Source organism: Olsenella sp. oral taxon 807 (genome assembly GCF_001189515.2).
Classification (GTDB): Bacteria; Actinomycetota; Coriobacteriia; order Coriobacteriales; family Atopobiaceae; genus Olsenella_F.
On the sequence record NZ_CP012069.2, the window covers coordinates 921,915 to 978,982 of the forward strand.

At 61.1% G+C, this 57,068-nt stretch carries 58 protein-coding genes (2 of these 58 cut by a window edge); 36 read left to right on the top strand and 22 right to left on the bottom strand.

The annotated features are described in order from the left end of the window. Positions 1-508: the 5' portion of a hypothetical protein gene (locus tag ADJ70_RS03915; protein WP_050343675.1), read on the bottom strand. The gene continues 1,028 nt to the left of window position 1, outside the view; the window shows 508 of its 1,536 coding nt (coding positions 1-508); its start codon is at positions 506-508; the stop codon falls past the left edge of the window. A gap of 1,084 nt (positions 509-1,592) precedes the next feature. Here ADJ70_RS03915 and ADJ70_RS03920 point away from each other — a divergent pair. From ADJ70_RS03920 to ADJ70_RS04045, 26 genes are all read left to right on the top strand, one after another. Beyond that, positions 1,593-2,018, top strand: coding sequence for a hypothetical protein (locus ADJ70_RS03920; RefSeq protein ID WP_172674434.1), 426 nt, complete (start codon positions 1,593-1,595; stop codon positions 2,016-2,018). An 803-nt stretch (positions 2,019-2,821) separates the two neighbouring features. Next, positions 2,822-3,385 (top strand): 50S ribosomal protein L5, encoded by a 564-nt coding sequence (gene rplE, locus ADJ70_RS03925; RefSeq protein WP_050343679.1) that lies wholly within the window; start codon positions 2,822-2,824, stop codon positions 3,383-3,385. Positions 3,386-3,440: 55 nt separating this feature from the next. Further along, positions 3,441-3,626: a type Z 30S ribosomal protein S14 gene (locus ADJ70_RS03930; protein WP_050343681.1), complete on the top strand. Its 186-nt coding sequence runs from the start codon at positions 3,441-3,443 to the stop codon at positions 3,624-3,626. A gap of 87 nt (positions 3,627-3,713) precedes the next feature. Next, complete coding sequence (gene rpsH, locus ADJ70_RS03935) at positions 3,714-4,112, top strand: 30S ribosomal protein S8 (RefSeq protein WP_050343683.1); 399 nt, start codon at positions 3,714-3,716, stop codon at positions 4,110-4,112. Between the two features lie 29 nt (positions 4,113-4,141). Further along, positions 4,142-4,678, top strand: coding sequence for a 50S ribosomal protein L6 (gene rplF, locus ADJ70_RS03940; protein ID WP_050343685.1), 537 nt, complete (start codon positions 4,142-4,144; stop codon positions 4,676-4,678). A 120-nt stretch (positions 4,679-4,798) separates the two neighbouring features. Beyond that, positions 4,799-5,167 (top strand): 50S ribosomal protein L18, encoded by a 369-nt coding sequence (gene rplR, locus ADJ70_RS03945; RefSeq protein ID WP_050343686.1) that lies wholly within the window; start codon positions 4,799-4,801, stop codon positions 5,165-5,167. A gap of 10 nt (positions 5,168-5,177) precedes the next feature. Further along, positions 5,178-5,699, top strand: a complete 522-nt coding sequence (rpsE, locus tag ADJ70_RS03950; RefSeq protein WP_050343688.1) for a 30S ribosomal protein S5 — start codon at positions 5,178-5,180, stop codon at positions 5,697-5,699. A 3-nt stretch (positions 5,700-5,702) separates the two neighbouring features. Continuing rightward, positions 5,703-5,894, top strand: coding sequence for a 50S ribosomal protein L30 (gene rpmD / locus ADJ70_RS03955; protein WP_050343689.1), 192 nt, complete (start codon positions 5,703-5,705; stop codon positions 5,892-5,894). 12 nt (positions 5,895-5,906) lie between these two features. Further along, on the top strand, positions 5,907-6,356 hold the full coding sequence (gene rplO / locus ADJ70_RS03960) for a 50S ribosomal protein L15 (protein ID WP_050343691.1): 450 nt from the start codon (positions 5,907-5,909) through the stop codon (positions 6,354-6,356). Continuing rightward, positions 6,350-7,633: a preprotein translocase subunit SecY gene (gene secY / locus ADJ70_RS03965; protein ID WP_050343693.1), complete on the top strand. Its 1,284-nt coding sequence runs from the start codon at positions 6,350-6,352 to the stop codon at positions 7,631-7,633. The genes rplO and secY overlap by 7 nt, the downstream gene beginning before the upstream one ends. A 208-nt stretch (positions 7,634-7,841) precedes the next feature. Further along, on the top strand, positions 7,842-8,468 hold the full coding sequence (locus ADJ70_RS03970) for an adenylate kinase (RefSeq protein WP_050343695.1): 627 nt from the start codon (positions 7,842-7,844) through the stop codon (positions 8,466-8,468). Further along, entirely contained in the window at positions 8,465-9,253 is a 789-nt protein-coding gene (gene map / locus ADJ70_RS03975) for a type I methionyl aminopeptidase (RefSeq protein WP_050343698.1), read from the top strand. Before ADJ70_RS03970 ends, map begins: the two co-directional genes overlap by 4 nt. A 169-nt stretch (positions 9,254-9,422) precedes the next feature. Further along, positions 9,423-9,641 carry a translation initiation factor IF-1 gene (gene infA, locus ADJ70_RS03980; protein ID WP_050343700.1) on the top strand — a complete coding sequence of 73 codons (219 nt, stop codon included), beginning with the start codon at positions 9,423-9,425 and terminating at the stop codon, positions 9,639-9,641. 175 nt (positions 9,642-9,816) lie between these two features. After that, positions 9,817-9,930, top strand: coding sequence for a 50S ribosomal protein L36 (gene rpmJ, locus ADJ70_RS03985; protein WP_013252436.1), 114 nt, complete (start codon positions 9,817-9,819; stop codon positions 9,928-9,930). Between the two features lie 15 nt (positions 9,931-9,945). After that, on the top strand, positions 9,946-10,317 hold the full coding sequence (gene rpsM, locus ADJ70_RS03990; protein ID WP_050343705.1) for a 30S ribosomal protein S13: 372 nt from the start codon (positions 9,946-9,948) through the stop codon (positions 10,315-10,317). 9 nt (positions 10,318-10,326) lie between these two features. Next, on the top strand, positions 10,327-10,728 hold the full coding sequence (rpsK, locus tag ADJ70_RS03995; protein WP_050343707.1) for a 30S ribosomal protein S11: 402 nt from the start codon (positions 10,327-10,329) through the stop codon (positions 10,726-10,728). Positions 10,729-10,746: 18 nt separating this feature from the next. Then, entirely contained in the window at positions 10,747-11,340 is a 594-nt protein-coding gene (rpsD, locus tag ADJ70_RS04000; protein ID WP_050343709.1) for a 30S ribosomal protein S4, read from the top strand. A gap of 25 nt (positions 11,341-11,365) precedes the next feature. Continuing rightward, a complete protein-coding gene (locus ADJ70_RS04005; protein WP_050343712.1) occupies positions 11,366-12,307 on the top strand; it encodes a DNA-directed RNA polymerase subunit alpha in 942 nt (313 codons plus the stop codon). A 36-nt stretch (positions 12,308-12,343) separates the two neighbouring features. After that, a complete protein-coding gene (gene rplQ / locus ADJ70_RS04010; protein WP_050343714.1) occupies positions 12,344-12,823 on the top strand; it encodes a 50S ribosomal protein L17 in 480 nt (159 codons plus the stop codon). 91 nt (positions 12,824-12,914) lie between these two features. Then, positions 12,915-14,549, top strand: coding sequence for an ABC transporter ATP-binding protein (locus ADJ70_RS04015; protein ID WP_050343716.1), 1,635 nt, complete (start codon positions 12,915-12,917; stop codon positions 14,547-14,549). Next, positions 14,536-15,327 carry an energy-coupling factor transporter transmembrane protein EcfT gene (locus ADJ70_RS04020; RefSeq protein ID WP_050343718.1) on the top strand — a complete coding sequence of 264 codons (792 nt, stop codon included), beginning with the start codon at positions 14,536-14,538 and terminating at the stop codon, positions 15,325-15,327. The genes ADJ70_RS04015 and ADJ70_RS04020 overlap by 14 nt, the downstream gene beginning before the upstream one ends. A 152-nt stretch (positions 15,328-15,479) precedes the next feature. After that, positions 15,480-15,659 carry a hypothetical protein gene (locus tag ADJ70_RS04025; protein WP_050343720.1) on the top strand — a complete coding sequence of 60 codons (180 nt, stop codon included), beginning with the start codon at positions 15,480-15,482 and terminating at the stop codon, positions 15,657-15,659. Positions 15,660-15,673: 14 nt separating this feature from the next. Next, positions 15,674-16,504 (top strand): tRNA pseudouridine(38-40) synthase TruA, encoded by an 831-nt coding sequence (gene truA, locus ADJ70_RS04030; protein ID WP_253273228.1) that lies wholly within the window; start codon positions 15,674-15,676, stop codon positions 16,502-16,504. 278 nt (positions 16,505-16,782) lie between these two features. Then, entirely contained in the window at positions 16,783-17,853 is a 1,071-nt protein-coding gene (locus tag ADJ70_RS04035) for a glycosyltransferase family 2 protein (RefSeq protein ID WP_050343723.1), read from the top strand. 101 nt (positions 17,854-17,954) lie between these two features. Then, entirely contained in the window at positions 17,955-18,593 is a 639-nt protein-coding gene (gene pyrE, locus ADJ70_RS04040; RefSeq protein ID WP_050343725.1) for an orotate phosphoribosyltransferase, read from the top strand. A 442-nt stretch (positions 18,594-19,035) separates the two neighbouring features. After that, positions 19,036-19,950, top strand: coding sequence for a C39 family peptidase (locus ADJ70_RS04045; RefSeq protein ID WP_172674435.1), 915 nt, complete (start codon positions 19,036-19,038; stop codon positions 19,948-19,950). A 1,928-nt stretch (positions 19,951-21,878) separates the two neighbouring features. Here the strand turns inward: ADJ70_RS04045 and gltA are convergent. The 7 genes from gltA to ADJ70_RS04085 all read right to left on the bottom strand — a co-directional run bounded on the left by gltA (position 21,879) and on the right by ADJ70_RS04085 (position 30,781). Next, positions 21,879-23,282 carry an NADPH-dependent glutamate synthase gene (gene gltA, locus ADJ70_RS04055; protein ID WP_050343730.1) on the bottom strand — a complete coding sequence of 468 codons (1,404 nt, stop codon included), beginning with the start codon at positions 23,280-23,282 and terminating at the stop codon, positions 21,879-21,881. After that, positions 23,270-24,112, bottom strand: a complete 843-nt coding sequence (locus tag ADJ70_RS04060; RefSeq protein WP_050343732.1) for a sulfide/dihydroorotate dehydrogenase-like FAD/NAD-binding protein — start codon at positions 24,110-24,112, stop codon at positions 23,270-23,272. The genes gltA and ADJ70_RS04060 overlap by 13 nt, the downstream gene beginning before the upstream one ends. Positions 24,113-24,360: 248 nt before the next feature. Continuing rightward, a complete protein-coding gene (gene pth, locus ADJ70_RS04065) occupies positions 24,361-24,957 on the bottom strand; it encodes an aminoacyl-tRNA hydrolase (protein WP_050343734.1) in 597 nt (198 codons plus the stop codon). A gap of 167 nt (positions 24,958-25,124) precedes the next feature. After that, positions 25,125-26,312 carry an ATP-binding protein gene (locus ADJ70_RS04070; protein WP_050343736.1) on the bottom strand — a complete coding sequence of 396 codons (1,188 nt, stop codon included), beginning with the start codon at positions 26,310-26,312 and terminating at the stop codon, positions 25,125-25,127. 767 nt (positions 26,313-27,079) lie between these two features. Next, a complete protein-coding gene (locus ADJ70_RS04075) occupies positions 27,080-27,631 on the bottom strand; it encodes a 3'-5' exonuclease (RefSeq protein WP_050343739.1) in 552 nt (183 codons plus the stop codon). A gap of 271 nt (positions 27,632-27,902) precedes the next feature. Next, positions 27,903-29,264 (bottom strand): ATP-binding protein, encoded by a 1,362-nt coding sequence (locus ADJ70_RS04080; protein WP_050343741.1) that lies wholly within the window; start codon positions 29,262-29,264, stop codon positions 27,903-27,905. Positions 29,265-29,413: 149 nt separating this feature from the next. Further along, entirely contained in the window at positions 29,414-30,781 is a 1,368-nt protein-coding gene (locus ADJ70_RS04085) for a replication-associated recombination protein A (RefSeq protein ID WP_050343743.1), read from the bottom strand. A gap of 212 nt (positions 30,782-30,993) precedes the next feature. On the opposite strand from ADJ70_RS04085, the gene ADJ70_RS04090 reads away from it, so the two are divergent. Beyond that, the gene (locus ADJ70_RS04090) at positions 30,994-32,610 is read left to right on the top strand and encodes a transposase (RefSeq protein WP_050340583.1); all 1,617 of its coding nucleotides are present in this window, start codon (positions 30,994-30,996) and stop codon (positions 32,608-32,610) included. A 180-nt stretch (positions 32,611-32,790) separates the two neighbouring features. Here ADJ70_RS04090 and ADJ70_RS04095 read toward each other — a convergent pair whose 3' ends face one another. From ADJ70_RS04095 to ADJ70_RS15550, 6 genes are read right to left on the bottom strand one after another with little or no spacing between them, the layout of a single operon-like run. Then, positions 32,791-33,378, bottom strand: a complete 588-nt coding sequence (locus tag ADJ70_RS04095; RefSeq protein ID WP_050343745.1) for an MptD family putative ECF transporter S component — start codon at positions 33,376-33,378, stop codon at positions 32,791-32,793. 27 nt (positions 33,379-33,405) lie between these two features. Further along, positions 33,406-34,098, bottom strand: coding sequence for an energy-coupling factor transporter transmembrane protein EcfT (locus ADJ70_RS04100; protein ID WP_050343747.1), 693 nt, complete (start codon positions 34,096-34,098; stop codon positions 33,406-33,408). Then, positions 34,095-35,603 carry an ABC transporter ATP-binding protein gene (locus ADJ70_RS04105; RefSeq protein ID WP_050343748.1) on the bottom strand — a complete coding sequence of 503 codons (1,509 nt, stop codon included), beginning with the start codon at positions 35,601-35,603 and terminating at the stop codon, positions 34,095-34,097. The genes ADJ70_RS04100 and ADJ70_RS04105 overlap by 4 nt, the downstream gene beginning before the upstream one ends. A gap of 7 nt (positions 35,604-35,610) precedes the next feature. Further along, positions 35,611-37,335, bottom strand: coding sequence for an ABC transporter ATP-binding protein (locus ADJ70_RS04110; protein WP_050343750.1), 1,725 nt, complete (start codon positions 37,333-37,335; stop codon positions 35,611-35,613). A gap of 8 nt (positions 37,336-37,343) precedes the next feature. Next, positions 37,344-39,107, bottom strand: coding sequence for an ABC transporter ATP-binding protein (locus tag ADJ70_RS04115; RefSeq protein ID WP_050344758.1), 1,764 nt, complete (start codon positions 39,105-39,107; stop codon positions 37,344-37,346). A 46-nt stretch (positions 39,108-39,153) separates the two neighbouring features. After that, entirely contained in the window at positions 39,154-39,777 is a 624-nt protein-coding gene (locus ADJ70_RS15550; protein WP_050343752.1) for a TetR/AcrR family transcriptional regulator, read from the bottom strand. A gap of 397 nt (positions 39,778-40,174) precedes the next feature. On the opposite strand from ADJ70_RS15550, the gene ADJ70_RS04125 reads away from it, so the two are divergent. The 4 genes from ADJ70_RS04125 (at position 40,175) to ADJ70_RS04140 (ending at position 44,259) form a co-directional block, all read left to right on the top strand. Next, complete coding sequence (locus tag ADJ70_RS04125) at positions 40,175-40,672, top strand: isoprenylcysteine carboxylmethyltransferase family protein (protein ID WP_050343754.1); 498 nt, start codon at positions 40,175-40,177, stop codon at positions 40,670-40,672. Positions 40,673-41,061: 389 nt separating this feature from the next. Beyond that, the gene (locus ADJ70_RS04130; RefSeq protein WP_050343758.1) at positions 41,062-42,678 is read left to right on the top strand and encodes a peptide chain release factor 3; all 1,617 of its coding nucleotides are present in this window, start codon (positions 41,062-41,064) and stop codon (positions 42,676-42,678) included. A 222-nt stretch (positions 42,679-42,900) separates the two neighbouring features. After that, a complete protein-coding gene (locus ADJ70_RS04135) occupies positions 42,901-43,494 on the top strand; it encodes a helix-turn-helix domain-containing protein (RefSeq protein WP_253273229.1) in 594 nt (197 codons plus the stop codon). Between the two features lie 3 nt (positions 43,495-43,497). Continuing rightward, complete coding sequence (locus tag ADJ70_RS04140; RefSeq protein WP_050343760.1) at positions 43,498-44,259, top strand: CPBP family intramembrane glutamic endopeptidase; 762 nt, start codon at positions 43,498-43,500, stop codon at positions 44,257-44,259. An 82-nt stretch (positions 44,260-44,341) separates the two neighbouring features. Here the strand turns inward: ADJ70_RS04140 and ADJ70_RS04145 are convergent, their stop codons facing one another. From ADJ70_RS04145 to ADJ70_RS14915, 8 genes are all read right to left on the bottom strand, one after another. Further along, positions 44,342-45,121 carry a MerR family transcriptional regulator gene (locus ADJ70_RS04145; RefSeq protein ID WP_050343762.1) on the bottom strand — a complete coding sequence of 260 codons (780 nt, stop codon included), beginning with the start codon at positions 45,119-45,121 and terminating at the stop codon, positions 44,342-44,344. A gap of 382 nt (positions 45,122-45,503) precedes the next feature. After that, positions 45,504-45,644: a hypothetical protein gene (locus ADJ70_RS14490; protein WP_216597313.1), complete on the bottom strand. Its 141-nt coding sequence runs from the start codon at positions 45,642-45,644 to the stop codon at positions 45,504-45,506. A gap of 161 nt (positions 45,645-45,805) precedes the next feature. Then, complete coding sequence (locus tag ADJ70_RS15485) at positions 45,806-45,931, bottom strand: hypothetical protein (RefSeq protein ID WP_256381303.1); 126 nt, start codon at positions 45,929-45,931, stop codon at positions 45,806-45,808. Positions 45,932-46,041: 110 nt separating this feature from the next. Beyond that, entirely contained in the window at positions 46,042-46,308 is a 267-nt protein-coding gene (locus ADJ70_RS04150; protein ID WP_050343764.1) for a hypothetical protein, read from the bottom strand. A gap of 104 nt (positions 46,309-46,412) precedes the next feature. Continuing rightward, positions 46,413-47,207 carry an Rpn family recombination-promoting nuclease/putative transposase gene (locus tag ADJ70_RS04155; protein ID WP_050343766.1) on the bottom strand — a complete coding sequence of 265 codons (795 nt, stop codon included), beginning with the start codon at positions 47,205-47,207 and terminating at the stop codon, positions 46,413-46,415. 604 nt (positions 47,208-47,811) lie between these two features. Further along, positions 47,812-48,990: a phosphoribosylaminoimidazolecarboxamide formyltransferase gene (locus ADJ70_RS04160; protein ID WP_050343768.1), complete on the bottom strand. Its 1,179-nt coding sequence runs from the start codon at positions 48,988-48,990 to the stop codon at positions 47,812-47,814. A 24-nt stretch (positions 48,991-49,014) separates the two neighbouring features. Continuing rightward, positions 49,015-49,671, bottom strand: a complete 657-nt coding sequence (locus ADJ70_RS04165) for an IMP cyclohydrolase (protein ID WP_050343770.1) — start codon at positions 49,669-49,671, stop codon at positions 49,015-49,017. Further along, positions 49,671-49,847, bottom strand: a complete 177-nt coding sequence (locus ADJ70_RS14915; RefSeq protein WP_172674436.1) for a hypothetical protein — start codon at positions 49,845-49,847, stop codon at positions 49,671-49,673. Before ADJ70_RS14915 ends, ADJ70_RS04165 begins: the two co-directional genes overlap by 1 nt. 1,292 nt (positions 49,848-51,139) lie before the next feature. On the opposite strand from ADJ70_RS14915, the gene argJ reads away from it, so the two are divergent. From argJ to ADJ70_RS04195, 5 genes are all read left to right on the top strand, one after another. Continuing rightward, positions 51,140-52,426, top strand: a complete 1,287-nt coding sequence (gene argJ, locus ADJ70_RS04175; RefSeq protein ID WP_083444084.1) for a bifunctional glutamate N-acetyltransferase/amino-acid acetyltransferase ArgJ — start codon at positions 51,140-51,142, stop codon at positions 52,424-52,426. Positions 52,427-52,472: 46 nt separating this feature from the next. Continuing rightward, positions 52,473-53,372, top strand: coding sequence for an acetylglutamate kinase (gene argB / locus ADJ70_RS04180; protein WP_216597314.1), 900 nt, complete (start codon positions 52,473-52,475; stop codon positions 53,370-53,372). Between the two features lies 1 nt (position 53,373). Continuing rightward, positions 53,374-54,630 carry an aspartate aminotransferase family protein gene (locus tag ADJ70_RS04185; RefSeq protein WP_050343774.1) on the top strand — a complete coding sequence of 419 codons (1,257 nt, stop codon included), beginning with the start codon at positions 53,374-53,376 and terminating at the stop codon, positions 54,628-54,630. A gap of 168 nt (positions 54,631-54,798) precedes the next feature. Beyond that, positions 54,799-56,532 (top strand): hypothetical protein, encoded by a 1,734-nt coding sequence (locus ADJ70_RS04190; RefSeq protein WP_050343776.1) that lies wholly within the window; start codon positions 54,799-54,801, stop codon positions 56,530-56,532. Between the two features lie 147 nt (positions 56,533-56,679). Next, positions 56,680-57,068 carry the 5' portion of a hypothetical protein gene (locus ADJ70_RS04195; RefSeq protein ID WP_050343778.1) on the top strand. It continues 265 nt past the right edge of the window, so only the first 389 of its 654 coding nucleotides appear in the window; its start codon is at positions 56,680-56,682; its stop codon lies beyond the right edge, outside the window.

Genomic DNA, 57,068 nt, shown 5'->3' on the forward strand with positions numbered 1-57,068 from the left:
CGTCCTCGCTGCCGAGGTCGGCCAGGCACTCGCTGACCCTCTGGGAGGCCATCCTGGCCCTGGGGTAGAGGAGCCTCGCGTAGGTGAGCTCCCACCAGTCCACGGCGTGGCGGTTGGCGAGGCCGGTGAGCACGTAGAACGCCAGCAGCGCCCGCACCGTGTCGGGCTCGGCGTGGCCGCACGCGTCGGCGCAGGCCATCAGCCCGCCCGGGCGCAGGGGGGAGCCCGGCAGGAACGCGTCGCCGAACGACACGGCGAGCGTCGGGCGAGCGGCGCGGGCGTTGCGCCCCCTCGCCCCCTCGACGCCCTCCGGCGCGGGCCCGAACTCGCCCGTCTCCAGGTCGCAGGGGAACAGGCCCCTGGCCTTGCTCCGGTACACCCCGCGCGCCCTGTCCACGACCCGGCCCAGGCACGCGCGGTCCCCCCTCGTGGCCCTCGCGCCGTCCCCCGCGGACCTGACGACCGTCGCGCGCTCGTTGCCGTCCACGACGTCGTGGCTGATGTACATGCCCGCCTCCTGTGGAATAAGTGAAAACCTCATGCCACATGACGCCGGACGCGGCCGCCGCACGCAAGCGACGGCCAAGGCATTTCAGCAGCTAGGCGCAGGTTCTCGGGGCAGGCGGCGATCCGGGCCTGCGCCCAGTGGGCTAAGGAAGTGTCGGGAAGTCAGGCTAAATTATTAACCGAGGTATACCGGAAAAATCGAGCCCTGTATGACGCAGGAATTTCGTTGTGGGGGTCACGTACGTTTGCCTATATTTGCGGTATGTTCAGTACGCCAATAAGCTTATACGTATCTCTCATACTTTCAGCTATTGATCCCTATACTATTCACTATTTTAGTATCTTTTTGACCTTCCAACCATGTATGGTAGGTACCTCTAGTCACAACGGGTGGGAGGGGAGACATGATTATTCTCAGTCACAGAAGTGCGCTTGGGATCTGGCGAGCTACGGTAAGAGAATGCGAGGAAGATGCGACGGCGACAAGTCAAGGCGGCATCGGCTTCACGTCCCATCATAGTTGGGAACCAGCTATTCCCTTCAAACCCCTGCGCGCAATGGATCTCTCCCAGTTACACTTGGCGGTTTCAGTGAGTGAGGTTCGATCTGCCCTAAGGCAACTTGGCCCATGGTTAGAGCCTGCGCTCGTGGATGGACACGTTCATTTGCTTTTTCCCTTGCACAGGAAAAGGATTGTAGTGCCTGGTGTTAGAAGTCACAGCTGGTGTGAGAGGTTACCTAGGTGTGCGCTTTATCGTATAAGCAAAAACGTGCTTCTCAGTGGTCCAGAGTTCACGCTTCTGCAGCTTGCGTATGGCTCAACACTCGTCTGTTCGACTTCACTGTCTCTTGAGTTTTGTGGATTTTATAGCAAGGCAGATGGGAGCGAATCAAAATTGCTCACAAGGCGTACTCCACTTACAACACCATCACGTATAGGATCCCTAATCGATGAGCTGCCGGGTGCGCATGGCATCAAACTGATCGAGCGTACCCTGCCATATCTAACGGCAGGCTCCGCTTCTCCTATGGAGACAAACGTAGCAATGTTGGCTTGTCTCCCACGACGCTATGGAGGCTATGGGTTGGCGATTCCCAAGTTCAACCAGACTATTGAGCTTTCGAAGGAGGGAGAACGGATTATGGGCATGAATGCCATCACGGTCGATTTGGTATGGACAAGTGCGCATGTGGCTATAGAGTACAACAGTACGGCAGAACATGGCCTGTACCTTGACGAGTCAAGCAACGGTCCCATGCAGATGCAAGAGACCCTTCGCAAGCTTGAGAGAAGACGCAAGCGGGACGAGATGCGCATCTCGGCCTTGAGTGCCTCAGGATGGAAGGCATTTCCCCTTGTGAGTGCGCAGGTATACAACTGCCAGAGCTTTGACGCAGTCATCAGGGCTATAGCGAATGCCCTTGGAAAGAAAATTCGCGCGGAGGCACTAAACTTCAAAAGGAAGCGCACATTCTTGAGGCAGGAGGTGCTGGGGCTAGAGAACCAATAGCTCCGATGAATGTAACACTGCCACTCGCCTTTGAGCGTACCGTCCCGGTACGTTCACGTCCGAGCGGCAGTCTCGCCCGCACTGCCACTCGGCCTTGAGCGTGCCCAGGCCCCGGTCCTGCACTGCCACTCGCCTCTGAACGTTCCGACTAGTACGTTCACGTCCGAGTGGCAGTGTGGGTTGCACTGCCACTCGCCGTTGAGCGTACCTTGGCCCCGGTTACGCACTGCCACTCGACCCCGAGCGTACCATCCCAGTACGTTCACGCTCGAGTGGCAGTGTGGGTCGCACTGCCACTCGCCGCTGAGCGTGCCTAGGCTCCGGTTACGCACTGCCACTCGCCTTCGAGCGTACCGTCCCGGCACGTTCACGCTCGAGTGGCAGTCCCGTACGCACTGCCACTCGCCCCCGAGCGTGCCCGGACCCCGGTCCTGCACTGTCAAATGGTTCCTTGTAATGCGGTCTCAGAAGGAAGGCTCGCGGGCCGGAAGGATTATGAATATGCTCTGGCTTTTTTCTTTCAGCCAGTCCACTTGCCACAAAGCCCTACCATGTATTTCTGCGTGTGACTTCTGTTTATGGCGAGATGGGCGGGATGCTGCCCAGAGTTATGGTGTTCTGGCTTTTGCCCTTTGGAGGCCGCACGCTCGCAATGGCTCCTGGCCTGAGATGCCACGGTCCAGGGGGCGCGAGGCTAACCGCAGGTCATGATCAGGCTGCGTGTCGCAACGAGTTGTGGTGCGCATTACGTCGTGACGTCAGGCCAACCCCGCGCTAAACACCACCACAGCTAAGGAGAGCGTATGGCAGATGGATCCACGTACGTGCCGCGACTCAAGGAGAGGTACTTCTCCGTCGTGCGCGACGAGCTTCGAAAGAAGTTTGACTATAAGAATGTCAACCAAATTCCCAAATTCGAGAAGATAGTCGTCAACATGGGTGTCGGCGAGGCCGCCACCGATTCGAAGGCTATCGACGGGGCTGTAGCTGACCTGCGCACCATCACTGGCCAACAGCCCATCGTCACCCACGCTCGCAAGTCCATCGCGACCTTCCACCTGCGTGCGGGCATGCCTATCGGCGCTAAGGTGACGCTTCGCGGAAACCGCATGTGGGAGTTTCTCGACCGTCTCATTTCCATCGCCATCCCGCGCGTCCGTGACTTTCGCGGAATCAGTCCAAAGTCCTTCGACGGCCATGGCAACTTTTCGATGGGCGTGACTGAGCAGCTAATCTTCCCCGAGATTAACTATGACAAGATCGACCGCACGCGTGGCATGGACATCACCATCGTCACCACTGCCAAGACCGACGAGGAGGGCAGGGCGCTTCTCGAGTCCTTCCACTTCCCGTTCAAGAGGAACTAGGAACAGAAAGCACGTTGCCCTGACGTGGGTCGGGCATTTTTAAGAAGGAGGACCTGTGGCAAAGACATCGATGATCGTCAAGGCTTCGCGCGAGCCGAAGTACTCGACGCGCAAGCAGAGCCGCTGCCAGCGTTGTGGGCGTCCCCACTCCGTCTATCGCAAGTTTGGCCTCTGCCGCGTGTGCTTCCGCGAGCTTGCGAGCAAGGGCGAGCTTCCTGGCATCCGTAAGGCAAGCTGGTAGGCCAAAGCTCTGGCGTACAGGCGCTCTTGCTATGGGTGGGCGCGAACCGTACGCACAGTTTCATCATGAACTAAGGAGAAGGAATCAATGAAGGTTACTGACCCGATCGCGGATATGTTGACGCGCATCAGAAACGCGAACTTTGCTGGCAAGACGGAGGTCTCTATGCCTTCGAGCAAGGTCCTCGTCGAGATAGCCCGTGTCATCTATGAGGAGGGCTATATCAAGGGCTATGAGGTCGAGGACACCAAGCCCCAGAAAACCCTGCACGTGCAGCTGAAGTATGGTAAAAAGAATGCACGCATCATCCGGGGTATCAAGCGTATTTCAAGGTGCGGGCTGCGTATCTACTCATCCGCAGATAAGCTACCTCGCGTCCTCGGTGGTCTTGGCACCGCTGTCATCTCGACGTCCAAGGGCATGATGTGCGATCGCGATGCTCGCAAGCTTGGCATCGGCGGCGAGGTCATGTGCTACATCTGGTAAGGCCAGACAGGAAGTAAGGAGGAGAGACAATGTCTCGCATCGGTAAGAAGCCTGTCACGGTCCCTGCCGGGGTTACTGTGACCATCAACGGCCCCGGCGTCTCCGTCAAGGGCCCAAAGGGGGAGCTACAGCGTAGCTTCTCTGATCTTGTGACCGTTACGCTGGAGGACGAGCAGGTCCTCGTTACCCGCAATGACGATACCCAGGCGTCCAATGCCCAGCAGGGCCTCACCCGCACGCTCGTGCACAATATGGTGGTTGGCGTGTCCGAGGGCTTTGAGAAGAAGCTCGAGCTCACGGGCGTCGGCTATCGTGCACAGCTCAAGGGCAAAGACCTCGACCTCTCCCTTGGTTACTCACATCCCGTCGTGTTCACCTGCCCCGAGGGCATTTCCTTCGAGGTTCCTGACAATACCCACATTACGGTTAAGGGCATCTCTAAGGAGCGGGTCGGACAGGTCGCAGCAGAGGTGCGCGCCAAGAGGCCACCCGAGCCGTACAAGGGCAAGGGCATACACTACGAGGGTGAGCACATTCGCAGGAAGCTCGGTAAGGCCGCTAAGTAGGCGAGGTCCTGACCTCGTCTGGGTCATGTAAGTAGTCCAGCCTTGCCGCCATCAGGCCTCGTGCCTGTGCAGAGGAAAGTCCGTCACCCTGTCAGGTGGCGGCGACGTGAAGGAGAAGGAATGAACAAGCATAAGGCAAAGCGCGCGGCACTCAAGCGTCGGCAGCGCCGCGTCCGCGCCAAGATCTTCGGCACCGCAGAGCGTCCGCGCCTGACTGTTCACCGCACCAATGCGCACATCTACGCGCAGGTGATCGATGATGCAGACAGCAAGACCATCTGCTCTGCCTCCACTCTGAGCTCGGAGTTTCGCGAGACCGGCAAGCTCGGCTCCAACAAGGAGGCGGCTGAGCTCGTCGGTAGGCTCATTGGTCAGCGGGCTCTTGAGAAGGGCGTCACCGAGGTCAGGTTTGATCGCGGGGGACGTATCTACCATGGTCGTGTGAAGGCTCTTGCAGACGGTGCCCGTGCAGCGGGCCTGAAGTTCTAGGAGGATTTGAATGCCACGTGATCGTAAGCGCCAGAATGACTCCGACCTTCAGGAGCGCGTCGTCTACATCCACCGCGTGTCAAAGACTGTCAAGGGCGGGCGTCGCATGAGCCTGCTGGCCCTCGTGGTCGTTGGTGACGGCAAGGGCAATGTCGGTATCGGTATGGGGAAGTCTGCCGAGGTGCCCCTGGCGATCCAGAAGGGCGTCGATGACGCTAAGAAGAGCATGTTCAAAGTCCCTGTTACCGAGGGAGGATCCATCCCCCACGCCGTCGAGGGTCACTATGGCGCCGGCCGTGTCCTCATCAAGCCTGCCATCGAGGGTACCGGCGTTATCGCAGGTGGGCCGGTGCGGCCGCTCTTCGAGCTTGCTGGTATCACCAATGTGCTGTCCAAGTCTCTTGGTACCGACAACGCCCTCAACATCATCAAGGCTGCCGCCGTGGGCCTGAAGTCCCTCTCCAGCCCCGAGGAGGCTGCCGAGCGTCGTGGCCTGAGCGTTTCCGAGATGTTCAACGGAAAGGAGGCATAAGCTATGACAGACGAGAAAAAGCTCACCGTCAGGCTCGTGCGCAGCGCCGTTGCCTCCGTCAAGAAGGACCAGACCCTTACCTGTCGCGCCATGGGACTTCGCAGGATAGGCGATGTCTCTAAACTTCCTGACAATCCGAGTGTCCGCGGAATGATCTTCAAGGTCAAGCACCTTGTTGAGGTTGAAGAGAACTAGGAGTCACCCACTATGCAGCTCAATGATCTTCGTCCCGCTGAGGGGTCCAGAAAGGCTCGCAAGCGCATCGGGCGCGGAAACTCCTCAGGCCATGGCACCACGGCCGGCCGTGGCTCCAAGGGCCAGCTTTCCCGTGCTGGCGGCGGCAAGGGCGCGGGTTTCGAGGGCGGGCAGACCGTCTTGGCCATGCGCCTGCCAAAGCTTCCCGGCTTCAAGAATCACAATCGCGTCGAGTACGCGCCTGTGAATGTCTCGCGCCTTGACAAGCTGTTCTCCGATGGCGATACCGTCGATGCCGAGAGCCTCGTGGCCGCAGGCGTCATCAAACACGACTACATTCCGGTTAAGGTCCTTGGCGACGGTGAGCTCACGAAGAGGCTCACGGTCAAGGTCGATAGGGTCTCCGCCTCTGCTCAGTCCAAGATAGAGGCCGCCGGAGGAAAGGTTGAGGAGGCGTGCTAAAAGGGGTCGCAAACGCTTTTCGCATTCCTGAGCTCAGGGATAAGATCCTCTTTACCATAGGGATTCTGCTCCTGTACCGGCTGGGTGCGTATCTGCCCGCGCCTGGTATCCCGTTCAAGGACATGATTGACGTTGGCGAGAAGCTCTCCGCAGGCAACGGGGCCATTGCGGTGCTTAACCTGTTCTCAGGAGGAGGTCTTTCTCGCGTCTCGGTCTTTAGCCTGGGAATCATGCCCTACATCACGGCTCAGATCATCATGCAGATGATGCAGGCAGTCATACCCTCGCTCGCCGAGATGGCCAAGGAAGGAGAGGCAGGGCAGCGTAAGATCACGCAGTACACGCGCTACGTCACCATCGCGCTTGCTCTCATCAATGCCATTGGCTACCTCTTCCTGTTCAGGGCACAGGGAATCAACTTCTCTCAGATGCAGGGTGTATCCGAGACGCTGGAGAGCATCATCGTGGTTCTCGTACTCCTCACGGGTGCTATCCTCATCATGTGGATGGGCGAGGTGCTCACGCAGCGTGGTATCGGCAACGGTATGTCGCTGATCATCTTTGTCAATATCATGGCTGGCCTTGGACCCACCTTGGTGAGGGAGTGGACCACGCAGGACACAGGTTCGATCATTACCGTGATCACGCTTCTGGTAATCATGGCAATCATTCCGGTGATCGTGTTTATCGAGCGAGGGCAGCGTCGCATCCCCGTCCAGTACGCAAAGCGTGTCGTGGGTCGTCGCATCATGGGTGCCAATGCCACCTATTTGCCGATCAAGGTTAACACGGCCGGTGTCGTGCCCATCATCTTCGCATCGGCGGTCCTCTACCTGCCTGCTCAGCTCGCCGTGTTCTTTCCGAACGTCGGCTGGATCCAGACCATGGCCAGCGCGCTCTCGAGCGGGGCGGTCAACTGGGTCCTTTCCGTCCTGCTGATCGTGTTCTTTGCGTACTTCTACACGTCAATGGTGTTCAATCCCGATGAGACGTCCGATCAGCTTCGTAAGGCTGGCGGCTTCATTCCGGGTGTCCGTCCGGGCAGCGCGACGTCAGCCTACATCAAGGATGTGCTTGATCACATCACGTTGCCGGGAGCTCTCTTCATGGCAGCGCTGGCGGTCATACCGTCGATTCTGTTCTCACTGACGGGAAACACGCTTCTGCAGTCATTTGGCGGTACCTCGGTGCTGATCATGGTTGGCGTTGCGATGGACACGATCTCGCAGTTGGAGTCGCAGCTCAAGATGCATAACTATGAGGGATTCTTTAAGTAGGGTTGCAAGAGGGGGTTGGGGCGTGTGACTGCGGTGAATGCGCGCGGCATCAAGTTTTAATGTGTCAGTGTAGTCAGACTACCTTGACCCTCTCACGGTGTTTTTCTCGCCATGAGCTGTTTGCATTGCCGCGTGTCATGCTGTGGGAGGTAGACTAGGGGTATCGAGTGGTATCTCATGCGGCAACCACGATGGAGAGAAGGGAAGCATGAATATCGTTCTTCTAGGTGCGCCAGGCGCAGGCAAGGGCACCCAAGCCCAGAAGCTTGTCGATGACGTCGGCATTGCCCATATCTCGACCGGTGACCTGCTGCGCGCGGCAGTGAGCGCCCAGAGCAAACTTGGCATGGAGGCCAAGGGCTACATGGACGCAGGCAGGCTCGTTCCCGATCAGCTGGTCATCAACTTGGTCAAGGAGCGCCTGCAGCAGGATGACGCTAAGAAAGGCTTCATCTTGGATGGGTTTCCACGAAACACCCAACAGGCTGTGGTTCTGGATTCCGAGCTGGAATCTATGGGAATTAAGCTCGACGTCGCCCTGCTCGTTGACGTTAAGCCGGAGGTCATCATCAATCGTCTGAGCCTGCGTCGCACCTGTCGCGACTGTGGCTACACCGCAGCGATTGGCGTCGATAGCTGTCCGCGCTGCAGTGGTGAGATGTATCAGCGTGATGATGACAGGCCAGAGACCATCGCAAGGAGGCTCGACACCTACCAGAACCAGACTGCTCCACTCATCGAGTACTACTGCGGTCGCAAAATCCTTAAGGAGGTAGACGGAGACAGGCCAGTCGACGAGGTGTACGCCGACGTGAGGTCTCTGCTTGGCCTATGATTCACATTAAGTCAGCAGCTGAGATCGAGGAGATGAAGCATGCGGGTTCGCTCGCCAAGCAGGCTCTGCGTTTGGCGGGGACGATGGTGCGTCCTGGCGTCTCGACGCAGGAGATTGACTCCTCGGTCGAGAGCTTCATTCGCTTGCATGGCGCCATTCCCACCTTCAAGGGATACGGTGGTTTTCCCGGTAGCATTTGTGCCTCAGTGAATGAGCAGATCGTGCATGGCATTCCCTCTCCGGAAGTCTTCCTGAACGAGGGGGATATTATCTCCATCGACACTGGAGCGACGTTTGGCGGCTGGGTGGGTGACAATGCTTGGACCTTCTACGTGGGAACTCCCTCCGATGAGGTGAGGGGCCTGTGCGAGGTCACGCGCGACTGCCTGAGGTGTGGCATCGAGCAGGCTGTCCCCGGGAATCACCTGGGTGACATCGGCCATGCGGTCCAGCAGCTTGCCGAAGGGAGCGGCTATGGCGTCGTGCGCGAGTACGTGGGTCATGGCGTGGGCCACACGATGCATGAGGATCCCAATGTCCCTAACTATGGTAAGAAGGGACGAGGCGTCAAGCTGCAAGTCGGCATGGTCATTGCCATTGAGCCCATGATCACCCTTGGAGTACGCGAGAACCATACGCTCGGCAACGGTTGGACGGTCGTCACCGATGACGGAAAGGTGGCTGCGCACTACGAGAACACAGTCGCCATAACCAAGGATGGGCCTGTGATACTCACGCAGGATGACAACGGACCTTGGTGTTCCATGCAGGGCGGCGAGCAGTAGACCGGCTAGGCTAAGGGACGGGAGGCGGCGAAGGTTCTGCCGAATTCTCAAGCGGACCGCAGGAGGTACCCTCTCTGCAGGGAATATGAAGTTCCCTGTGGAGTGGATGCCTTGTTCTTTTTTATGTATGATATATGGTTGCTGCTGTTAGCAAGAGAAAGTAGGTAAGGTGGCTAAGACGGATGGAATCGAGCTTGAGGGTAAGGTCATGGAACCTCTCCCCAACGCGATGTTCAACGTGGAGCTCGAAAACGGCAAGACAATCCTCTGTACCATCTCGGGTAAGATTCGCATGAACTACATACGGATCTTGCCGGGGGACAGGGTCGTCGTAGAGATCTCCCCCTATGACCTTACGAGGGGTCGTATCACCTACCGCTACAAGTAAGAGGCAGGTTTGGCATGGCCAGAGGGAATGCGCACGAGGGCCTCGCGCGTCGTGGCCATGCATGTGCGAGGGATGTTCACGTCTGCGGCTGGACGTCAAGATAAGGCAGGTCAGCTCCACCTGGCACTGTCGGTGTGGTATCGGTTTGTGTAAGAACTACCGGAAGGAAAGCGCAATGAAGGTACGTCCTTCGGTTAAGAAGATGTGCGATAAGTGCAAAATCATCCGCCGCCATGGCAAGGTTTACGTGATCTGTGAGAACCCTCGCCACAAGCAGCGTCAGGGCTAAGAGAGGAGCTCGAAGTTGGCACGTATCAATGGTGTCGACCTCCCGCGCGACAAGCGTACCGAGGTCGGTCTTACCTATCTGTATGGCATCGGCGCGTCGAGCGCCAAGAGGATCTGCGCCGACTGTGGCGTGAACCCCGACACCCGCGTTAAGGACCTGACCGAAGATGAGGTCACAAGGATCCGTGACTACATCGACGCGAACTTCACCACTGAGGGTGATCTACGTCGCGAGGTTCGTCAGAATACCGCCCGTCTGATGGAGATTGGCTGTTACCGTGGCCTTCGTCATCGCAAGGGCCTCCCTGTCCATGGACAGCGCACGCACACTAACGCTCGCACCCGCAAGGGCAAGAAACGTCAGATCGGCGCGAGGAAGAGGGGCTAGGGAACAAGTATGCCACAAAAGAAGAATCAGCACACGACGCGTGTCCGTCGCGCGGAGCGCAAGAACATCGCTGTGGGTCAGGCCCATATCAAGAGTACGTTCAACAACACGATCATCTCCATCACCGATCCGGCGGGTAACGTCATTGCCTGGCAGTCGGGTGGTACCGTCGGCTTCAAGGGCTCTCGCAAGTCCACACCCTTTGCGGCCCAGGTCGCGGCTGAGGCTTGTGCAAAAGCTGCCATGGAGCATGGACTTCGCAGGGTGGCCGTATTCGTGAAGGGTCCCGGTTCCGGACGCGAGACCGCCATTCGCTCCTTGCAGGCCGCCGGTCTCGAGGTTTCGGGCATCCAGGACAAGACTCCCATTCCGCACAACGGTTGCCGTCCGTGCAAGCGTCGTCGCGTGTAGTAAGGAAGGACAGTAGCAATGGCAATCGATAGGACCCCTGTCCTCAAGAGGTGTCGCCAGCTCGGCATCGACCCCGTTGTCATGGGCATCAACAAGGAATCTCATCGCCAGCCTAAGCGCCGTCGGCGCCAGGAGAGCGAGTATGGCATGCAGCTGCGCGAGAAGCAAAAGGCCAAGTTCATCTACGGCGTTCTCGAGAGGCAGTTTCGTGGCTATTACGACAAGGCCATGAAGACCAAGGGTATCACCGGTGACAACCTGATGAGCTTGCTTGAGTGCCGTCTGGATAACGTCGTGTACCGCCTTGGCTTCGCCCGCACCCGCAAGGAGGCTCGTCAGACTGTTCGCCATGGTCACATCATGGTGAACGGCCGTCGCGTGGACATCCCCTCCTACCAGGTAAAGGCTGGTGACGTCGTAGCCGTGGCCTCCAAGGCCAAGGACCTGCTCCCCATCAAGGAGGCCATCGTCGCCTCCAACGGCAAGGCCGCACCTGCTTGGCTCGAGGTCGACATCGAGAAGCTCCAGGGAAGCGTTCTGCAGACCCCGGTTCGCAACCAGATCGACCTTGAGATCGACGCTCAGCTGATCGTCGAGCTCTACTCCAAGTAAGCGACGACTGCAGGAGGACATGTCCATGTCAGAATTCATTCGACCGCAAGTTTCCGTCGAGGAGATCAGCGACAACATCGCCCGCATCACGGCTGAGCCGCTTGAGCGCGGCTACGGCGACACGCTTGGCAACTCCCTGCGTCGCGTACTGCTCTCCTCCTTGGAGGGTGCGGCGGTCGAGGCTATCAAGATAGACGGCGTGCAAAAGGAGTTCGACACAATCGAGGGCGTCTACGAGGACGTCACAGACATCGTTCTCAACGTCAAGGGACTCGTCTTCAAGAGTGTGGGGACCGGTGCCGACGCGACCGCCACTATCAACGTCGACGGTCCCTGCACCGTGACGGGCGCAGACTTTAAGGTGCCGTCCCAGTTTGAGCTCGTGAACGGGGACCATGTCGTGTGCACCCTCGGTGAGGGGGCCCACCTCTCCATGCAGATGCACATAGGCGTTGGTCGTGGTTATGTGTCTGGGGCCGAGAACGAGGGTAAGAACGATCCCATCGGTTATGTGTGCGTCGACTCGCTGTATTCTCCGGTGCGTCGTTGTGCCAAACTCGTCGAATCCTGTCGTGTCGGCCAGCGTACCGACTACGATCGTCTCATCCTTGAAGTCGAGACCAACGGATCTGCCTCTCCGCGAGAGGCGGTGGTCGAGGCGGCCAACATCATCAACCAACACATGAGCGCGTTCATGAGCCTGACCGCCGAGGAGGAGCAGGAGGAGGACGCATCCATCTTTGCGGACAACGTCGAGGAGGACAGCACCGAGCTCGACAAGCAGATCGAGGACCTCGCCCTGTCCGTCCGCTCGTACAACTGCCTCAAGCGCGCCAATATCCATTCGGTGCGCCAGCTCGTCGAGTTCTCCGAGAACGACCTGCTCAACATCCGCAACTTTGGCGTCAAGTCCATCGAGGAAGTCAAGGACAAGCTCGAGGAGATGGGCCTTGGCCTCAAGGCCTAGGGCACGTCTTCCGTTTCATTGAGGAGTAGCTAGACCATGAGACATAATAAGAAGAGGGGTATGAAGCTCGGGACAGATGCCAGCCATACCCGGGCAATGAAGAGGAGCCTCGTCGCCTCACTTCTCGTCAACGACCGCATCAAGACCCTTGAGTCTCGCGCAAAGGCCATCCGTCCCGACGTTGATAGGGTCATCACCTGGGCAAAGAGGGGTGATTTGCATGCTCGGCGCCTTGCCATCGCCAAGGTCGGCGATAAGGAGACTGTTCGCGAGATCTTCGAGAAGGCAGCGCAGGGGCTTTGGGCAGACCGCAATGGTGGGTACACCCGTATCCTCAAGCTCGGTCGCCGCAAGGGCGATGGTGCCGAGGTCGTTATCATCGAGCTTGTGACTGAGGCCGTTGCCACGAGGGAGGAGGCCTCGGGTAAGACCTCCGTCCAGAAGGTCGAGAAGGTCGCAGAGGAGTCCGAGGGCGAGGCGGATGCTACAGAGGCGTCCGAGGAGGAGTCTGAGTAGTTCGCCTACATGAGTTGTAAGACGTATGGGGGAGGTTCGCTCAGGGAGCGGGCCTCCCCTTGGCTTACTTTTGCTGAAAGGAGCGGGGGGCGTGCTGTCGCTTGATCACGTGAGCTACGCGTATCCGGGCTTAGCATATGCGGTCGAGGACCTGTCCCTCTGCGTTTCGCAAGGCGGATGGGTCGTGGTGGTGGGTCCAAGTGGTTCGGGCAAGTCTACGCTTGCGGCACTTGCCAGCGGCTCGTTGTCGCCCGTGTCAGGACAGGTCACCGCTGACGACAGAGACGTGCGTGACTCCTGCGAGGTCGCGCTGGTACGGCAGGACCCATCGTCACAGTTCGTGAGCTCCCTTGTCGAGGACGATGTGGCGTTCGGTCCGCGTAATCTTGGGCTGGACGCCGATGCGATCAGGACGCGAGTGCGCGAGGCGCTCGAGCTTGCTGGAATCTTGAGTCTTTCTCACAAGGATGTCAACGAGCTCTCGGGAGGCCAGAGGCAGCTTGTTGTCTTGGCGGGAGCGCTGGCGCTGCGTCCGCGCTACCTCGTCTTGGACGAGGTGTGCTCACAGCTCGACTCAGCCGCCCGAGAGGCGCTGCGTGGGGTCATCGGCGTGCTACGAAGGCGTGGGGTCGGCATCCTTGAGGTCACCCATCTTGTCGAGGAGCTCATTGGCGCAGAGGAGGTCATTGTCCTCTCTGCGGGGCGAGCTGTCTGGGAGGGTACCCCTCAAGGGCTTTTTGTCAACTCGGGCGCCTGTCGGCTTGCGGGTCTCGTGGGTCCTGACGCCCGACTCTGCGCCTCCCTTGCAGCTGCTGGTGTCGACTTGAGCGTTGCGCTCATTGATCTTGAGGCGGCGTGCGCAACCCTGCGCGATAAGGACAAGGTTGCCATATGGGATGCGCTGAAAGGGTCCCTTGATTGTAAGAGGACCGGTCTCGGGGCCGTTAGTCCCACCGAGCGTATGCAGGGGGGACTCGAGCTGGACTCGGTCTTTCTCTATCGCGAGGATGCGAGTGTCTACGGCGTTGGTGCCGCCTGCGTGCTTGCGGACATCTCGCTGGCTGTGGCCTTTGGCCACGTTCTGCTGCTTGCTGGTCCCTCGGGCTCTGGTAAGACGACGTCCGCGCTCGTGATGGCAGGACTCATCGAGGCTGACTCTGGCACCTCGATGCTGGCTGGCAGGCCCGTGCGCCCCTCGGATGTCGGCCTCGCCTTTCAGCGTCCGGAGGAGCAGCTCTTTGCCAATACCGTCCTCGACGATGTCGCCTTCGGGGCGCTCGCGCGCGGGGCGGGTGCGAAAGCGGCACGATCCCAGGCCCAAGAGGCACTAGAGCGTCTGGGTATCGAGAGAACGCTGTGGGACCGCTCGCCCCTTGCTCTTTCGGGTGGAGAGGCGCGGAGAGTCGCGCTTGCGGGAATCGTTGCCATGAGGCCCTCTGCCTACGTTCTCGATGAGCCGACGGCTGGCCTTGACGGTAGGGCTGCACGGCGGGTCATCGCGTTGACCCGTGAGCTTGCGACGGATGGGGCGGCCGTGGTCGTGATCTCGCACGAGGTGGGGGAGTGGCTTGGCGTCGCAGACGATGGCTGCCTCCTTCGCGAGGGTCGGGTCATCTGGTCGGGCAGTCGCGCAGAACTTTTGGCGTCTCCCGGTACCTTTCGTAGGGCGGGGCTTAAGGTTCCTCTGGCGGTCCGCGTGGGGGAGGCGCTCGGTGAGCGGCACTAGGGGTCTCCCCTTAGGGGCCTACCTCGCCAGGCACAGTTGGCTGCATGGGATGGATGCCCGCGTCAAGCTGGCTGCCCTCGTGCTGCTGTCGATGGCCGTGTTTGCGGCCTCAGATCCGCTTGGGCTCCTGCCGCTTGGGGTCGTGGTCCTTGCCTGTGTCGTGAGCTGTCATGTGCCTATGGGCTCCATCGTCCGTGCGCTCAGGCCAACGTTGCTCATGCTCGTCTTCGTGCTGCTCGCAAATGGCCTGGTGGTGGACGGGAGCTGCGAGGTTCAGATCGTGGGTCCCGTGGGCGTCAATGTCACGGGTCTCATGCGCGGCGCGAGGGCGGTCGTGCGCATCGTGCTGCTCGTCTCCCTCGTCTCCCTCGTCTGCGCGACGACGACGGTACCGCAGCTCTCACGCGCACTCCTCTCGGCCCTGCGTCCGCTTGTGCAGCTGGATGTGCCCGTCGGCGGCATTGCCATGGTCGTGTCGGTGACGCTTCGCTTCATTCCCGAGATCATGGGGCAGTTTGGGAGAATCACGCTCGCGCAACGGGCAAGAGGGGCCCGCTTTGACCGGGGGGGTCCCCTCAGGCGTCTCGGTGCCTATGCGGCAGTGATGATTCCGCTGGTCGTCTCCCTTCTTAAAAGGGGGGACGAGCTTGGGAGGGCGATGTGTGACCGTGGCTTTACCGGCGAGATGAGCTTGGTCGAGAGATCTAGGCTCTCTGCCCGTGACCGTGTGGCACTTGTGGTTTCCTTGGGCCTGCTGGCATTTTCCGTCTGGCTCTAATTACACCCGACTGTGTAGATCTTACACCTGACTGTGCAGATCTGACTTTTTTGGTAGGTGGTCGGTAAAGACCTCTCGTTTGGTGACGCGTCACGCATGGTGCTGCAGTACACTTGTCCTGTCGTGGGTACAGGCGGGAGGGGGGCGAACCTATGGGTAGGCCAGTGCTTCGGGTTGCGAGGCCCGATGACGCTCAGGCCCTTGTGGGCATCTATGCGTATTACGTCGAGAAGACAGCCGTCAGCTTTGAGTGGAAGCCGCCTTCGGAGCTCTCGTCCAAGACGCTCGCAGCTGCTGGTGTGGGCAAAACACTTGAGCTGGGCAGCACCTGATGGGAGGGGGACTGGTGCCAGACGCAGTGCAGCCTCTTGACGGCACCCTCGTGATCAAGCTCGGCTACCGCGGTGGCGGCTTCTCGGGCATCGCGGAGCAGCCAGGCCAGCGTACGGTAGGTGCAGAGCTGCGCCATGCCCTGGAGACCTCGCTGCGTCGTCCCGTGCAGATGGAGCTTGCGGGACGCACCGATGCCGGCGTGCACGCCCTCGGGCAATACGTGAGCGTTCCCGTCACGACTGCGGAGCTGGCCTTGCGAGGCTCTCGCCTGGTCTCCTCGCTCGTCGCCCTTACCCCCGATGATATCTCCGTCTGCGGGATCTTTCGCGCTGACCCTGGCTTCTCTGCCCGCTTTGACGCGGTGAGGCGACACTATCGCTACCATATCGCCTGCGGGTCTATGAGGCCCGTGATGGCTTGGGAGCATGCCTGGTGGCTACGCACCATAGCTGCGCTCGACGTTGCCGCGATGGAGCGGGCGGCGGCCTGCCTTGTGGGCGAGCATGACTTCAGGAGCTTTTGCAAGGCACGTTCCGCCCAGCTCATCAAGGACGACGGGAGGTCAACCTGTCGCTTCCTTGAACGGGTTGGGGTGGCCCAGGTCACGGGGGCCTTTGAGCCACTCGTGGCCATTGATGTCTGTGGCAATGCCTTTCTCCATAACATGGTGCGGATCATCGTCGGCAGCCTCGTCGAGGTGGGCTGCGGCAGGCGCGACCCGCAGTGGCTCATCGATGCGCTCGAGGCCCGCGATCGCAGGGCCGCTGGCCCCACGGCTCCCGCGCGCGGTCTTGTCCTCATGGGGGTGGACTATCCGACAGATGCCCTCGTTCCCTGGGAGTAGCAGGAGCCTTTGTGGGGGCTGTGCTCCAAGTCCGGCGCATGGGCGATCGACCTGTCGGGCTGCGAGAGACCCAACAAGGGGACCGTCCTGTACCGCCAGTGACCCTCGCGCAGTGTGAATCTGCTGAATTCGCCGCGGCGGCACAGGGAGTTCACAGCGTCTCGATAGTGCTGGTTGATAATACAGCGGACAGGGCGCATTGACGGGTGTCCCTGGCCGAGAGACGGATCGCATCGTAAGCGACCGAGTCGGCCCCGTGATATGGAGACTAGAGGGCTATGACCCCCACGCTACCTAGAGTATCGATTATCATACCGGCGTATAACGTCGATCGCTACATTAGGCGTGCGGTGGAGAGCCTGCAGCACCAGACCTTCGAGGACTTCGAGCTTTTGGCTGTGGACGACGGCTCAAGTGACCGCACGGGCCAGATCCTTGACTCCATCGCCGCTCGCGACATTCGTGTGAGCGTCTTTCACCAAAAGAACGCCGGTGCACCTGCGGCCCGTAACTTCGCCCTCGATCACGCCCGTGGCGAGTACGTCATGTTCTTCGATGCGGACGACTGGGCCGAGCCCGCCATGCTATCCAAGATGTATGCCTTCGCCTCGGCGAACAGGCTCGAGCTTGTTGTGGCCGGCTTCTATATCGACACACACTATGGCAGCGTCGACCGCCACACCTCCGAGCTCAAGCACTGCGCCGATAACGTCTTTGGCACACAGCGTGACTTCAGGCTGGCTGCCTGGCAGCTCTTTGACGCCAACCAGCTGTATCCGCCCTGGAACAAGCTCTTCCTGCGTGCGAGGATCGAGGAGCTGGGACTGCGCTTCATGCCCACCTTCTGGGATGACTTTCCCTTTGTGCTCGACTTCATCCGCGACGTCGAGCGCGTCGGCGTCATGTCTGAGGCCTTCTACCACTTCATTCGCCAGCGTGTCGAATCCGAGACGTCCAGATGGCGTCCGGATATGTACACCAAGCGCGAGGAGGAGCACGGCTGGATGCTCGACCTCTACCACTACTGGGGGCTCGACGGCGATGCCGCGAGCATGGAGATGATCCAACGTCGCTACATCGAACGGCTCGTGGGCTGCATAGAGAATGTCTGCGATCCAATGTGCAAGCTCTCGCGGGCAGAGAAGGTCGCCCAGATTCGACAGATGATCGGGACCGAGAGGGCTAAGCTTGCCGTTGACGTGGCACGTCCCCGCTCAAAGATGATGCGGATGATGCTCGCCCCGATCAAGAGGCAGGATGCCAGGATGTGCTATCGGGAGGGGCGTCTCATCTCCTTCGTGAGGCGACACAACGGGAAGCTCTTCGCGATACTCAAGGCTAGGCGCTAGCTCTTGCTGCGCTACAATCAGGGCGGTTAGGCTCGGACCTTTCGCAGAGAGTCTGTGCATACCGTACGTTTTGGCAACACGTTACGACCAAGGGTGATCACATGGCATCTACGCACGACATCGCACGGGAGCTTCTCCGTATACAGGCCGTCTTCCTGCGTCCTGATGAACCGTTCACCTGGGCATCCGGCATACGAAGCCCCATCTATTGCGATAACCGCCTAACGCTCTCGTATCCTGCCGTCCGTACGCTCGTCGACGAGTCAATCGCCGGGATGGTACAAAAGCTGTATCCGGACGCTCAGGCGCTCATGGGCACCTCGACTGCGGGTATCGCACATGCCGCCATAGCCGCCGACCGTCTCGGCCTACCCATGGGCTACGTACGCGGTTCAGCCAAGGACCATGGCCGCAAGAATCAGATAGAGGGACGGCTCGAGGCGGGCGAGAGGGTCGTTGTCATCGAGGATCTCATCTCGACTGGTGGTAGCGTACTCGACTGTGTGGAGTCGCTTCGTGAGGCTGGCGCCGACGTGCTTGGGATCGTGAGCATATTCACCTATGGTATGCAGGAGGGCCTGAGCCGGCTTGCCGCAGCTGACGTCGAGAATCACAGCCTCTGCGATCTGGATATCCTCGTGGACGTCGCGGTGGAGGAGGGCTACATCGCGGACCTCGACAGGGCCCGTCTCCTGGCCTTTCGCGACAACCCCTCAGATGAGAGCTGGATTCAGCCCTAAGCTGTCATCATGCGAGCGATAGACTGAGCGGCAGGCTGCCAGACGCTTAAGCTACTGAGGGTTCGTGTGAATCCCACAGGAACCGCTAGAATGCTGAACGTACATTTTCATTTTCATACGCCATGCTGTGAGGCAAGACCAGAACCTGATGAGAGACGAACGCAAGCTGACACGCGAGCGGCGGAGGCGCAAGGTGCGTCGTAAGGGACGCTACGACGCACCCGATGGCCCCAGGCGCCACCGCTTGGACACTCGTAGACAACCAAGTTTCTCCTCGCGCAGTCTCGTATACCCTGCTAGGCGCTGTGCGAGGCTACTGCTTGTATGGATGGGACGTCTGTCACGCCTCCTTCGTTTGTACCTTAGGCGTTGCGCCAAATCGCTGCGTCTCTGGGCGTATCGCGCGCTCTCGTGGGTGATCGACCATCAACCGCGATCGTATGTGATCCTTGCGAGCGCCTTCCTCATTGTGGTTGCGCTGGGCTTGGGGTCGTGCGTACGATCGTGTGCTCACGTTTCCCCGCAGCAGCCTGAGAACCAGCCTGAGGACCAGCCTACCCACTCTGAGTCTGGCGGCGAGTCAAGCGGTGCTGAGCAGAGGACCTGGAGCTACCCCGCATCGCTGGATCCCTCCCTTGCTGACGAGCTCAACAGGCTTGGTAACGAGAACGAACAGGTGGCGGGCATCCTCGATAACATGGGTGCCTACGCGCACATCGGCAATGGGGGTGAGTCGGCCGAGGCCGACCTCCTTAAGCTCCTGGCCAAGGAGCCGGCTGCCCGTGACTTCATCCAAGGTCTTCCCAGCAAGTATCCACAGGCCAAGGGGGAGGCCTATGACGAGACCGTGACGGCCGGGACGGCGCCTGTCCTCTATCAGTGGGACGCACGCTGGGCATACACCGAGTACTGTGGCAGGGACTTTGGGGCCACCGGCTGTTGTCCCACGGCCCTCTCGATGGTGTACATGGCGGTCACTGGTAAGGCTGACGTGACGCCCTACGTGATGGGGCAGCTTGCGACAAGTAAGGGGTACACGGATGACAGCTCGGGCACCTACGGCAACTTCGTCGACGTCGCCGCTAGGCATTACAGGCTGGCTCACAGGGAGCTGGGCATCACTGTCGCTGATCTCGAGGATTATCTGGGCCGAGGCTACATCATGATCGCCAGTATGGGACCAGGCGAATTCTCGACCTCGGGTCACTTCATCGTCATCACTGGCAAGACCGCAGACGGCAATCTCATCATCCACGACCCGTACTCCAAGATCCACACCGAGAAAAGCTGGGAGCCGTCTACCATCGTCAGCCAGATGAAGCGTCTGCATGCCTTCAGGCTTCCCACGTCCACGTGAGCCTCGCGCCAAGACGCCTCCTGCCAAGATTTGGTAACACGACGGCGTGGCATCGGCCAGACGCCACGCCACATCGTCCAAATGCTATACCACATCATCAAGACGCCATACCAAGGCGCAGGAGTCCGCGTCTCGCTCTGAGTGCCACTCGATGTCACCGAGTGCACGATGCTCGCACCACTCGACGTTACCGAGTGGCGCAGAATCTCTCGTTACCTGCGCATTTGTGGCTCTTCGCACCACTCGACGTCATCGGGTGCACGATGCTCGCGCCACTCGATGCCACCGAGTGCGAAGCTACAAATCTGGCATGGTGGGCGAGGGACATATCATAGAAGTCGGCTTCCCAGATCGAGCCGACGACCCACCAACGTAGAAATGTAAGCAAACGACAGCCCTCCCGCCCCAAAGAATCATCTTGGGACGGCTCTGCGGTACCTCAAGAGCGAAAGCCCTCCGAGTGCGACGGGAAGGTAGTGCTGCCACACGGGTCCCAGAGTCTGTGGCGAAAGTGACGCAGGGCAAACTTCAGCCTCAGACCCCGGGACCCTGCCTTAGCCTGAGTTCCCGGCACCTCCTGAGCCCACAACTGGCAGCCTGATGGTGTCTCGGCCCGGCCTAGGGCGCGCCATCAGCGAGACCCTCTGCTCAGACTGCGCCTTTTCGTGCGGTCAGCCCCAGGCCGAGGCCTGCGGGCCTCGGCGCAACCCGCCCCTGCGGCTTGGCGGGCGGTTGCCCGAGCGCATTTGCCCAGTTGGGCCACTCTCCAATCGGCGTGACGGCTGCGGGTCCGGAGTCCGTCCCGGCCAGCACCGCCACTCGCCTCTGATCGTGCCGATACGGTACGCTCGACGTAGATTGGCAGTGTGCGGCGTGCCGCCCAGTACGCTCACCACCGAGTGGCAGTGTGAGTTGCACTGCCACTCGCCCCCGAACGTACCGGACGCACTGCCACTCGACCCTGAACGTGCCGTCCCGTACGTTCACCACCGAGTGGCAGTGTACGGTGCGCTGCCCAGCACGCTCGATGCCGAGTGGCAGTGTACGGCATGCCGCCCAGCGCGCTCACCACCGAGTGGCAGTGTGAGTTGCACTGCCACTCGCCTCTGAACGTACCGGACGCACTGCCACTCGGCCCTGATCGTACCAATGCGGTACGCTCGATGTCGAGTGGCAGTGAGGATGGCACTGCCACTCGACCCTGAACGTTCCGTCTCGTACGTTCACCGACGAGTGGCAGTGTACGGTGTGCCGTCAGGTGAGGGTTATCAACGTGTTCCACATGCTCGCTGACCTTCTGAGAGGCCATCCTGGCCCTAGAGCAGGGGAGCCTCGCGTAGGTGAGCTCCCACCAGTCCCCGGCGTGGCGGTCGGTGAGGCCGGCGGGCACGTAGAACGCCAGCAGCGCCCGCACCGTGTCGGGCTCGGCGTGGCCGCACGCGTCGGCGCAGGTCATCAGCCCGCCCGATCTCAGGAACGAGCCCGGCGGGAACGCGTCGCCGAACGACACGACGAGCGCCGTGCCTGCGGCGCGGGCGTTGCGCCTCCTCGGCCCCTCGACGCCCTCCGGCGCGGGCCCGAACTCACCCGTCGCCAGGTCGTAGGGGAACATCCCCCGCTCCCGGCTCCGGTACACCCCGCGCGCCCTGTCCACGACCCGTCCCAGGTATACGCGGTCCTCCTTCGTGACCCTGGCGCCCCCTGCGGACCTGACGACTGTCGCGCGCCCGCTGCCGCCCGCGACGTCGCGGGCGGCGCACGTCCCCACCTCCCGTGGGATGGGTGAGGGCCTCATGCCACGTGGCGCCGGACGTGGCCGCCGCACGCAAGCGACGGCCCAGATATTTCGGCAGCTGGGCGCAGGCCCTCGGGGCTGGCGGCGATCCGGGTCTGCGCCCAGTGGACTAAGGAAGTGCCGGGACCCTGCCTTAGTCGATCAGCGCCTCGGTCATGCTCGCTGCGGCCTTCTTGCCGGCACCCATTGCCAGAATGACTGTCGCGGCGCCGGTGACGATGTCGCCTCCCGCCCAGATCTTGGGATTGCTCGTCCGTCCATCCTCATCGGCGTCGATGTAGCCCCACTTATTGAGCTTCATGCCTCCGATGAGCTTGGCAAAGGGGTTGGCGTTCGTGCCGATGGCCGAGATGGCGACATCGCAGGGTATCTCCTCGATGGCGCCCTCTATGGGTATGGGGCGACGCCGGCCGGAGTCGTCGGGCTCTCCGAGCTCCATCCTCTGGACGCGGGTCGCACAGACGCTGCCGTCCTCGCCGGCCAAGAACTCGAGCGGCGCCATGAGCGGCATGACCTCGACGCCCTCGGCCTTCGCATGGTGCAGCTCGGCGCGGCGTGCTGGCATCTCCGCCTCGGTGCGCCGGTAGGCGATGATGGCGCGCTCTGCCCCCAGGCGCTTGGCCGTGCGCACGGCGTCCATGGCCACGTTGCCGCCGCCGAAGACGATGACATTCTTGCCGTGCTTGGTGGGGGTGTCGTAGGCGGGAAACTGGTTTGCCTTCATGAGGTTCACGCGCGTCAGGTACTCGTTTGCGAAGAAGACGTTCGGGAGGTTCTCTCCGGGTATGTTCAGGAACTTTGGCAGGCCTGCACCTGTCGCCACGTAGAGGGCATCGAAGCCCTTCTCGCCCAAGAGCTCCTCGGCGTCGGCCAGACGGCCCATGACGCTGTTGTACTCAAACTTCACACCAAGGTCCTTAAGGCCGTCGATCTCGCGCCTGACGACCTCCTTGGGAAGACGAAACTCTGGAATGCCGTAGACGAGCACGCCCCCGCCCGTGAAGAACGCCTCAAATACGGTGACGTCAAAGCCGTTGCGGGCAAGCTCCCCTGCGCAGGCGATACCGGAGGGGCCAGAGCCGATGACGGCCACGCGCCTGCCGTTTTGGGGGGAGACCTTCGTGGGGCTGGCTAGCTCGGGCTGGTCGCCCAAGAAACGCTCCAGCTGGCCAATGGCTACGGGCTCGCCCCTCTTGCCACGTATGCAGACTCCCTCACACTGGCTCTCCTGCGGGCAGACGCGACCGCAGATGGCAGGCAGCATTGAGGACTCGTGGATGATGTCGAGACCCTCGCCAAAGCTCTTCTCGTAGATCTTCTCGATGAAGGCGGGTATGTTGATGTTGACGGGGCAACCCTCCACGCAGAGGGGCCTCTTGCACCTCAGGCAGCGTGCTGCCTCGGCAATGGCCATCTGCTCGGTGAACCCCTTGTCGACGGGACGGAAGTCGCGAGCGCGCTCCTCGGCGGGCTCCTCGTTGTCGGCGGTGCGCGGGGACTTCATGTCCGCGACCCAGCGACCCTTTAGCTCTGGCATGCGTAGTTCGCCTCCTCATATGACTTGAGCGACAGGCTCTCCTCGCTGCGGTACGCAGCTTGGCGCGCGCGCAGGTCGTTCCAGTCGACCTTCGTGGCGTCAAAGTCAGGCCCGTCCACGCAGGCGAACTTCGTCTGCCCGTCGATCTCGACGCGACAGCAGCCGCACATGCCGGTGCCGTCGACCATGATCGGGTTGAGTGATGCGGTGATCGGCGTGTTGTACCTCTCGGCGGTGAGGGTCGAGAACTTCATCATGGGCACAGGACCCACGCAGAAGACATGGTCGACCTCGCCTCCCTTGAGCAGGCGCTCGAGCGGTACGGTAACGACGCCTTTCTCACCGTAGGAACCATCGTCGGTCGTGATGTGGACGTGGTCGTCGTCAAGGATGGAGCGAAACTGGTCCTCCAAGAGGAGCAGCTCCTTGGTACGAGCACCCATGATCGCGTGGACCTCGTTGCCGCTGGCGACGAACTGGCGCGCGACGGGAAAGGCGATGGCAAGCCCCACTCCGCCGCCGATGATGGCCCACTTGCCCTCTCCCATCTCGGTGGGCTGGCCCAAGGGGCCGGTCACGTCCTGCAGGTAGTCTCCCGCCTCGTAGCTCGAGAGCATCGTAGTGGTCTTGCCGATCACCATGAAGATGAACTCGATCCAGCCCTCGGCGGCATTCCAGTCCGCAAAGGTGAATGGCACCCGCTCGCCCGTCTCGTTGGCACGAATCACGAGAAACTGGCCCGCGTGGGCGTGCTTGGCCATCTCGGGTGCCTCGACGCGAAACTTGAACACCTTCTCCGAGAACTGTGTCTTCTCGAGAATTTTGTACATATGCATACTCCTCTCCAAGAGTGTCTTGTACCCATGGCGTCCGCTACCCCTTCGGACGCCACCCTCTCCAGACGTTCATAGGTAGATTCTAATTATTGTCAAAGGGTTTTACCTTTGGATTCTCTGATCATGTGTAATGTGTCGGGTCGCAGATCCAGCAGGGAAGGTCGTCGTGGTGGTGGCGCTCGCAGCGCCTCAGGGTGGACGCCATGACAGGGAACGCCGGGCGATGGGCGACAGGTGCGGGGCTAGCAGTTCTTGACGGAAAACGCGACCCCGCGCTCCAGGCACATCTCGCAGGCATCTGCGGCGCGCTCACAGCTGAGCTCGAACTCCTCGAGGAAGCTTCCCTTGAGTTGGCGCAGGGCATAGTCAGCGACGCTCATTCTCCCGGGTGGCCGTCCAATGCCCACGCGCACGCGGGCGAAGTCGCGGGTGCCCAGCTTGTCTGCGATCGAGCGAAGGCCATTGTGGGCGTTGAGGCCTCCGCCGCACTTGACGCGCACCTCTCCCTGCGAGAGGTCCACCTCGTCGTGGACAACCAGGATCTCTGGTGCCAAGACCCCAAGCTCGCGCATGAGCTTAGAGAGGGGTCCGCCGCTCGTGTTCATGTAGCTCTGCGGCTTTGCGAGTACGACCGGACATGGATCACCGTCCGTCCCCTTGAGCTGGATGCGACAGGTCATGCACCCCGCCGCGCTCTTCCAGAACGAGGCGTGAGCGCGTCGCGCGAGGATGTCAATGGTGACAAAGCCGGCGTTGTGACGAGTGCGCTCGTACTCGGCACCGGGGTTTCCGAGGCCGCAGATGAGTCGTATGTCATTGGGCTGCGCGCTGGCTGGCATGCTGGTCTCCCGTCGACGTGCCGATGCTGCACCTCCACTATAGCTGGAAGGCAGATGATTCTACAGCAGCTTGATTGGATGGTCGGGAGTGTGGGGTAGCTGTGGTGCACAGGTGCAAGGTGGCGCCTCGCCGTTGGCGTCTCGTGATACTCCGCGTGCGCTTGCGGCTACCGTCCGTTGGAAACGCGTTGGATGTAGCGGCCCATCCCCGGCACGGTGAAGTCGAGCTGGCCTGTGCGAGGTGCATATATCAGGCCCGCGTCAACGAGCCGCTTGCGCACAGACGTGAGGCTGCTCGGCTTGCGGCCCAGGCGCCGCGCGAGGTCATCCATCAACGAGGCACCCTCGTCCAGCGACATGGCCTCCATGAATCTGCGCTGGGCGTCGGTCGCACGATCCCAGCGGGAGCGGTACAGCCCGCTGTCCACCTCGTCCTGCGCCAGCCTCGTGGCAATCATCGCGTCCTCATCCGAGATCAGCGTGGACGAGGTCCTCTGTTCCCACGCAAAGTAGCCACAGCTCTGGACAAAGTAAGGATAGCCAGCCGAAACTGCAGTTACGCGCTGTATGGCGCCCTCATCCCAGCTCACTCCAAGGCGTTCGCAGGGCTCCTGCAGCGCGAGGCGCACGTCCTCGTTCGAGAGCAGATCGAGCTGATGGTAGCGGTACATGCGCTCCGCATAGCTCGTTGCCTTGGCAAGGATGCTGGGAAGTGTGGGAAGGCCTGTCCCACAGAAGAAGAGCGGCGTCTGCTCATTGCCCTGCCCGAGGGTGTGTAGCGCGACGTTCAGGGCGTCAAGCTCCTCTTGACCGGCCTCCTGCAGCTCATCAATGCCGAGAAACACAGCTGTACTCGAAGCGTGAGCTGCGTCACCCAGCGCGCGAAGCATGTCCTGAAGGTCTAGAGAGAGGTTGCCCGTGTCAGCATAGCCCCGTGCAGGTTCCACGTCGATGCCAATGGAGTATGAGCCGCTTGGGTCGATGGTGAGCTGAAACGATCTCAGCACCCTCACAGCGCGCGCGAGGGTGTCAGTAATGCGCTTTGATCTTGTTCGTATCTGCCTGAGCTCCAGATAGGTTGCCTGTGCAATGCGTTGCGAGAGTGACTCGCGCTCCGTCGCCTCCGTGAGGATGACGATCCAGCCTGAGTTTCGTGCATGCTCGGCAAGTTCGTTGAGCAAGACAGTCTTTCCGATACCTCGCAGCCCCCAGATGACGCACGGTCGTCCCTCCTCACGCTTCGAGACGACACGACCCATGTCAAGATGCATGGAGGCAATAAGACGGTCGCGACCAGTGAGGAGAGGAGGGCGTCGTCCGGCGCCGGGGTTGAAGGGATTGTCGGGCTCACCCATGCTGCCTCCTTTCCATAACGGCGGCTTCATTCGTTTATATCCGTTCGTATTTGATCATATCTTGAATTCTAAATATGATCAAATACGAACGGATAGAGTGGGTTTGCCGGAGATCGGGGGCGACCCTGTCGATTCCCCGCTGACATGGAGCGCGACTGACACGAGGTGTTGCGGGAAAGACGGCGCTGCCCTTGTCGCGATGTGAGTGATTCACTCACATCGAGCTTCTCTTCAATAAGCGTCTGAACTGCGATGATGTAAATTCACTCTCCTGATGCGCATGGAGTTTGGTGCGAAAAATCACTCACTTCGCGATGGCGATGTGAGTGATTCACACACTTCGCGAGCTATCGTGGGGGATCCGCGCGTCGTGTAAACGGTCACGTGGCGTGCCCTTGCGGCGGTTGACGTGGGGACGCTGCGCTAGACGTTCTTTCTCAATCAAACACGTGTACTGGGCGATGTGACATCGTCTTTTGTCTCCGATTTCGAGATTGGCGGCAACACATTTGAGGTAGGGGGCCGCTCCAAGGGGCAGGACCAGCTTGCTGGGGTGCAACACGGCTATGTGGTGAGAGACGATATCGAGCATGGGTATGGCAATGTGATTCCCCTGTGGGCATTCGGCCTGGGGTATTAGGTCGAGGTCGTCTTGCCTACACGCAGGCTGCACATAGTACGTGGTGCCATGTGGCAGGACCGGCCATAGTTTTTGACCGCGCGTGCACGTCGCTGTCTACCGCTTGGTCTCGGACAGCCCTCATTACTTACTGCCTACTCATCTTTCCCTCAAATGAGTACGTCCTGACATGACGCTGTATGTTCTCTCCACGCTCGAGATAACGCAATAGTATCTGAGCGCAGGCGCGGCTGTCGCTTTCGGCTCGATGATGGTCGAGGTCAATGCCGTAGTACTCACACAGCACGTCTAGCCTGTGGCTCATTCCCGGAAGCAGCCTCCTGCCCATCTGCACGGTGCACAGGTAGCTGGCCCGGGCCTTCCAAGCGATGCCGTAGGCGTCAAGGCACTTCCTGAGAACCCCCAGGTCGAACACGGCGTTGTGCGCTACAAGCAAGCCGCTCGACATCACTGGCTCGATCTGTTCCCATGCTTTTGGGAAGGTCGGTGCGTCTTGTACCGTCTTTGCGCTTATCCCCGTAAGTCGGGTGTTAAAGAGATCGAAGTGGCTCTCCGGGTTCACGAGGGTATGGTACTCGTCCTCGACCTCGCCGTCTTGCACCACCGTGATCCCGATGGAACTCATGCGGTCATTCAGGTGGTTTGGGGTCTCCACGTCAAATGCTATGTATCTCTCCATATGTGGTCCACCTCTTCTGCTGGTCTTCGTAGCAAGGAGGCTCTCGTCCTCCGTCACGTCAAAGGCGTGTCTCGACCTCGTCACCGCCGTTCCCGCGCCCTTCTCAACCGTACTTGTATCTCCGTCAGCATACAAAGCAAACTGTGTCGCTCGCAAGGTGTGTGAACCACTTGGCTTCATCTCGTCCCCGCGCTTCAAGTCCCACGCCACATACGTGCAATCTGCGTACTTGAAGTACCCGATAAAATGAGACAGTGGGGGATTCGCACGGTTAGAGGCAGAATGCGAAGTAGAGCGGCAGCAGGGTTCTCTGACCCGAACTCGCCACCTGCCTTGGGTGCAGCACGTAGGATCTGCCGAGCCGATCGCCAAAGGTCCGCTCGAACTTGTCGAGCAATGATGTGCCGTAACGCTTCGTTGACTTGACCTCGACAGGGCTCACGCGGGCCCTCAGGTTCGCGTCGTCATGCGCACGTACGATGAGAAAGTCTATCTCCATCGTCCTTTGGGAGTCGCCTCTCGCATAGCGGGAGTAGAAGAAGAGCCTCCGACCGTTTGCCCTGAGCTGTTGTGCCACAGCGTTCTCAACGAGCATTCCCTCGTTGAGCGAGAGCCTGTCAAAGAGGATATCCCTATATACCTCACTCGGCGTCGATCGACGATCGGCGAAGACCTGGGAGACGAGCAGCCCCGTATCCGCCATGTAGCACTTGAATGATGCGTTGTCCTCGCTGAGGCCCAAGCCGACCGTCGGATCGGTTGCGTTGCGACATATATTGGTGAGTCGCGCGTCTTCAAGCCAGAAGAATGCGGAGTCATAGCTCCTCGACCGTGCCTCGCGGTCGATTGACGCCAGCGTGAACTTCTTCTCATGCTTCGAGAGCTGTCCGGGTATCTGTGAGAAGATGCTGCGTAGCTTGCCAGCGTCGCCGTTGGCGAGCTTTCCCATGTCATTGAGGTAGAGATCGATGATGCCGCGCTTGATATAGTCCACCTCATTGAAGTCTCGCGACTGCACGTATTCGTTGACTGCCTGTGGCATGCCGCCTACGAGCAGGTATTCGCGCCAGAGCCTCATGGCTCGCTTGTGAAGGGCATCTGGCAGCTGCCTTGAGGTCTCGAAGGAGTTCCTGATGAGGTCCGACAGCAGCTTCTCGCCCATTGCCCAGCAGAATTCCTCGAAGTCCAGGGGATCCATCTCAAGCTTGCGTTCCTCGGAGGGAATGACGATATCCTTTATATGTCTCTTGATGGAGATGAGCGACCCAGTCTCCATGAAGTCGTACCGTCCATCAGCGACAAGGTGTTTGATCATCTCGCGTGCCTTCGGATAGAGCTGTACCTCGTCAAACACGATGAGCGATTCACGCGTGTGCAGTGGCGTCCTGTAGTAGGCGGACAGAAGCATGAAGAACGTATCAAGGTCATCGCGCTGATCCTCGAAGATGGATCTCACGTCGCGCGGCAGACGCGAGAAGTCGATGATGATGCTCGAGCGATACTCGTTTTTTGCGAATTGCTCGACCGCCGTGCTCTTGCCGACGCGCCGTGCTCCCTCGATAAGAAGGGCCTCCCTGCCCCTGGCGCGGGACTTCCACCTGCGCATGTGATCAAGGACTTTTCTCTCAAGCATCAATCTCCTGTTCATACGTTCGTATAACACGATGCCGCAACATGGGATAAGCTCATTTTACACGATACCGTCGTGTGAGACTGCAGAGATACGCACGATGCCGCTATGTGGAACGAAACGCGGCGACTTTGCGCCTAGGATCCTGCTCCCTACTCTTGCGTGTCGTCTGGAGTCCCCGCGCGCCACCGTTTGACATCGGACAGGCGCTCGGAAAGCCACGCCTCGCGACCCTCGCACGTGGGGTGATAGTACTCAGATCCTGCGAGTGAGTCGGGCAGGTACTGCATGTTGGCAGCCACCTTGTGCTTCTCGTAGTGTGCCAGGCGGTAGTCCTTACCGTAGCCCAGATCCTTCATCAGGCGCGTCGGGGCGTTACGGATAACGAGCGGCACGGGCTCCGCCATGCTGTGCAGGGCGTCCTTCTTGGCACGCTCGTAGGCGATGTAGCTGCTGTTTGACTTGGGTGCGAGAGACAGGTATATGACCGCCTCGGTGAGGTGCACCGAGCACTCGGGCATCCCGATGAAATGGCAGGCGTGGAAGGCGTTCACGGCTACGTTGAGGGCGTTGGTGTCGGCGAGGCCAACATCCTCCGACGCAAAGCGCGTTATGCGGCGGGCAACGTAGAGCGGGTCCTCACCGGATTCGAGCATGCGCGCGAGCCAGTATACGGCGGCGTCGGGGTCGGAGTTGCGCATCGACTTGTGTAGTGCACTGATGATGTTGTAGTGCTCCTCACCCGTCTTGTCGTAGAGTAGGCTGCGCTGGCCCGTGCACTGCCTTACTGTCTCGGGTGTTACCGTGACCACGTCGCCTTCCGTATCACCGTTGAGAACCACCATCTCGAGCGTCGAGAGCGCCATGCGCGCGTCACCGTTTGCGAACGTGGTGATGGCGTCAAGCAGGTCGTCAGCAATTCTCACTTCCTGTCCGCCGAAGCCACGCTCATCGGTCAGCGCACGGCGCAGCAAGCCCTCGACCTCCTCCTTGGTCAGCCCCTTTAGCACGAATACCTTACAGCGTGAGAGGAGCGCCCCGTTCACCTCGAAGGACGGGTTCTCGGTCGTGGCTCCGATGAGCGTGATCGCGCCCTCTTCCACGAAGGGCAGAAACGCGTCCTGCTGCGCCTTGTTGAATCGGTGAATCTCGTCGACGAACACGATGGTGCGCCTGCCTGTATGCGTCTGCGCACCCGCACGCCTCATGATCTCGCGGATCTCCTTGATGCCGCTCGTCACGGCAGAGAAGGTGATGAACTCGGCACGTGTCTGGCGCGCGATGACCCGCGCGATTGTGGTCTTGCCCACGCCGGGAGGCCCCCAGAAGATCATGGACGGCAGCTGGTCGGCCTCGATCATGCGGCGTAGCACGTTGCCCGGTCCTATGAGGTGGGTCTGTCCCGACACCTCGTCGAGGGTCTTTGGCCGCATGCGTGCTGCGAGCGGCGCCGAGCTGTCCGCCACCTCTTCGTCAGTGGTGTCGAACAGCGAGCCCTGTCCCTCGAACGATGGCTTCATCGCGTGCCCCTTTCCTGTTGCATGCGTCACATGAGCAGGCGCAGATCTTCTAAGAAGAATAAGCCCTAGTTCTTTCTGATTGTAGAACTACCGCCTGATCAAACCAAAGAAAATCGAGAAAATCGCAGGTCGAGGCCCCAAGGGGCCTCTCTTGTGCTATATTATATGTAGTGCTACTTACTACTTCCTGTGTGGCACGGGAGGCGACCGGGATGCCGTTCATAAAGGTGCAGAAGCTGGTCAGGGACGAGTCCGGCGCAATCAGGAGCGGGTCCGCCGCCGTGGTCGACACGTCGTACGTGCGCGGCGCCAAGTACCACTCGGCGCAGGCGGTGCGCGAGAGGCTGGGCAAGGTCGTCTGGCTCGCGGACGACAGGCGCTCGGGCGTGTTCGCGTCACCGACGCGCGGCCTGGTGGAGTACGACGCGGACGCCGACGGATTCGCGCCGGTGGCCAAGGGCGACGAGCGGCTGGCGAACACGGGCGCGTTCCCCGAGCCGCCGCGGCACCTGGAGCTCGGCCCCGAGCACCTGCTGCTGTCGTTCCTGGGCGCCGATGGGGTCGCGGGGTGCCTCAGGGAGGCGCTCCCCGACGACCGGTCCTACCAGCGCGCCCTCGCCCACGTCACGCACGGCGTGGTGCGGGACGGGAGCCGCGAGACCTGCGACAACATGGTGGCCAGGTCCTTCGCGGCTCTGGCGCTGCCGGGCGTGCCGCCCGCGTCGCTGAGATCGGACACGGCGTTCTTCTCGGCGATGGGCGCCGACGGGGCGAAGGTCGCGTTCTTCAGGGCGTTCGCCAGGCTCATGAGGAGGACGAAGCCCGGCTTCGGCCGCGCATGCTACGTGGACTCCACCCCGCTCCCGAACGACGCGGTCGACAACCCGCTCAACGCCCTCTGCAGCCACGGGCTGAGGGGCGCGGCGGTCCAGATGCGCCTCGCGCTCGTGCTCGACGAGACGACGGGGCTGCCCGTCTGGTACGAGGTCGTGCCCGGCAACGTACTTGACCTCTCGACCATAAAGACCGTGATGGGCGACGTCCTCGCCACGCTCGGCATCGAGGTCGTAACCGCGGTCCTCGACGCGGGCTACGCGTCGCGCGAGCTGCTCGAGGCCTTCTCCGAGGGCGAGAGGGACGTGCTGGTCAGGATGCCGGCGAGGAGGGGGTACCCGTACCGCGAGCTCTGGCGGGGCGTCCGCTCTCTGATCGGCAAGGGCAAGTACGCGATCACGCGCTCCGGCCACCTCTACTTCGCCAGGAGGCGCGACGTCGAGGTGCAGGGCGTGAGGCTGCACTGCTACGTCTACGTGGACCAGACCAACGCCACGCCGCGCTTCGCCAGGTGGCTGGACAAGAACCAGGAGAGGTTCGACGGGATGTCGCTCGCCGAGAAGGACTGGGAGACCGTGCGGCAGGGCTACTTCGTGCTGATGTCCACCAAGGTCGCGACGCCCCGCGAGATCCTGGACGAGTACTTCTGCCGCACCGAGATCGAGGGCGTCTTCAAGACCAGCAAGGACTACCTGGGCCTGCTGCCGCTGCGCAAGTGGAGCGACCTCACCGTGCGCGGCAAGATCCTCGCCGACATCATCGGCACCATCGTGGTGCTCAGGATGCGCAAGGCGCTCGCCGGGGCCGACGTCTCCCTCACCGAGGTATGGGGCAAGGCCAGGTCGCTGTCCTGCTACACCAACGCCGACGGCAGGGTCGTGGTCGAGACGCCGTCGAGGCAGGTCCGCGAGTACTACAAGGCGCTCGGGGTGAAGGTGCCCTCGTCAATCGACGTCAGGGAATTCGACCGTGACGTCCTCGGCCTGGAGCTGTAGTTCTACAATTAGCGTCATCTAGGGATAAGTGTACGGCATTCGAAGCTCCATCATGAGCATCCGAGTACATGCGCGTTCTCATCCTTAGCCGGTGAGTTGATCTTTACTTCCCCGGAGATTGCCTGCATGCTCCAAGGGAAAACCGACCATCTCAGCCGTCGGTCATGACGCGCCCCCGCGCTACACCAAACCGGCCTTCTGGAAATGCTTCTTAAGCAGCTTGCGCGCAATCAGGGATCCGAGAAACGCGCACAACGCCACAACCAACAGCATGGCTACTGCCATCGCGGGGGAGACTATCGTGCTCAGCAGTTGCATGTAGTCCTCTCCGAACTGCGTCGAGTACTGGGTGAGCGTCTGCTGGGAGAAGAACAGGAAGGGCACGTACATGCCGCCGAAGGCCGCGAGTACCATGTACACGACGTAGCTCGCCGTGAGCGCTCTCTCGTTCGTGCAGCTGGTCTTCGACGCCAAGGTGGCAGCAATGACGCCCGCTATCAGGCAACACACGATCATCGGCACATAAAGGCCATGCACGCCCGTGAGCGCGCAGAACACGAACAGCGCCCAGGATTTCTTGGTTCTTGCCGCGACCAAGAAGTACGTAATACCAGCTAGCAACGCCCAGAGGGGACTCACTGCCAGCATGGTGTAGGGCGAGAAGGACAGTATCGCGCACACCATGTAGATAGCCAAGGCGCATACGGCCAAAAGCGCGGTCACTATCAAATCTTTGACCTGAAATTCAGTTTTTCCTTCGTTTCCCATTGTCTATCCTCTCTTTGAGATTAACTGTTAGCGCATCGACAATGAAACTCCCACGACAAGCGCGAAGAGCGCCGTCATAAGCGCAACGAGGAGGCCGTCCTTCGGGCTGAATTCGGCTATCTGGTACTGCGTCTTCTCACACGGATAGCTGATGCCCCGCGTCTCGGCGGAGGCGGAAAGCTCGGTGGCGGTCATCAGGACCCTCATGAGAATCGGCACGATGAAGGCCTCGTACGTCTGGGCAGGATGGGCGAGAACGCGTCGCAACGACAAGCCGACCCCCCTCGTCTTTAACCCCTGTTTTATATAGATGGCATCCTGCATGATGGAAGGTAGGAAGCGCAGGGCGACGGCAAACGGGATGATCACGACCTGGGGGACATGGCTCGACCGCAGCGACGAGATGAGCTCCGAGATCTCCGTCGTCTGAAAAAGCAGGCTTAGTCCGAGCGCGATCGTGAGCATGCGAAGGAAGAAGAACTGTATGACCGATGCGAGGTGCGCCGGCACCACCTGCGCCAGCAGGAACAGCAGGACGTAGACGGCCACATAGGCAAGCGCGTCTTTCCAGATGCCCGCCAACAGGGCAAACAGGAGCACGATCCCGAACAGGAGCGCCCCGGTGACGCCCCCGCCCAGCGAAAAGGCCAGCGTCGATGTGAGCAGGACCAGTAGCAGCTTAACACGGGGGTCGTAGCGCAATCCAACGGACTGTATCACAGGAGACCACCGCCGAGCATGATCTGTCGGGTCCTTTCCAGCGCCGCCTGCGAGGATAGGGGAAAGTCATCGGCTATGCGTCCCTCGGCGAGCGCAAGGACCCGCGTTGCCGTGAGGTCTACGAGCTCGATGTCGTGCGTGATGACGAAGACGAGCCTTCCCGATTCCCGAAGTTGGTTGATGGCCTGAGCAACCGCGCACATGTTGCCCCAGTCCAAGCCGCTCGTCGGCTCGTCGAGCACGACGATGGGTTTGCTGGAGGCCATGGCGGTGCCGATGGTCAGGCGCTGCTTTTGGCCCCCCGAGAGCGCGTAGGGGTGATGCTGCGCGAAGTCGGTGAGGTTGAGCATGTCGAGGATGCCGGCGATCCTTTCGTCGATGTCGCTCGCCCGCTCGTTGCCGAGGCGCAGCTCCTCCACGGCGCTCTCTTTGTACAGCTGGTGATCCGCTTCCTGCATGACGAAGTACGCGTAGTCGCTGAGCCGCTTTTGCCTCACCTGTGACCCAGCTACAACGAAGCGTCCGTTCCTGCAGGGGATCAACCCCGCCAGCACTTTGCCCAGGGTCGTCTTTCCACTTCCGTTGCGCCCGATTAAGGCGATGACCTCGCCCTTCCACGCGCTGAGCGAAACGTCGTCGAGCAGCAAGGGCTCGCCCCTGTAGGAAAACCTGACGTGACTTGCTCGGAGGAACACATCCCCCCTGCAGGGGGGAGCGGGCGGCGAAGCGTGCCTAAGCGATCCCAGGTCGAATGCGCGCAACTGCTTGTCGTGCAGGGCGTCGGCCGTCATCAGCTCCATATGGCTGCCCGCGCTGTCCTCGATAACCCGTCCCTGTCGCATGACTATGATGTGGTCTACAAGACCTGCCAGCCAGAACAGGCGGTGCTCCGAGACCACGATGGTGTGCCCAGCTTCCTTCAGGGCAGCAAGTACGTCTCTGACCTGGAGAACCGTGGCACTATCTAAGTTCGCCGTCGGTTCATCGAGGACGTATATCCCTGGGTTGAGGGTTGCCGCCGCAATGAACGCAACCTTCTGGCGTTGCCCGCTCGATAGCGAGAAGATGCTTTTCCCTTTCAGGTCCCCCATGCCCAGGGTGGCGAAGGAGTCGTCCACCCTCCTCACGATCTCCTCGTGCGCAACGCCGTAGTTCTCACACGCAAACGCGGCTTCCCCATCACTGCTCGTCGTGAAGAACTGGCTCCTGGGATCCTGAAAAATTGAAGCGACCAGCTTCCCCGCGTCTCCGGGGGTCGTCTCCTTGATAGAACGGCCGCCGACCAGGACCTCGCCGCTCAGCTCGCCCCTGAAGAAATGAGGGATCAGGCAGTTGACGCATCGCGTGAGCGTCGTCTTGCCGCTACCGCTCTCGCCGGTGACCAGTACCAGCTCGCCTGCGTCGATGGTGATGTCGACGTTCTGCAGGCTCCTCTTGTCCTGGCCCTCGTATTGGAACGAGACGTCGTCGAAGCGGATGAGCGGTTCTTGTGCGCCCCCTTGCATGCTGGGCTTACAGCCTCCACTCGATCGACTGCGTGCGGCATCGGATGAACCTGCTGTATATTCCGTCTTGGCTTGCCAGCTGCTCATGAGTCCCCTTTTGGGCGATTTTGCCCTGGTCGATAACGACGATCTGATCCGCATGGCGAACCGTCGAGAGCCTATGGGCTATCGAGATGAGGGTCTTGTCCCTCGTAAGCTCGCGTATGGCAGACAGAAGCTCTTTTTCGTTTTCCGGGTCCACGCTGGAGGTGGCCTCGTCCAAGATGACGATAGGCGCATCTTTCAGAATGGCTCGCGCGATGCTGACCCGTTGGGCCTCTCCGCCCGAAAGCGTCGAGCCGCCAGCCCCGACAACCGTGTCGTACCCGTCCGGCAGGGCTTCGATGAACTCGTGGCAGCGCGCCTTCTTCGCGGCCTCGATGACCTCCGTCCGGCTTGCCTCGGGCCTTCCGAAGCGGATGTTGCTCTCGATCGTGTCATGGAAGAGGTAGACGTTCTGGAAGACCATGCTGACGAGCGAAAGGAGGCTGCCGCAGGTGTACTCGCGCACGTCGTGCCCCCCGACAAAGACGGAGCCCGACTGGACGTCCCAGAACCGCGCTATCAGATTGCACAGCGTCGTCTTTCCCGAGCCCGAGGGACCCACGATGGCGCACGTGGTGTTTTGGGGGATGTTCAGGTTGATGCCCGTCAGCACCTCGCGGCTCCCATAGGCGAAGGCCACGTCTTTGAACTCTATGTCGTACGAGGCGGGGGCTATATCGTCCCCGCCCTCGTCGAGGAGGGGAATGTCGGCTATCGAATCGAGGCGGTCGAGCTGCGTCGTGAGCAGCTTGCTCAGAAACGCCCCGTCGCCCAGGAGCTCCAGCTCCATGAAGACGATAAAGGCGCAGACGATGAACAGGAGGCAGGAGGACAGGGAGATGGTTCCTCGCAGGTAGAGCAATGCCGCTACCAAAAACATCAGGCAGCTTGCGATCTTGAACACAGCTTCGTACAGCTTCATGGCGCCCGCCGTCGCGTGCGTCACTTCCAGGTCGCTTCTCAGCTTGTTCTCGAAGGCTTCGTCCACCTTGCCTTTGCTCTCCCTGCCCTTCCCGAAGGATCGCAGGATGGAGATGCCCCGAATGTACTCCAAGGCACTGCCGACCAAGCGCTCTTGGGCACCCTGCATATCCTTCGTATGGGCTCCCGCCCGCCTTCTGATGAGGGCGAGGACGGCCGTGCCCGCCAGGATGCTCGCGAGGGAGACGAGCCCGATCGGCAGGCAGGCAAGGCAGAGCATCAGGGTCATGGCGAGAGCCTGTGCGAAGCCGCCGACGAGGAACGTGAGGGCCAGCATGCAATTGCCCTCCAAGTCAGATATGGTTGTCGTGAGCACTGTCTGGATGGTGCCCAGGTTGCCTTCCGTGAAATAGCCCATGGGGGCCCGCTTCAGCTGCTCGCCGATCTCGAGCCGCCTATCTCGGAAGATGTCGTACCCTGCCACGCTCATCGTGATGTTGGTAAGGTACTGGAACAAAAACCGGCCCGCGACACTTAAGGTGACGATGGTGAATGCCTGTCCTATAATCGTGGCGGTGAGTGTGTTGATGTTGGCCATGATCAGCAATAGGGCAAAGAAAGGAAGCGCAGCGCAACATGACTTTAGAGTACTGAATACTATGCCGGCAATCACGCGCGGCCGATATGCACCGGACAAGGCAAGTATTCTTTTGACGATAGCAAACATGCGGCCCCCTATGCCAACTCGGCTACGCTGACGTAGTCGTTCCAGAGTCGTTGATAGAGTGGGCAGGATGCTAGGAGTTCGGACTGGGTTCCACGGCCCACAAGCTTGCCGTGGTCGAGTACCAGGATCTGGTCGGCGCCCTGAATCGTAGAGAGCCGATGGGCCACCACGATGAGGGTCTTGTCGCGGACAAGCTCGCTGAGCGCTTGTTGGATTAAACGCTCGTTTTCCGGATCGGCATAAGCAGTGGCTTCGTCGAGGATAACGACGGGCGCATCCGCCAGGATGGCCCGGGCAATCGTGATACGCTGGCGCTCGCCACCCGACATTCTGTTGCCAGCATCGCCAGCATCGGTGTCGTATCCGTCCTCCAACTGAACGATAAAGTCGTGGCAGCACGCGGCCTTCGCAGCCAGCTCCACCTCTTCGTCGGTTGCGCTGGGCCTTCCAAGGCGGATGTTCTCGCGGATGCTCTCGTTGAAAAGGAAGTTGTCTTGGGAGACGTAGCTTATCGCGCCCGTCATCTGCCGAGATGGGATGTCCCTGATGTCGGCTCCCCTGAAAACGACACGCCCTTCCTGGGGATCCCAGAAGCCTGCCATCAGCTTCGCGATGGTCGACTTGCCGGAGCCCGATGGCCCCACTATGGCACAAACGGTTCTTGGCTCGACGACGAACGAGACGTCCTTCAAGACCGTGGCGTCACCGTAGGAGAACCATACGTGCTCGAAGCGATATGCCGTATCGTCTAGCGGAATGTCCTGCTCGGGGCGCTTCAACTCGGCCTTTTCGAGAAACGCCTGGATGGTGGCGAGGTGGGCGCGAACCATATTGAACTGCTCGGAGTATCTTGCCACGCGCATCAGGGGTGCGATGAATCCTATGGGAAGGATGATGCAGACAATAAAGGCCGGGAGGGAAGTCGACCCCTCCTTGTAGAGCCATGCGCCTACGGGAAGGGTCACGAGCAGGGTGGTGGGCATGACTGCCTGCGCCATCGCCGACCAGAACCAGCTCTGCCTCCACCAAGACAGGGTACTGTCATGAAAGGAGCCGACGGCCTCGCTGAACTTCCCATAGGAGGAGGTCCCTTGATTAAACGCCTTGATAACCTCGATGCCCCCCACGTATTCGACGAGGGTGCTGTTCATGGCGTTTTGGGAGCTCGTGTACGTTGCGCTCCTGCTCTTATAGTCGCGCATCATGCCCGCATAGCACAGAAGGCCGAGTGGGATGGTGGCAAGGGCCGCCAAGCCCATGCGCCAGTCGAGGGTGAACACCACCACGATGCAGCAAAACGGCGCCACAACGTTGGATGTTACCTCGGGCATGAAGTGCGCCATGGAATCCTCGAGCTTTGAGACGGTATCCACCATGAGGGTCTTGAAGTCCCCCGCGGGGGTTTCCAGCAAGACGCCCAAAGGAACGCGAAACATCTTTTCCGCTATCGCGCTGCGCATGTTCTTCAGGATTCGATACGTCGCCTTGTGCGACATGAGGGTGGAGATGAAGGTCAAGGCCAGCCTGAGCAGCTGACCACCTAAGGCGACGGCGAAGAGGGCGAGCGCGCCTGACGTGGTGGCCGTGCCATCTAAGAGGCTTTCGACCATGATGGCAACGGCCGCAAAGGGGAGCATCCCGAAAAGCTCGCCGCATATGGCCAAGACCACTGATGCATACAGATGTTTCGCATAAGGACCCGCATGGTCAAGCAGCTGGCGTACGGAACTTGAACGATGGTCTGCTGCGCCGCTCGTTTTCACTATGCCCATCCTTGCCACCATTATTATCCGTATCTTACTGAAAATAACGAGACCATTACTTCGCGGACAAGCCAAGAATGCCGTACCACCCGTAGTGATGGAACGTTACGATGCTCTTTATGTAGTCCTTCGCTTGTTCGTAGGGGATGTCGCGGACGATGCATTCGCATACCGCGCTTATATATCCACGTGTCAGCATATGCACTTCGGTCTCGCTTGGCCTGTGGGAAGCCAGGCCGGTCTCGTACGCAGCGTCGATGAAGGCCATATTCTGTGCCGCATAACGCTCTGAGATCGTTTCGGTGAAATCTTCCGCAGATGACCCCTGCGCACACTTCAGAAGCAGCCTGAACTCATCACAGTGCTCGTACATGTAATCGATGTAATCCATCACCTGGGCATATGTCTGCTCGACGGAGTCGGAGTCAAGTGCCTTCTGGATACCGGCGGCGTCGCACCCATCGCGGTCGAGACGGGCGACTGTGAATTCGGACACTTCCTTCACAAGTGTGAGGAACAGGTCGTTCTTGTCTTTGAAGTGTCGGTAGATAGCTCCGGTGGTCACCTGGGCGGCAGAAGCGATCGACTTGAGCTGCGCTGCCCTGTACCCCTTCGCAAGGAATTCGGCTTTCGCGCACTCCAAGATGCGCTCTCTCGTCAAATCAGAGCAGTACGTCACGCAGCGTCTCCCTTTGATAATCATACTATCTTTGATAAACCGGCTATCTTTATAGCATAGATTATCGAGAAAGTAAAGAATGGCAGACTCTTTGGGGTTTCTGACGGGCAGTTTCGCTACGCCTTAACATGGCTTGCTCGCGTCTTGATTCCTCGAAAAGATGAAGCGAGGTGACTCGAAAAGCGTAGTTGAGTTCGTTCGAAAACAATAGATGGGGTTTCTCTACATAGAGGGGTTTCCGGGCACGGCGGCGCGCAGTTGCTTGCATCAACGCCTCGTTCCGTACTCACCCCTGCTTTTCGCCTGCTCATTTTTGAATTTCAGCGTGGCAAGATGGGAGAGTCATGTACGCGATGAAGTACTATGAGGCTAATAGTGATGAGTTGGAAGGGGGGCCATGGCGAGGGGCGAGTCTGGGCACCTGCCCTATGCGGGCGTGGGCCCCCTCTATGTTGTCGCCATCATCGGGGTGACGGTGCTCGGCATAGCCTTGGGACAGCTCGGCCTGATCCCCTGCGTGGGCTGGCCGGTCCCGAACGCCGCACGTATTGCTCTGGGCATCGCGCTGGTCGTGCTTGGGGTCGCGATGTGGCTGGCGGCATTCTTTGGCGCGGGCATAGACGATGGGATCCGTGAGAACCAGCTTGTGACCACAGGTGTCTACGCGTGGGTGAGAAATCCGATCTACGTGGCCTTTGCCATGGCGTGCACGGGGGCGATCGTGATGGCGGACAATGTCTGGCTGCTCGCTCTGCCCCTCCTGTTCTGGGCGTTCCTCACGCTGCTCATGCGGCACACCGAGGAGCGATGGCTCCTGGATCTCCATGGTAGCGTGTATCGCGCGTATTGTGAGCGCGTCAACCGCTGCATACCCTGGCTGCCACGTCGGCGCTAAGGCCTGTCCGTCAAGGCGTGCGTGAAGCCAGCTCTCCTTGCAGCCACCGGTTGCGGGAGAAAGAACATCGTATGCCAGAAGTGGCGTTCGTGTCGGGTGTGGTCGAGCATGACACCATGCGGCCGTTAGACGTATGCCGACGATGACAGCCCATGCTCGCAGCCGACGATCGTCGCGCATCTCGCACGACGGGCGCTAACGTCACCGAGCCATTGCATGGACTGGTGGCGTAATGTGTGCGGCTGGTGGCAGGCGGGTGTGTCCGTTGTTGTCGTGGTCCCTTCGCTACTACAATTTCTCAGGCTGGCAAACGTAGTCGAGATCGTCCGCGTGCGCCACCCGAGCCGGCCACATGCGTCATGTCGTAACGCACATGAGAAGGGACTTCCGTGCCAAGCTTGTCAGATCAAATTGCCTCGCGGCGCACCTTCGCCATCATCTCGCACCCCGATGCGGGCAAGACGACCCTCACCGAGAAGCTGCTGCTCTATACCGGTAGCATACAGACGGCGGGCTCCGTCAAGGGCAAGGCGAGTGCGCGCCATGCGGTCTCTGACTGGATGGACATCGAGAAGGAGCGCGGCATCAGCGTGACCTCGTCGGTGCTGCAGTTCACGTACGACGGCTACTGCGTCAACATCCTCGACACCCCCGGCCACCAGGACTTCTCCGAAGACACCTATCGCACGCTCATGGCCGCCGACGCCGCCGTCATGGTCATCGACGGCGCGAAGGGCGTCGAAGCCCAGACCAAGAAGCTCTTCAAGGTGTGCACGCTGCGCCACATCCCCATCTTCACCTTCGTGAACAAACTCGACCGCGACGCGCGCGACCCCTTTGACCTCATGGAGGAGATCGAGACGGTGCTCGGCATCGGCACCTACCCCATGAACTGGCCCATCGGCAGCGGCCGCGGCTTTCGCGGCGTGTTCGACCGCGCCGCGCGCCGCGTGCTCGCCTTCGAGGGCGACGGCCATGCCAACGCCACGAAGCGGGTGGACGAGGTCGAGGCCGAGCTGGGAGACCCTGCCCTCGACGAGCTCATAGGCGAGGAGAATCACCGGAATCTGGGCGATGACATCGAGCTCCTCGATGGTGCCGACAACGAGTTTGACCTCGAGGCCGTGCACACGGGCAAGCTCACCCCGGTGTTCTTTGGCTCGGCGCTCACCAACTTTGGCGTGGGGCCCTTTCTCAGGGACTTCCTGTGTCTGGCTCCCGCACCCCTGGCCTACATGGACAGGCTTACGGGCGAGAAGGTGGACCCCTCTCGCAACGACTTCTCTGGCTTCGTCTTCAAGATCCAGGCGAACATGGACAAGAACCACCGTGACCGCATCGCCTTCGTGCGCATCTGCTCGGGCAAGTTCGAGCGTGGCATGGATGCCCAGCACGTGCAGGGCAAGCGCAGGATCAAGCTCGCGTGCGGCACGGCAATGATGGCCGACGATCGTGCGACGGTGGACGAGGCGTACGCCGGCGACGTCGTGGGCCTCTTTGACCCGGGCCTGTTCTCGATCGGCGACACCGTCTGCGCGGGCAGGCGACAGGTGGAGTATCCCAGCATCCCGACCTTCGCTCCCGAGCACTTCGCACGCATCACGCAGGTTGACACGCTCAAGCGCAAGCAGTTCATCAAGGGGATGGAGGAGCTTGCCCAGGAGGGTGCCGTTCAGATCTTTCGCGAGCTCGGTACCGGCATGGAGAGTGTCATCGTGGGCGTGGTGGGCGTGCTGCAGCTCGACGTGCTCGAGCGGCGCCTGAGGAGCGAGTATGGCGTGGAGGTCATGCGCCAGCCGCTTCCGTACTCGGAGATTCGCTGGATAGTCAACAGTCCAGACGACATCGACGTCGCAAGGTTGAATCTCTCTAGGGACACCTGCCGTGTCGAGGACATGCGGGGCGGGAGGCTCCTGCTGTTTACCAACGAGTGGAACGTCGATTGGGCCATCGAGCGAAATCCCGACCTCAGGCTCTCGGAATTCGGTAACGTCTCCCTCTCGTGAGTGGGTATCGGCACGGGTACATTGAGGGACTTTAGAATCATTTAGAGCTTCCACCTGCGGTTGCGAGATGACATACGAGCCCTTTGGGGACATTCGGGAACGCTTGTTTTCTCTGGATGTCCCCTTTTTGCGGCTCTTCGGGGTTTCTGGTGGGTAGCACGGGCTTTGCTCGCAACTATTGGTTGCGAGAAGAATTGCAAGCTAGAATTGGTGGTGCATGTGATGGGTGTGGTTGAGCATGATGCCATGCAGCTGCTAGGCTCATACCAACGACGACAGAGAGAGGTTCCCATCATGAAGATCGAGACAGCGAAGAGACTTTACGAGTATCGTCGGGCCTCCGGGCTTTCCCAGGAGCAGGTTGCCGCTAAGATCGGCGTTTCGCGCCAGGCGGTGTCGAAGTGGGAGTGCGCCGAGTCATCTCCCGACACTGATAACCTCATCGCGCTTGCCCTGCTCTATGGGGTGACGGTGGACGAGCTGTTGTTCGCCGATCCCGAGAGGGCGATTGTCGCAACACTAGAGCGTGAGACAGACGCAGATGATCCCGAAGAGGGCGCTGAGAGCGCGAGCGTCGCCGAGGGGGCGCCTGCGGAGGCAGGGGAGGAGTCTGCCTGGCAGTCCCCCGAGCATCCCGAGCAGGACTACGTCAACATCAGCTTTTCCCAGGGCGTGCACGTCCGTGACTCCAAGGGAGGCGAGGAGGTCCATGTGGGCTGGGACGGCATCCATGTGGACAGTGACAAGGAGCACGTGCACCTGAACTTCGGAGGTCTGGCCAAGATGATTCGCGAGTTTCGCAAGGACCAGGAGTAGCCCATGGATGAGGCCATGACCGACGGACGGCACATCGCACGGTACCTCATCATCGCATTCGCGATGACCTGGACCTGCTGGATGGCCCGGGCCGCCCTGTGCGCGAGCGGGGTGGCCACGGTGGACTCACCCGCCGTCCTGCCCCTCTTTCTTATAGGAGGCTTTGGGCCGACGGTTGCCGCGCTGGTGGTGAGGCCTGACGCACGGTCGCTGCACGGGTTCGCGCGGTTTGTCTGCGGTGGCTCGAGGACCTCCATCGGATGGCTTTTCCTGCTCGTCGTACTTGGAGCGCTCTCCATCGCAGGAAACTCCTCCGGTCTCAACGCAGCGATTCCCGCGTTCGCGATTCCGGTGATCTTCCTTGTCACGACGCTCATCGGCGGCGGCAATGAGGAGCTGGGTTGGCGCGGTGTGCTGCAACCCGAACTCGAGGGGAGGCTGCCCTATCCTGTGGCCACGCTCGTCACAGGCGTGATCTGGTCGGTCTGGCATGTGCCTTTCTGGCTCACACCAGGTGACTCGCACCTCTCGTTCCCGTTCCTGCTCTTCGCCCTCCAGGCGGTCCTTTTGTCCTTCTGGCTTGCCGGCCTGCGCAGGAGGGGCGGCTCCGTCTTGTGGTGTGCCGTGCTCCATGGGGCCATGAACACGCTCATGTCGGCGTTCGTCCTGCAGCTGAATGCCCCGTTCGTCATCGGTATGCTCGCGATCACCGCCCTGTCGATCTGGATGGGTATGGCGGCTCAACGGGACGACAGGCGTGCCTGAACGGGGATTCCACCGGGGTGGGGCGACGGCTTGCCGTCCCGCCCCGGTTACGGTCCCGCCCCGGTCACGCATGCACCCTGTGCTACAGGTTGGCCTCCATCGTCTTCACGAGGAACTCTGCTCCGCCGTTGCCGGCTGCGGTGTCGTAGTAGTTCTTGAAGCGTGGGTCGCCTAGGTATCCGCGCACCAGCGCCAGGTGCACCTTGCGGTCGTAGGACTTGCCCCAGTGGATGCGCATCCAGCGCTCGTGCATGTGAGCGAGCTCAGCGGCTTGGTCACCCGTCGGGTCGCCCGATGCCATTGCCAGGCGCAGCTGTACCTTTATGGCCTCCTCAAGCAGGTCCTTCGCGTCCCACTCGTCGCGCGTGAGCGACATGATGCGTTCGTTGGCCGCGTCGATGGCCTCATCGCCGTAGCGCCTGCGCGCCTCGGTTCCGTACGTATCCTCGAACTCCTTCAGTCCTTGGGCCTTGATGGCCTCGAACCTCTTCTCGTTGTCCATGTTCTCGATCCCTTCGATAGTCGCGATAGCCGCCTTTGTGCGGGCCATCGCGTCCGACAGTGACTTCTTTTGCGCGCGCAGGGTCCTGAGGTGTGACTCAAGGGTGTCCCGGAGGCTTGCCTGTGAGTCCCTGAGCAGGTGACGGATGGTCGTGAGGGGAAGGTTGCAGGCGCGCATCGCAAGGATCTGCGACAGGCGTCTTGCGTCGCGGGGACCGTACGTGCGGTACCCGTTCTCTGCCCGGGCGGGCTCGAGGAGCCCCATGTCCTCGTAATGGCGCAGCGTGCGTGCACTCACGCCCGCCATCTGGGCCAGTTGTCCCACGCTGTAGTGTCTTCCCGCAGGTTTCGATTCGTCCATCTCACACCTCCAAGGGCATCATGGACCCTCACGTAGCGAGAGGGTCAAGGAACTTTACGTGACGAGAAGGCTACGGGGGTGCATGGGACTTGCCATGGGCGAGTGTCGAGGAAGTAAGCTATATCAACAGCCCTCGTGCAATATACACAAGGCAATCACACGCTAAGCATGGCATGCTCCCGTTGATGGAAGGTGAGGACGGGAGGCATGGCTTGGTGGGGCCGAGGACGGCGCTCGATCCGGGCGCGCGGAGGTTCCGACCACGCCGGGCCGGGGATGTTCTCGCGGCTCGTGGGGTATCGTTTGGGCTAAGTGTCACGATCCTGCCAAGATTCCGGCGCACTGTCGACCGCCCGGGCTCGTCGGGCCCTTGAGCGCCTCCTTACCCAGCGTGAGGCTGGTCTGCTCGCGCCGGCAGTGAGTGCGCAAGGACAAGCGCGACCTGGTCGAAGGAGGGGCCGAGCGCGCGCTCGAAGAGCTCCCCCTTGCCCGCGAACAGGAAGTAGAGGGCATCTGTCGTCACATGGGCCGCCGCACAAATGCTGCGCAGCGACGCCCCTGGCAGCCACGCTCAGCAAACTCCCGCGTCGCCGCAGCGATGGGGGTGCGCCTCGTGTCGGCGCTCTCCTCCCTCGTCCGTCTTATGTGGCTCTCCCAAGCGCGGGCGCGGTGCGCGCTGGCCCTTTACGCGAGCATGCGCTCGACCTCGTCGGGGTCGAGCCCCAACGACGCCGCACCAGCTCGTGCGTCCACGAGGCCGGCGCGCACGAGCTTGCCGCCGTGCGCATTGGTCTCCGTGAGCACCCTCATGAGGGCGGGCGTCGCACGGTGCGCTCATGTGCGGACGGGTTTTGCCGAAGCCCCGACTGCTTCCGCTCGACCACCGTCGCCTCGCGCACATCATCCCCCCGCAGCCGACCTCATCCCTCTGCCGCGAGCGCGCGCCTGATCTCGTCGGCGTCCACCCCCACCGAGGTGGCAGCGTCCTGTACGCTTACGAGCCCGTCGCGCACGAGACGGACGAGCGTCTCGAGCTTGCCCTCCGCGATACCCTCTGCGCGGATCTCCTCAATGACGCTTCCCATGTCCTCTCGCCCCTCCTCCGTCTCCCTGAGCCTGCGCTTCATCCTGGACGTCTCCGGGAAGCGCTCCTCTTCGTACGCCTCGGTCTCCGTGAGCACCCTCATGAGGGCGGGCGTCGCACGGTGCGCTGGTACGAGCTGGCCCTGCCGAGCTCCCGACTGCTTCCGGCCGCCGATGAGTCGAGCACGTCACCCCCGCGCAGCCGACCTCATCCCTCCGCCGCGAGCGCGCGCCTGATCTCGTCGGCGTCCACCCCCACCGAGGTGGCGGCGTCCTGTACGCTTACGAGCCCGTCGCGCACGAGACGGACGAGCGTCTCGAGCTTGCCCTCGAGCTTGCCCCTCTCCTCGCCCTCCGCGATGCACTCCGCGCGGATCTCCTCTATGACGCTTCCCATGTCCTTTCGCCCCTCCTCCGTCTCCCTGAGCCTGCGCTTCATCCTGGACGTCTCCGGGAAGCGCTCCTCGTCGTACGCCTCGGCCTCCGTGAGCACCCTCATGAGGGCGGAGACCTCGCTGCCGTCCCTCGCCAGGGCGTTCACGTAGAGCTCCTCGAGGCCGTTCTCGGCCGACTCGCCGGTCTCCCTGACGACCCTGTCCACATGATACAGCGGCCGGCCGCCCCTGAGGGGGTCGAACTCGCAGACGAGCACGACGCAGACGTCCGGGACGTCCCCGAAGGGGGTGCCCGGGCGCGTCCTGTCCGCCGTCACGAGCGAGGCGTAGTAGCGCGCCCTCCTCTGGAGGTCGCCCTTGTCGGCGCGCTGCACCTCGACGTCCACGAGCCTGCCGTCGGAGAGCTCGCAGAGGGCGTCGAGCACCGCAGAGCGCCCCCGCGTGTTCGTGACGGCGGACTGCGGCTTGCACTCCACCACCTCGAGCCCCGGGTCCTGGAGCAGCACCCTCAAAAGCTCCCCGCAGAAGGCCTTGCTCTGCGCCATCACCCGAAACATCAGGTCGTCTATGGGCCTCAGCTTGCCCACGTCACGTACCGCCCGTGCCATCCGACCACCGTCCCCCACTCGCCGCCGTTTCTTGCCACTCACTATAGCACAGGACTGGAACGCATGTTCTTGTCAATACAAGAGTATGGATACTTCGTGAATCCCCGTAGATTATTTTTCATGGGTTGGTCAGTAATGCTTCCTCGGGCTGGCGCATCGGATTCCGCTTGCGGTCCTGTCGAAGGTGGCGGATGACTTCTCGAATACGTCCCCACATGCTCCGCATGTCGCCTGTCGGCGCGATACCTTCTAGACATGGTTGAGGTTGTTGTTGCTCCCGAAGGCCGTGGCGGTACACCGCCCTCGTTTGGGCATGCGGGCCTTGCGCTCGCAGACCGAGCTGCCCGGCCCGGAGCGCATGTCGTGCGAAAACGGCAGATGGCTACCGCAGTCGTCGTGAGTCGTCGCGCATACGCACGGAGTGTTTTGGTCCAATGGGAACCGCGCAGCTGGGACTGCGGTGGGAGTCTTGGACCAGCGTGCTTCGTGGGATGCCAGCACCGGGTCCCGAGTGCCACGGCCCTGTTAGGACATGCTCCCGTTGTCGCCTCTCATTAACGGGAGCACGTCACACATAGCATGTAAATACTTTATGGATACAATGCTAGTGGTGGAAGAGCCGCGTTCCCGTGAAGCACATCGCGATGCCGTATCTGTCGGCTGCCGCGATCACGTCGTCGTCGCGGATGGAGCCGCCGGGCTCCACGATGTAGGAGACGCCGGACTTGTGGGCGCGCTCGACGTTGTCTCCAAAGGGGAAGAACGCGTCGGAGCCGAGCGTGACGCCGTCCTGCGCGGCAATCCACTCGGTCCGCTCCTCGCGAGTGAGGGGCTCTGGTCTCTCGGCAAACCACTGTTTCCACGCGCCCTCGGCCAGTACCTCGTCCTGCTCGTCGGAGATGTAGACATCGATGACGTTGTCGCGCTCGGCACGCCGGATGCCCTCGGCGAACTTGAGCCCAAGCACCTTGGGGTGCCGACGCAAGAACCATGCGTCGGCCTTGCTGCCAGCTAGACGCGTACAGTGGACGCGGGACTGCTGACCCGCGCCAATGCCTATGGCCTGGCCGTCCCTCACATAGCATACGGAGTTCGACTGTGTGTACTTGAGCGTGACGAGGGAGATGAGCATGTCCGTCAGTGCCGTGTCGGGCAGGTCCCTGTTGGCGGTCACGACGTCTTTCAGTAGCGAGCGGTCGATCGCGAGGTCATTGTGGCCCTGCTCGAAGGTGACGCCAAAGACGTCGCGCTGCTCGATGGGCGCGCAGCGGTAGTCGGGGTCGATCAGCACGACGTTGTACCTGCCGCCCTTCTTGGAGCGTAGGATCTCAAGTGCCCCATCGCTGTAGCCGGGTGCGATAATGCCGTCCGAGACCTCGTGTTTGAGGTATCTGGCCGTGCGCTCGTCGCAGCAGTCAGAGAGCGCCGCCCAGTCGCCATAGGAGCTCACGCGGTCGGCGCCGCGCGCGCGGATGTAGGCGCAGGCGATGGGGGAGAGCTCTCCCTCGTCGTCCACAAAGTACATCTGCCTGTCCACATCGGAGAGGGGCCTGCCCACGGCTGCACCGGCGGGCGAGACGTGCTTGAACGACGCTGCGGCGCTCTGTCCTGTGGCCTCCCTGAGCTCGCGCACGAGCTGCCAGGAGTTGAGGGCGTCTAGGAGGTTGACGTACCCGGGTCTACCCGAGAGCACTGTCATGGGCAGGTCGGAGCCGTCCCTCATGAAGACGCGTGAGGGCCTTTGGTTGGGGTTCGTGCCGTACTTGAGCTCGAGTTCGTTCACAGGTTCTCTCCCTAATCCTCGCCCTCAGTCACCGAGGTTCTTGTTGTACAGCTTCACCGTGCCCCCGACGTTGGCGTAGAGCGACACCTTGTTGTCGGCATTGAGGGCGACCCACAGCTCGTTGGCTGTGGGCAGGCTCACCTCCACCGGCTCGCCGACGAAGCTCGGCAGCGGATCACCGTCGCCTTGGTAGGTGCTGATGAGGTAGCCCGTGCCCTCGTCGGCGCCCTCGTAGCAGAAGAACTCGCGCTGGCAACGGCCAGAGGCGCCGGCCTGGCGCTTGAGGATGGAGAGCTCAAAGGAGCCGCCTGCGTGCAGGATGGCCGAGATGCGTGGCGTGAAGTTGGGGTCGTCTGGCTCGAACTCACGGGCCATACACGCCGCAAAGAAGTCACCTGTGTCCACGATGGTGTCGGTCTGGTCACCGTTTGTGACCACAAGGTCGTCTCCCATGCGGCGCACGGGGTGGTAGATGATGAGGCTTGCGTCCTTGAGGAGCGCGGGGTCGTGCGCCTCTGTGCGGATGCCGTCTGCTGTCAGCGAGAAGACGCGGTTCCTGCTGTTGGGGCTGCGGCCCATAATCCAGTAGTACGCGCAGTGCCTTCCTCCCCAGTCTTTGCCCACCACGATGCCGCGACCGGGGTAGGGGTTGTTCCTCAGGAGCTCGCATAGGTCTTGCATCAAAGGTCCCCTCTCGTCCGTCCCCTGCGCAGCAGCTGTCGCCCAGACGCTCGCAGCTGTGATAGAAGGCCCACGTCGCGCCGGAAGAGGTCTCCCGATGCCCTGTGCGCCGCGTCCCGCGCGCCGCCCAACTGGTGCCGGACGACATCGCCCGCCGCCCACAGGTATTCTATCATGCTTCTCTCGATTGCTCGCCAGGCCCCGCCGTCCTCGTGCGTCACGGGACCTGTGGCGCCCTTTGCACGGCAGCCTCTCGCGGATGTACCCCTGTCATGCCACAATCATGGGGTGGAAAGGCCGATGTCGCCACCATATAGTTCGAAGACTCCCTGTCAGGAGATGATGCGAAATGCCTTTCCCCAAGAATGAAGTCCGCAAGGTGTGCATGCACGATACCCGAGCGCTTCTGTGGGAGCGATCACACAGCAGATGCTTCGGGTATCTTTCCGAGATCCTCTCCAGCGATCTTATGATCGCAGGTAATACACCTCAGCCAAGTCGCAGGAGCACCCAACGAAGCAGTACGTGGGATAGTGACGCGCACCGTGGTGGCACACAAAGCGCGTCCTTCCGTGACGTCGCTGGCTCAGAATGCGCTTTTTCGTCGACCCGCGATCCCAGAGTGCGCTTTTCCGTAGAATGCGCCTTTTCTGACCTGCGCAAACGTCGAGTCGTCTCACGGAAAACCGCATTCTGTGCGTTGGGCCTCACGTAAAAGCGCATTCTGTCCCCGGGCCTTCACGGAAAACCGCACTCTTCACCCGCGTGGCCTTCCAGAGTGCGCTTTTCCGTTGACTCCAACCCCCAGAGTGCGCTTTTCCGTAAAGTGCGCCTTTTCTGACCTGCGCAAACGTCGAGTCGTCTCACGGAAAAGCGCAGTCTGCACGTTGAGTCTCACGGAAAAGCGCATTCTGCACGTTGGGCCTCACGGAAAAGCGCATTCTGCACGTTGAGTCTCACGGAAAAGCGCATTCTGCACGTTGGACCTCACGTAAAAGCGCACTCTGGCCCAACGTCTCACGGAAAAGTGCAGTTTGCAGCCCCCACGTCGCGCAGACTGCGTCTTTCGGTCACGTCGCCGCCTGGGAGGCGTGGGGCGCGCAACCCCCCGCCAGGCTGCGGGGCACTATGGAAAATGGCCCAACTGGGCAAATGCGTCCGAGCAACCCCCCGCCAGGCTGCGGGGGGGGGTTGCGCCAGAGTCCGCAAGCCTCGGTTTGGAGCCTGACTTCTGCCCGGGTGGCGCCGATAAGGACGGACACGCCTCGTGACGCTATGTTTCCAATTCGGTGAAACATCGCCTTTTGCGCCGTTGGGCTACCTCCCTGTGCTAGTCTTTGTCCATCGTGCATGCAGCAATATGCATATATGGGGGACACAATCCAATGGCGCCTGCGGCCCACGGGCTGCGGGACCAAGGTGTCGGAAGCGAGGCAGGATATGAGCTATGCAAGGAGAGGGGCTGCTCATGAGCGGATTTGAGCCGCTGCGCGTACCTGAGCGGGACGGTGCGGCCGAGGGCTTCGGCTTCGTGCCCTGCGAGGGCGGCGTCTGCGCCGCCAGGGGCATCCGGGCCACAGGCGTCTCTGCGGGCTTTCGCCACAATCCTGACCGTCGTGACCTCGCGCTCGTCGTCGCGGACAGGACCTGCGTCTGTGCGGGCACTTTCACCAAGAACCGCTTCTGCGCGGCGCCTGTGCAGGTCTCGCGGCCACGTGCGGCCTCGGGCCACGCGCGTGCCGTCGTCCTGAACTCGGGCAACGCCAACGCCGCCACGGGCGAGCAGGGCCTTGAGGTTGCACGCGCATCTGCGCGCATCGTCGCGGACGCCCTGGGCTGCGCTGCCGAGGAGGTGCTCGTGGCCTCGACCGGTGTCATCGGCGTGCCCTTGGGCCTGGAGTGCTTTGAGATGGGAGTGCCCGCCTGCGTTGGGCAGCTCGAGCGCTCGGTAGCGGCCGCCCACCACGCCGCCCGCGCCGTCATGACGACGGACACCCACTCCAAGCAGGCCGCCTACGTCGGCAGCCTTCCCGCTCCAGGTGGCGGGACCGTCGAGGTCCACGTGGGGGGTTTTGCCAAGGGCTCGGGCATGATCCAGCCCGACATGGCCACGATGCTCTCGGTGCTCTCCACAGACGCACCGCTCACGCCCAAGGCCGCGCGGGTGGCCCTGGGGCGGGCCGTGAGCCAGAGCTTCAACAAGGTGACCGTTGACTCGGACACCTCCACCAACGACTGCTGCATACTCTTTGCCACGGGAGAGGCCGAGCTCGAGGCCATCGACGAGGACTCTGCGGCCTTCCCTGCCATCTGCGCCGCCCTGCGCGCGACCTGCGAGGCGCTGGCCCGCCAGATCGCGGCCGACGGGGAGGGCTCGACCAGGCTCGTGACCGTCGACGTCATGGGGGCGGCCACCGAGGCAGACGCCGACGCCGTGGCCCGCGCCGTCGCAAACTCGCCGCTCGTCAAGACCGCTGTCTTCGGGCACGACGCGAACTGGGGCAGGGTCGCCTCCGCCGCCGGAAAGTGCGGGGTGGCCTTCGACCAGCGCAAGGTGGACATCGACCTGCTCGGCGTGCCTGTCTGCCGCAGTGGCCTTGCCGTGGCCATGGACGAGGACGACATGCTCAAGCGCTTCAAGGAAAGCGAGGTCCCCATAGCCATCGACCTGGGTATGGGATCGTGCTCCACGCGCGTCTGGACCTGCGACCTCACGCACGACTACGTGACCATCAACGGGGACTACCGCACCTAGGCGCGAGCCGCAGGTGCAAGGTCCCTGACAGGAAAGGTTGGCTGACATGGTGATGAGAAGGCGCAGGCCCAGCGATGCCTCGCAGGGCAAGGCTGAGGTGCTCGTGGAGGCCCTGCCGTGGATCAACGAGTGGGCGGGGAGCACCTTCGTGGTGAAGTACGGTGGCTCGGCGATGGAGGACGCCACGCTCCGGGCGAAGGTCATCGAGGACGTGCTGCTGCTCAAGCTCATGGGCGTGCACGTGGTGCTCGTACACGGCGGCGGCAAGGACATCTCGTCTCTGAGCGACCGTCTCAACCTGAGCGTGCGCTTCAAGGACGGTCTGCGCGTCACGGACGAGGACACCATGGAGGTCGTGCAGATGGTGCTCGTGGGCAAGGTGAACGCCGAGCTGGTGCAGGCCATCAACGGCTACGGCAACCACGCGGTGGGCATCTCGGGCGCCGACGGCCGCACGCTCAGGGCCTGTCAGCTCGATCCCGAGCTAGGCCGCGTGGGCCGCGTCACCGAGGTTAACCCAGACCTCGCCCTCAAGGTTCTAGATGACGGCTACATCCCCGTCATCGCAGGCGTGGGCTTTGGCGAGGACGGCGGCCCCTACAACGTCAACGCCGACTTCACGGCGAGCCACATCGCCCAGGCGCTCGGCGCGGACAAGCTCTTCTTCCTCACGGACGTCGATGGCCTCTACGCCGACTTCGACGACAAGGACAGTCTCATCGCCGGCATGGGTGTAGGGGAGGCGCGACACCTCATCGATGCGGGCACGCTCAGCAAGGGGATGATCCCCAAGGTGAGAAGCGCCATCGAGGCCATCGAGGCGGGCGTGGGCCAGGTCACCATCCTGAACGGCACCGTCGAGCACGCGCTGCTCGTCGAGACGTTCACCGACGAGGGCATCGGGACCGAGATATCCAACGACTCCCGCAACCCCAAGGAGGCATAGCATGTACGAGTTTGACACACACGCGGACTTCATCGCAGGGGACGAGCGCTACCTCATGCACAGTTACGCCCGGCTGCCCGTGAAGTTCGTGCGAGGCTCGGGTTGCGTGCTCACGGACTCTGAGGGCAGAGACTACCTGGACTTTTTGGGCGGCATAGGCGTGGTGTGCCTGGGGCACTGCCACCCCAGGCTCGTGGACGCCCTCAAGGGGCAGGCCGAGAGGCTCTGGCAGGTGGGAAACTACTTTCACGTCGAGAACCGCAGCGAGCTTGCGGCTGCGCTCTCGCGCCTGCTTGGTGCGACCACCGACGAGGAGGGTCACGTGACGGGCTCGACGGGCCAGACGTGGAGGACCTTCTTCGCGAACTCGGGCGCCGAGGCGAACGAGGGTGCCATCAAGCTCGCGCGCCGCTGGGGCGAGCGTAGGCTCGGCGGGGCCACGGGCATCGTCACGGCCAAGCGGAGCTTCCACGGCCGTACGCTCGCGACCTTGGCGGCGACCGGCCAGGACGTGTTTCATAAGAGCTTTGCGCCGATGCCCGCAGGCTTCATGTCGGCGGAGCTCAACGACCTTGCCGCCCTTGAGGAGGCTATCGCTAGGCCCGAGGCAAGCTGTGGTCCCGTCTGTGCCATCATGCTGGAGTGCGTCCAGGGCGAGGGCGGCGTCTGGCCGGCCGACCCCGAGTATCTGCAGGGAGCCGCTCGCCTCTGCGAGGAGCGGGGTCTCGTGCTCATCGTGGACGAGGTGCAGACCGGCGTCTTTCGCTGCGGCGCGCCCTTCTCGTACCAGCTCGCGGGCATCGTGCCGGACATCGTGAGCATGGCCAAGGGCATCGCGGGGGGCTTTCCCATGGGCGCCTTCTCCGCGCACGGAGAGGTCGCCGACCTGCTCGGGCCGGGAGACCACGGCTCCACCTTCGGCGGCAACCCGCTTGCCTGCGCCGTGGGCCGCGCCACGATGGAGACGCTCGTTGCGGAGGGCATAGGCGAGCACGTCATCGAGGTGGGAGCACAGCTTGCCGAGAGGCTCGCGGCGCTGCCGCACGTCACTGAGGTGCGTGGGCGCGGCCTCATGCGCGGCGCCCAGCTCGACGCGCCCATGGCGCGAAGCCTCGTCGAGCAGGGCCTGCGCGCGGGTCTCGTGCTTAACTGCGTGGGCGACTCGACCCTGCGCTTTTTGCCGCCGCTTGTCGTGACGGCAGGGCAGGTCGATGCCATGGCCGAGCGCCTGGCCAAGCTTATGGGGCAGGTGGCGTAGGGGCGCTGGCCGGGCGGGTCATCAAAGGTCATTGAGGGCAGCGAATGGATCATCGGAAGACGCGGCAAAGCGCCGGAGACAGGGGCGTCGCATCCCGTTCCAGTGTCCTCATCCATCAAGTGACGCTATGCTATCTGATATCAAGTATGGTGGAGAAAGGTGCTGTCAGTGGCAGATAGGATAATCCAAACGGCAGATTTGACTACGATCGAGAACAACCTGACTTCAATGCGTCGTGCAATTGAGCAGGTTGACGATTCCGTCGCTAACGTTAACCGTCAAATGAATGGCGTCGAGGTTCGGCTTGACGCGCTAGCAAGCGACTTCCGAGACTATGTCAATAATGAAATGCGACGTTGGGAACTTGAACACGCAACTACAAAGCTTAATAATATCAGACAGCAGCTTGCTGTAAAGTTTGGGCATTACTCGGAGGTGAGACGAACCACTACAGGAATACTCCAGGCAACCGATCTCGGTATTGTCAGGAATGCAACGATTACCAAAGCCTCCGAGGACCTTATGCTGAAGTGTCCCGAGTATTGGCTTGCTCCTTGTCTTGTGGCGCTCGCAGCGTGGATCAATGATGAGAAGGACATTGCCAAAAAGGCGCTCAAGGAGGCCATCCATCGCAATGATGAGAAGGCATCTCTGCTATTTGGGCTCATTTGCCGTCGTGCCAATAGGCAAGGGCCCGCACTCGAGTGGGTGAGGCGGTATCTTGCCAACCAAGATCCCGAAGGACTTGGTAGGGAAGCCATCATCATACTTGATGCGTATGCCACAGGTCTCTTCTCGGCCGATTCTGAGGGAGCGATCGCAGGCCAACTCAATGATTGGTGTGATCTGCTCGCCTCCCGTCCGGGGTTTCTTGAGGAGCAGACCAGCCGTTGGAAGACTGCCCTTAAAGACAAGCGCAAGCCTGTCGATCCAACCAAGTACCCTTACCTTCGCAAGTACTCGCACACATGGCCTATCCTCGAGGATATTCTTGAGGGAGCAATGGCTCATCAGTATATTCTAGCATATTTTAAGGATATCTTTGCACAGCAGCCCTCACAGGATGTCGTGAGGAAGCAACTTGACGATATTCTAACTACTCTTGTCTCTGAGTTCGATGACGAAGAGCTTCCGCTCAAGCGCGAAGAGCGTCTTTGTGAGTTGATTATCGAACACGAGGGCGATACCCAAGAGGCGCAGATATTGGCGGATCACGAGAAGACCTCCATGGAGGAGCAACGTGATTTTACCCAACTACTGACCGATGCAGCGATGTATCCCGATATCTCGCGCTCAAGTGTCTCGTCTCAGCAGTTTGCAGTGGCGTATTCACGCGAATGGATTTGCAATGGCTACAATGATATGGTTGCCGAGAATCGCATGAAGATTCCAAACGACATCGAAATTAACATCGACAGCTTCAATGCTGTCACTTCCGCTGGCACAGATGAGGAAAACCTCGTCAAGGCCTTTGATGAGCTGGTCGAGTCAGAGCGCAGTGCTGAGTTAGATAAGACCGTGCTTACGCCCTTTGAGCAAAACTGCCACTATGCTGGTATCGCATGCATCGCTTTCGGTCTTATTGCTCTTGCTGCTAAGCTAACATTCTTTGGAGTTCTCTTATGTATTGCTGGAATTGCTCTTGTATATAAACATTACTCACAGGAAAAGAATATAAACTCTCACCGTGATGTGATTAATTCGAACTATGACACAAAAAAAGAAAATGGTACCAAGCTGCTCAAGGCAACGATTGCCGAAATCGTTGACTTTCGTATCGAGTTTAGTCAATATGATGCCGGAAGCCAAGAAGTTCTTGATATGCTTAACGAGCTTTCACCTGATGAGTACGTGAGGACCCTTACCGGCGTCACACGTCACATCGTCTCGGCTACTCATTGAGAAGGGGGATGAATTTACGTGTTTTGCCCTATGTGTGGGAAGAAGAATCGTGACTCCTCTAACTTTTGTGCCAGATGTGGCGCATCGTTGAAAAGACTTGGTGTTCCTGCTTCGCGCGCGGACGCGGCCCCAGAGAGGGGCGGGAGCGTGGAGGCGCCGGCCGAGCAGGCGTTTGCGAACGTAGTTCCAGAGGTGGACAGCGTCCCGTCCAAGGAGGTCGGTGAGGTAGCCGAGCGTCAGCAGGACATTTTGGTGGACGCGGCCCCAGGGGGGAATGACGCCCCGTTCGAAGAAGTCGCTGAGGTAGCCGAGAGCCAGCAGGAGGTGATCGCTGACGTGACCCCAGAGGGGGGCGGGAGTGTGGAGGTACCGGCCGGGCAGGCGTTTGCGAACGTGGCCCCAGAGGGGGATGACATTCCCGCAAAGCCCGAGCAGGCCACACCAGAGCCCAATCACATAGCAATGGCCGAAGAGACGGGTCCGTCCTTACCATTCGAAGCGATCTCCGAGCATACCGAGGATGCCTTTGCTGCAGT

Bases quoted from the DNA above. Each gene is read 5' to 3' on its own strand.
- ADJ70_RS04165 (WP_050343770.1), bottom strand. From the start codon at position 49,671: ATGCAAGACCTATGCGAGCTCCTGAGGAACAACCCCTACCCCGGTCGC.
- map (WP_050343698.1), top strand. From the start codon at position 8,465: ATGATTCACATTAAGTCAGCAGCTGAGATCGAGGAGATGAAGCATGCG.
- ADJ70_RS14915 (WP_172674436.1), bottom strand. From the start codon at position 49,847: ATGATAGAATACCTGTGGGCGGCGGGCGATGTCGTCCGGCACCAGTTG.
- ADJ70_RS04060 (WP_050343732.1), bottom strand. From the start codon at position 24,112: ATGTACAAAATTCTCGAGAAGACACAGTTCTCGGAGAAGGTGTTCAAG.
- ADJ70_RS04080 (WP_050343741.1), bottom strand. From the start codon at position 29,264: ATGCTTGAGAGAAAAGTCCTTGATCACATGCGCAGGTGGAAGTCCCGC.
- rpmJ (WP_013252436.1), top strand. From the start codon at position 9,817: ATGAAGGTACGTCCTTCGGTTAAGAAGATGTGCGATAAGTGCAAAATC.
- gltA (WP_050343730.1), bottom strand. From the start codon at position 23,282: ATGCCAGAGCTAAAGGGTCGCTGGGTCGCGGACATGAAGTCCCCGCGC.
- rplQ (WP_050343714.1), top strand. From the start codon at position 12,344: ATGAGACATAATAAGAAGAGGGGTATGAAGCTCGGGACAGATGCCAGC.
- ADJ70_RS15485 (WP_256381303.1), bottom strand. From the start codon at position 45,931: ATGAGGGTGCTCACGGAGACCAATGCGCACGGCGGCAAGCTCGTGCGC.
- ADJ70_RS04185 (WP_050343774.1), top strand. From the start codon at position 53,374: ATGTACGAGTTTGACACACACGCGGACTTCATCGCAGGGGACGAGCGC.
- rpsK (WP_050343707.1), top strand. From the start codon at position 10,327: ATGCCACAAAAGAAGAATCAGCACACGACGCGTGTCCGTCGCGCGGAG.
- ADJ70_RS04115 (WP_050344758.1), bottom strand. From the start codon at position 39,107: ATGGGCATAGTGAAAACGAGCGGCGCAGCAGACCATCGTTCAAGTTCC.
- rpsH (WP_050343683.1), top strand. From the start codon at position 3,714: ATGAAGGTTACTGACCCGATCGCGGATATGTTGACGCGCATCAGAAAC.
- ADJ70_RS04095 (WP_050343745.1), bottom strand. From the start codon at position 33,378: ATGGGAAACGAAGGAAAAACTGAATTTCAGGTCAAAGATTTGATAGTG.
- rplE (WP_050343679.1), top strand. From the start codon at position 2,822: ATGGCAGATGGATCCACGTACGTGCCGCGACTCAAGGAGAGGTACTTC.
- ADJ70_RS04140 (WP_050343760.1), top strand. From the start codon at position 43,498: ATGGATGAGGCCATGACCGACGGACGGCACATCGCACGGTACCTCATC.
- ADJ70_RS04105 (WP_050343748.1), bottom strand. From the start codon at position 35,603: ATGCAAGGGGGCGCACAAGAACCGCTCATCCGCTTCGACGACGTCTCG.
- ADJ70_RS04070 (WP_050343736.1), bottom strand. From the start codon at position 26,312: ATGGGTGAGCCCGACAATCCCTTCAACCCCGGCGCCGGACGACGCCCT.
- rpsE (WP_050343688.1), top strand. From the start codon at position 5,178: ATGCCACGTGATCGTAAGCGCCAGAATGACTCCGACCTTCAGGAGCGC.
- ADJ70_RS04155 (WP_050343766.1), bottom strand. From the start codon at position 47,207: ATGGCACGGGCGGTACGTGACGTGGGCAAGCTGAGGCCCATAGACGAC.
- rplR (WP_050343686.1), top strand. From the start codon at position 4,799: ATGAACAAGCATAAGGCAAAGCGCGCGGCACTCAAGCGTCGGCAGCGC.
- ADJ70_RS04135 (WP_253273229.1), top strand. From the start codon at position 42,901: ATGGGTGTGGTTGAGCATGATGCCATGCAGCTGCTAGGCTCATACCAA.
- pyrE (WP_050343725.1), top strand. From the start codon at position 17,955: ATGGCATCTACGCACGACATCGCACGGGAGCTTCTCCGTATACAGGCC.
- pth (WP_050343734.1), bottom strand. From the start codon at position 24,957: ATGCCAGCCAGCGCGCAGCCCAATGACATACGACTCATCTGCGGCCTC.
- ADJ70_RS04075 (WP_050343739.1), bottom strand. From the start codon at position 27,631: ATGGAGAGATACATAGCATTTGACGTGGAGACCCCAAACCACCTGAAT.
- ADJ70_RS04145 (WP_050343762.1), bottom strand. From the start codon at position 45,121: ATGGACGAATCGAAACCTGCGGGAAGACACTACAGCGTGGGACAACTG.
- rpmD (WP_050343689.1), top strand. From the start codon at position 5,703: ATGACAGACGAGAAAAAGCTCACCGTCAGGCTCGTGCGCAGCGCCGTT.
- ADJ70_RS04025 (WP_050343720.1), top strand. From the start codon at position 15,480: ATGGGTAGGCCAGTGCTTCGGGTTGCGAGGCCCGATGACGCTCAGGCC.
- argJ (WP_083444084.1), top strand. From the start codon at position 51,140: ATGAGCGGATTTGAGCCGCTGCGCGTACCTGAGCGGGACGGTGCGGCC.
- ADJ70_RS04005 (WP_050343712.1), top strand. From the start codon at position 11,366: ATGTCAGAATTCATTCGACCGCAAGTTTCCGTCGAGGAGATCAGCGAC.
- ADJ70_RS04125 (WP_050343754.1), top strand. From the start codon at position 40,175: ATGGCGAGGGGCGAGTCTGGGCACCTGCCCTATGCGGGCGTGGGCCCC.
- rplF (WP_050343685.1), top strand. From the start codon at position 4,142: ATGTCTCGCATCGGTAAGAAGCCTGTCACGGTCCCTGCCGGGGTTACT.
- ADJ70_RS04035 (WP_050343723.1), top strand. From the start codon at position 16,783: ATGACCCCCACGCTACCTAGAGTATCGATTATCATACCGGCGTATAAC.
- ADJ70_RS03970 (WP_050343695.1), top strand. From the start codon at position 7,842: ATGAATATCGTTCTTCTAGGTGCGCCAGGCGCAGGCAAGGGCACCCAA.
- rplO (WP_050343691.1), top strand. From the start codon at position 5,907: ATGCAGCTCAATGATCTTCGTCCCGCTGAGGGGTCCAGAAAGGCTCGC.
- argB (WP_216597314.1), top strand. From the start codon at position 52,473: ATGGTGATGAGAAGGCGCAGGCCCAGCGATGCCTCGCAGGGCAAGGCT.
- ADJ70_RS04090 (WP_050340583.1), top strand. From the start codon at position 30,994: ATGCCGTTCATAAAGGTGCAGAAGCTGGTCAGGGACGAGTCCGGCGCA.
- ADJ70_RS04085 (WP_050343743.1), bottom strand. From the start codon at position 30,781: ATGAAGCCATCGTTCGAGGGACAGGGCTCGCTGTTCGACACCACTGAC.
- rpsD (WP_050343709.1), top strand. From the start codon at position 10,747: ATGGCAATCGATAGGACCCCTGTCCTCAAGAGGTGTCGCCAGCTCGGC.
- ADJ70_RS04150 (WP_050343764.1), bottom strand. From the start codon at position 46,308: ATGAGGGTGCTCACGGAGACCGAGGCGTACGAAGAGGAGCGCTTCCCG.
- ADJ70_RS04110 (WP_050343750.1), bottom strand. From the start codon at position 37,335: ATGTTTGCTATCGTCAAAAGAATACTTGCCTTGTCCGGTGCATATCGG.